Raw genomic sequence first — 56511 nt, forward strand, 5'->3', positions numbered from 1 at the left:
CGGGAGGGGACGGGCCGGAGGGGCCGGTGTTTGGGACGTAAAGCGTCAGCAGTCCCAAACACCGGCCCCGCAGGCCCGTCACCGCACCCACCACACACCCAGCCCGCCGCAGGCGCAACGGCCAGACGCCCCGCGGCGCCGCAGACAGCCACGTACGCGGCGCCGCAAAGCGCAACGGCGAGCAACCCCCACGGCGGGACAGACAGGTACGTGGGGATCACCCGCGAAGCGGAAAGTGGCAGGAGGCGGAGTGGGTCGGGGCTGCTTCCACCGTCGGGGGCGGTTCCGTTGCGCAGCGGTGTGTCGCGAAGACGCACCGGGTGCGGAACCGGCATCCCGAGGGCGGGGCCGCGGCCGACGGGGTTTCGCCGCCGAGGGGGCGGGAGGCGGGGTCGGGCGGGCGGACGGTGTCCAGGAGGCCGCGTGTGTAGGGGTGGAGCGGGCGGTCGAAGACCGCCTCCGCGGGGCCGGTCTCGACGAGTTTGCCGAGGTACATCACGCCGACCCGGTCCGCGACGTGCCGCACCACCGCCAGGTCGTGCGAGATGAAGAGGTAGCTCAGGCCCTTGTCCCGTTGCAGGGCGCGCATCAGGTTGAGGATCTGGGCCTGGACGGAGACGTCGAGCGCGGAGACCGGTTCGTCGGCGACCACGAGCGAGGGGGCGAGCGCGAGGGCGCGGGCCAGGCCGAGGCGCTGGCGCTGGCCGCCGGAGAATTCGTGCGGGTAGCGGTCGACGGCGCCGCGCGGCAGTCCGACGTCGTCGAGGAGTCCGGCGATCCGCCGCTGCCGGGCGGCCCGGTCGCCGATGCCCTGGATGACCAGGGGTTCGGTCAGTACGGCGCCGACCCGCATCCGGGGGTCCATGGCCGCGGCGGAGTCCTGGAACATCAGCTGGACCTCGCGCCGGTGGGCGCGCAGCTCGCGGCCCCGCAGCGTGGCCAGGTCCCGCCCGGCGACTTCGACGGTGCCGGTGCTGGGTGCCTCCAGGCCGACCGCCAGCCGGCCGAGGGTGGATTTGCCGCAGCCGGACTCGCCGACGATGCCGAAGGTCTCGCCGCGCCGGACGGTGAGCGAGATCCCGGCCACCGCGCTGATCTCGGCGGCGCCCCGGCGGGCGAACAGGCCGCCGTGCAGCGGGTAGCTCTTGGCGAGGTCGGTGAGGCGGAGCAGCGGTGCGTCGGTGCGGGCCGGCGCCTCGGCGGGGGCGGGGGCGGACGGGCGTATCGCGGGGACCGGGTCGGCGCCGGGGGCCGGGGCGGCCGGGTGGAAGCAGGCGAAGGCGTGTGCGGCGCGGTCGGCCGGCCGGCCGCCGTCGGGGCCGTCGCTGAGCTCCGGTTCCGCGGTGCGGCAGAGGTCGGTGGCGAAGCCGCAGCGGGGTGCGAAGCGGCAGCCGGTGGGGCGGGTGGTGAGGACCGGTGGGAGGCCGGGGACGGTGGCGAGCGGGCGGGTGGGGTCGGGGGCGCGTTCCGGGAGGGCGGCGAGGAGGGCCTGGGTGTAGCGGTGCCGCGGGGTGGTGAACAGCGGCCGTACGGGGGCGCGTTCGGCGATCCGGCCGGCGTACATCACCGCGACCCGGTCGACCCGGCGGGCGATCACCCCGAGGTCGTGGGTGACGAGGATCAGGGCCATGCCGAGCCGGGTGCGCAGTTCGTCGACGAGTTCCAGGATCTGGTGCTGGGTGGTGACGTCGAGGGCGGTGGTGGGCTCGTCGGCGATCAACAGGTCGGGTTCGCAGACCAGGGCCATGGCTGTCGCGACGCGCTGCCGCATGCCGCCGCTGAGCTGGTGCGGATGGTGGGCCATCCGCTCGGCGGGGCGGGGCAGGCCGACCAGGCCGAGCATCTCCTCGGCCTTGGCGCGGGCCTGGGCCCTGGTCAGCGGGGTGTGCAGGCGGAGCGGCTCGGCGACCTGGGCGCCGACGGTCATGGTGGGGTTGAGCGAGGTCAGCGGGTCCTGGAAGACCATGCCGATGGTGTGGCCGCGGACGCCCTGCAGGACGGGTTCGGGGGCGGCGGCCAGGTCCGTGCCGTGGAAGAGGATGCGTCCGCCGGTGATCCGGCCGCCGGCGGGGAGCAGTCCGAGGACGGCGCGGGCGGTGAGGGTCTTGCCGCAGCCGGACTCGCCGACCAGGCCGAGCGCTTCGCCGGGGGCGAGGTCGAGGTCGATGCCGTCGAGGGCGTGCACGGTCCGGTCGCGGGTGGCGATGTCGACGTGCAGGTCGTCGATGCGCAGCAGGGGTTCGGTCATCGGTGGCTGCCCCGTCCGGTGTCGAGCCGTACGTCGAAGGCGTCCCGCAGCCCGTCGCCGAGGAAGTTGAAGGCCGCCACGACCAGCACGATCGCGAGGCCCGGCGGGAAGATCAGCCACCAGTGGCCGACCTGGGTGTACGTGATGCCGGCGGAGAGCAGGGAGCCCCAGTCGGCGGCGGGCGGTGGCAGGGAGAGGCCGAGGAAGGAGAGGTAGGCGACGTAGAGGATGGCGTCGGCGATCTGGAAGGTGGCGTTGACGACGACGGTGCCCAGGGCGTTGGGCAGGATGTGCCGGAACACCGCCCGGCCCCCGCCGCCGCCCATCAGCCGCATGGCGTGGACGTAAGTACGGCTGCGCAGCGCCAGCGCCTCGCCGCGCAGCAGCCGGGCCGGGGAGAGCCAGGCGACGGAGGCGATGACGAGGATGAGGACGGGTTTGCCGGGGGTGACGAGGGTGGCGACCACGACGAGGAGGAAGAGCGCCGGGATGGCGAGCGCGGCGTCGGTGATCCGCATCAGCACGGCGTCCGCCCAGCCGCCGAAGTAGCCGGCGACCGCGCCGTAGACGGTGCCGAGGAGGGTGGCCAGCAGCCCGGCCGCGAGGCCCACCTCCAGGGAGGTGCGGCCGCCGTACATCAGCCGGCCGAGCAGGTCGTAGCCGAGGTCGGTGGTGCCGAGCGGGTGGCCGGCGCCGGGTGCGCGGTTGGCCTGGGTGAGGTCGGTGTGGATCTGGTCGGTGGGGTGGAGCAGCGGGCCGAGGAAGCAGAAGGCGAGCAGGGCCAGCAGGATCAGGGCGCCGGTCAGCGCGAGCTTGTTGCGGCGGAGGCCGGTCAGGGCGCGGCGGACCGGCCCGGGAGCGGCGGGCCCGGCGTCCGGCGGTGCGGGGGCGGTGGTGGTCACGGCACGCTCCTGATGCGCGGGTCGAGGACGGCGTAGGCGACGTCGGCGAGCAGGGAGCCGAGGACGGTGGCGACGCCCACGACGAGGGTCACGCCGAGCAGTACGGGGAAGTCCGAGCCCTGGGCCGCGTTCCAGAACAGCAGTCCCATGCCGGGGTAGTTGAACATGGACTCGACGACGAGGGTGCCGCTGAAGAGGGTCGGCAGGTAGAGGCCGAGGAGGGTGACCAGCGGGATGAGCGCATTGCGCAGCACGTGCCGGACCAGCACCCGGGCGCCGGACCCGCCCTTGGCGCGGGCGGTGCGGACGTAGTCCTCGCCGAGGTTGTCGAGGACCGCGGAGCGCAGATAGCGGCTGAAGGCGGCGACGATTCCCAGGGCCGTGGTCACGACCGGGAGGACCAGTCCGGCCGGCTCGGCGAGGATCCCGCCGACCGTGTCGGCCTGCGGCGCCTCGGCGGGCAGCAGGGGCAGCTGCTGGCTGAGGACCAGGACGAGGACGAGTCCGAGGAAGAAGACCGGGGTGGCGTAGGCGAGGAAGGCCAGGCCGGTCAGTACGTGGTCGGCGGCGCGGCCGCGGCGTACCGCCTGCAGGATGCCGAGCGGTACGGCCAGGACGGCGGCCAGCGCCAGCGACAGCCCGGCCAGCAGGGCGGTCTTCGGCAGCCGTTCGGCGAGCAGCGGGGCGACGCCCTGGTTGAGCTTGTAGGACTCCCCCAGGTCGCCGGTGAGCAGCCGGCCGAGGTACATCAGGTACTGCTGGGGCAGCGAACGGTCGTATCCCTGCTGGTGGTTGAAGTGCGCGACGGCCTGGGGCGTGGCCTGTACGCCGAGGATGGCGCGGGCCGGGCCGCCGGGGAGCAGGTGCAGCAGGACGAAGACGAGGACGGAGACCAGCAGCAGGACGACCAGGGCCTGGGCGAGGCGTTTGACCAGGAAGCGGGTCACCGGCCGGCACCGCCCTTCCTGACGTAGTACCAGTCCTGCGGGGCCAGCGACAGCGTGGGGTTCTGGTCGACGCCGCGCAGGTCGTTGCGGATGGCGGAGACCTGGTAGGCGGGGTTGGGGGTCCACAGCACCGGGAGGCGGCGGGCGACCTCGCGGCCGTAGGCGCGCAGTGCGGCGGGATCGTCGGAGTACTCGGTGGCCCGTATCAGCTCGTCGGTACGGGGGTCGGACCAACTGCCCATGTTGGACGGTGCGTTGCTGGCGAAGATCTTCTCCCCGCTGGGGTCGGGCGGGAAGTACCAGCTGCCCTGGGTGCCGAAGAAGCCGAGCTGCCAGGCGGAGCAGAGGGGGTCGGTGGTCCGGCAGGGGACGGTGGTGCCCAGGACCGTGTTCAGCGGCTGCTGCCGGACGTCGAGGGCGATGCCCGCCGTGCCGAATTCCGACTTGAGGACCTGCATGGTGTTGGAGGTCTCGGTCGAACCGGACTGCGAGAGCAGCGACAGCCGCAGCTCCCGCCCGCCCTCGATGCCCGCGCCGCACGCGCCGGCGCCGCGCCCGGGCCGTACGCAGCGCAGCACGCCGCCCCGGGCGGCCCAGCCGTGGTCCGCCAGCAGCGCCTTCGCCCGCTTCGGGTCGTAGGGGTACGGATCGGTGTCGAGCAGACCGGCCGGGACCGGGCCGAGGGTGGGGGCGGCGCTGCCGTGCCAGATCACCCGGGAGAGCGCCTTCTGGTCGATGAGGTGCTGGAGCGCCTGGCGCAGATAGGTCTGCCGCAGCAGGGGCCCGGCGGTGGGGTGGTGGTAATTGAGCACGATGTAGGTGATCGCCCAGCCCTCCCAGGGGTCGATGCGATAGCCCCTCTCCCGGAAGTTCGCCGACTGCGCCATGACGGAGGGCGGCAGGTAGCCGTAGTCGACGCCGCCGGCCCGCAGGACGTTGAATTCGGAGTCGGCGGTGGTGAAGGGTTTGAGGACCACCCGGTCGAGATGGGGTTTGTCCGGTCCGCTGTAGTGCGTGTTGGGGATCAGCTCCACCTGACCGGAGGTGGTCCACTTCGCTGTCCGCCAGGGTCCGTCGACGGTTTTCCACAGCGGGTCGGTGGCGAATGCGGAGAACTGCCGGGCGTGCCGCATCAACCGGGCGAAGGCCCGCCGGGGGTCCTCGTGGTGCGGGTTCCAGGCGTGTACGGGAAGGGCCACGAAGTCCTGGAGCTCGTTGGCGGTGAACCACGCCGGGTTGTAGGCGCGGTCCAGCCGGAGCCGGAAGGTGCGGTCGTCGAGGACCTCGAACGCCTTGACGTCGTCGGGCATCAGTTTCGGTGAATACCCGGCCCATTCCTGTTTGTTGGCCTTGATGAGGTCGAACCAGAATTTCACGTCGCGGGTGGTGACGGGGTGCCCGTCGGACCAGCGGTAGCCCTTTTTCAGGGTGATGCTGACGGTGCGGTTGCGGTCGCCGTAGCGGGGTTTTTCGGCGAGGCCGCGGGGTGATTCCAGGGTCAGCGCGTCGCCCTTCTTCTCGGGCAGGTAGAGCCGCAGGAACAGCAGGTCCTGGATGGCGCTGTTGTAGGAGGCCAGGTAGCCGGGGGCGCCGATGGGGAAGATCCAGTTGGGGGTGGAGGCGGGTGGCAGCGCCATGGTGGCGGTCCCGCCCTCGACGGGCACGCCGCCGGTGGGTCCCAGCTCGGTGACAACGTTGCCAGGCGGGCCGCAGCCGACCAGTGCGGCGGCACCGAGCAGGACGGCGACCACCAGGCGGCCGGCTCGGCCAGCTGGACCAACTCGCTTGTGGAGACCGGGAGTTCGTGTCCTGCGCAGGCCCATACTGCCTCCGGGAGGTCGGGCCGGTGGAAGGGTGCGAGCAACGTACGGACGGCCGTGAAAAGAAGTCAAGACCCTGGCGGAACCGGGCCGACTGCGCTCTACTGTCGGCGAGTTGGGGCGGAGGGTAGCTGCGGTGACGAAGGAAGTCCGGCGAAGGAAGTCCGCCGGAGGAAGCAGGAAGTCCGGAGCCCGCACGAAACCCGCTCCGACCGCCGGCCGCTCCCCTTGCCCCGACCGCCCCGCGAAAGGCGCGTGCCATGCCCCTCCCCGACGAGCCGCCCGGTTCCGCCACGCATGTCCTCGCGCTCGTCGCGAACGGCTCCGCCACCTCCCGCGCGGACCTCGTCCGCGAGCTCGGGCTCGCCGCGTCCACCGTGTCCGCCCGGGTCCAGGAACTGGTCGAGGCCGGGCTGCTGACCGAATCCGGTGCGGGGGCCTCGCGTGGCGGCCGGCGGCCACGGCTGCTGCGGGTCGCCGGGCAGGGCGCGGTGGCGCTCGCCGCCGACCTGGGCAGCCACCACATCCGTACCGGTGCGGTGGGCCAGGCCGGCGACGTCTTCGACGCCGAAGACCACCCGGCCGATCCGACCACCGGTCCCGGGCCCGCCCTGGACGCCCTCGCCGAGCGGCTGGGCGCGCTGGCCGAGCGGCAGCGGGCGGCCGGGCGGACGGTCCGCGGCGTCGGCATCGGCTTCCCCGGCCCGGTCGACGCCGACGGCGCAAGGGTCGTCGCCCCGTCCCGGATGCCCGGCTGGCACCTGTTCCCGCTCCGCGACCGGCTGGCCGACCGCCTCGGGCTGCCGGTGCTGCTCGACAACGACGCCAACATGATGGCGCTCGGCGAACACCGCGCCGCCCTCCCCGCCCGGCGCCATCTCGTCGTCGTCAAGGCCGGCCGCGGCATCGGCTCGGGTGTCATCAGCGACGGCCGGCTGCACCGCGGGGCGCACGGTGCGGCCGGCGACATCAGTCACGTCCGGGTGGACGAGTCCGCCCAACTCCCTTGTTCGTGCGGCAACATCGGCTGTCTGGAGACGGTGGCGAGCGGCGCCGCGATCGCCGCCGCGCTGCGCGGGCGGGGCATCGCCGCACAGTCCGCCGCCGACATCCTGCGGCTGGTCGAGCACGGCGACGCGCAGGCCACCACCCTTGTGCGGCAGGCCGGCCGGGACATCGGTGCGGTGCTCGCGGTCGTCGTGAACTTCTTCAACCCCGAGGCGGTGGTCCTCGGTGGCGCGCTGGCCGGTGCCCAGCCGCTGGTCGCCGCGGTGCGCGGGATGCTCTACGAGCGCTGTCTGCCGATGGCCACCGGCGAACTCACCATCGACGCCGCGGTCTGCGGCCGGGACGCGGGACTGCTGGGCGCCGGCCACGCCGTACTGAGCGGCATCCCGCCCACCGTGCCACACCCTCAGCCGGGCCCCGGCAGCCCGGGAGCGACACCCGCCCCGTAGCAACGCCACCGGCGGACCCCCAACGCCCCGCCGCGGACCCCGCCACCCAGGGAAGTGAGCCCGTATGGCCCCAGCGACGACCGGCCGCCCGCTGCGCATCGGCATCGGCGGGATGGCCATCGAGTCCAGCCAGTTCTGTCCGCACCGCTCGACGTACGAGGACTTCCGCGTCACCCGGGGTCGCGACCTGCTGGACCGCTACACCTGGACCCGGCCGGACGGGGACCTCTCCGGGGCGGTCGAGTGGGTCCCGCTGGTGCATGCCGTCGCGGTGCCCGGCGGTCCGGTCGAGCGCGCCACCTACGACCGCATCCGGTCCGAACTGACCGGCCGCATAAGGGAGTCCGGCCCGCTGGACGGTCTGGTCCACGACATCCACGGTGCGATGAGCGTCGTCGGGCTGGACGACGCCGAGGCCGAACTGACCGCGGCGGTACGCGCGGCGACCGGCCCCGCCACCCTGATCTCGGCCGCCATGGACCTGCACGGCAACGTCTCGCGCCGTTTCGCCGAGCACCTCGATCTGCTGACCGCGCACCGGATGGCGCCGCATGAGGACGCCTGGGAAACCCGGGAGCGGGCGGCCCGCAACCTCGTCGCGCGACTGGTCTCCGGCAAGGGCCGCCCGCACCGGGCCTGGGTGCAGATCCCGGTGCTCCTCCCGGGCGAGAAGACCAGCACCCGCCTCGAACCGGCCGCGTCGCTCTACGGCCGGCTGGCGACCGTCGAGGCACTCGACGGGATCGTCGACGCGGCGCTCTGGGTCGGGTACGCCTGGGCCGACGAGGAACGCTGCCGGGCCGCGGTGGTGGTCACCGCCGACGATCCCGGGCTCGCCCTCGACCAGGCCGGGGCGCTGGCCCGCGCGTACTGGGACGCCCGCCGGGACTTCACCTTCGTCGGCCCGACCGGCGACGCCGACGACTGCATCGCCCGTGCGGTGGCCTCGTCCGCCCGGCCGTTCCTGATCAGTGATTCGGGCGACAACCCCACCGCGGGCGGGGCCGGCGACCTCGCGTACATGCTCGGCCGGCTGCTGGCGCACGAGGACCTGGCGAGCGGCCGGCGCACCGCGCTGCACCCGGGCCTCACCGATCCGGCGGCGGTCGCCGCGTGCTTCGCCGCCGGGCCGGGCGCCGAGGTGACCCTGCGCGTCGGCGGCTGCTTCAGCGCGGGCACCGGCCCGCACGCCGCCCCGTACGAACTGACCGGCAGGGTCACGGCGTTGGAGGACCCGGGAGCCGCCTCGGGCGTGCCGCGCCGCAATCCGGCGTACGACGGTGGCGGCCGGCGCGCGGCGGTCACCCGGGGCGGGGTGACGGTGATCCTGACCGAGCGGCGCACTCCGTTCCACACCCGTGCCGACTTCGGTTCGCTGGACCCGCTCGACCACGACCTGGTGGTCGTCAAGATCGGCTATCTGGAACCGGAGTTGTACGCCATGGCCGCCGACTGGCTCCTCGCCCTCACTCCCGGGGGCGTCGACCAGGACCTCCTCCGCCTCGGCCACCACAAGATCCGCCGCCCCTTGTACCCGTTCGACGACGAGGGCTTCGACGACCCGGATCTGACCCCGCAGTTGCTGTAGGCCCGGGGACGACAAGGGCGGTAGGTCCAGGGGCGGAGCGCGCTGATCGCGCTCCCGGCTAGGGCTGCGGGTCGCGTGCGTCGTACCTCGCGAAGGCGCGGCGGCCGAGGCCGAGGGCGGTGACGGTCAGGATGCAGGCCAGGCCGCCGCCGATGACGGCGGTGGCCGGGGAGGTCAGGTCGGAGGCCGAGCCGGCGAGGAAGTCGCCGAGGCGGGGGCCGCCGGCGACGACGACGATGAAGACGCCCTGGAGGCGGCCGCGCATCGCGTCCGGGGTGGCGGCCTGGAGCATGGTGCTGCGGAAGACCATCGAGACGGTGTCGGCGCAGCCGGCCACGGCGAGGAAGAACAGGCCGAGCCACAGGTTCCGGGAGAGTCCGAAGCAGGCGATGGCCGCGCCCCAGGCGGCGACCGCGAGCAGGATGGCCAGGCCGTGCCGGCGGATGCCGCCGAGCCAGCCGGAGAACAGTCCGCCGAGGACGGCGCCGACCGCGGGCGCGGCGACGAGCAGGCCGACGGTCTTGGCGTCGCCGGCGAACCAGAGCACCGCGACCGCGGGGAACAGCGCGCGCGGCTGGGCCAGCACCATGGCCGCCAGGTCGGAGAAGAACGTCATCCGCAGGTTGGGGCGGGTGGCGAGGAAGCGCAGGCCGTCGAGGACGGAGGCGCGGCGCCGCGGGCCGTCGCCCTGGTCGGGGCGCATGGACGGCAGGCGCCACATCGCGTAGAGCGCGCCGCTGAAGGCCACCACGTCGATCAGGTACGCGGCCTGGTAGCCCCACAGGCCGACGATGACGCCGCCCAGCATGGGGCCGCCCATCAGACCGAGGTTGCTGGTCAGGGAGTTGAGGGCGTTGGCGGCCGGCAGCTGTTCGGTGGGCAGCAGCCGGGGGATCATCGAGGTGCGGGCCGGGGAGTTCATCGCGAAGCAGACCGCCTGGAGGGCGACCACGGTGTAGAGCAGCCAGACCCGGTGGTATCCGGCGAGCGCGGCGGTGGCCAGGGTGAGGGACATCGCGGTGGCGCCGGCGGCGCTGTACAGGCCGAGTTTGCGGCGGTCCACGGTGTCGGCGATGGCGCCGCCGTACAGGCCGAAGACGACCAGCGGGACGAGCGAGCACAGGCCCACCAGTCCGACCGAGAAGGTGGACCGGGTGATGGCGTACACCTGCAGCGAGACCGCGAGGGCGGTCATCTGCTGGCCCATCCAGGAGATGGTGTTGCCGCACCACAGGCGGCGGTAGTCGGGCGAGGTGCGCAGCGGGGTCAGGTCGGCGAATATGCGGGAATGCCAGGGTGTTCCGCCCTTGTCCGGACGGGCGCCGGTGGTCCGCCCGGTGGTCTGCCCGGGCGTCCCGCCGGAGGTCTCGTCGGACGTCTCGTCCGAGGTCGTTGTATCGGCCACGCGGCGCAGTAAAGCATGAGCATGACGGCGGAACGACGGCAGGGCGGGAAGAGGCGCCCGGGCCGTGCGCCCCTTACGCGTCCCGCCCCGCCCGTCCCGGGACGGCCCCGGCCCCTACTCGTTCCGCCGGCCCCGCTCCCGCGCCCGGCCCGCCGCGCCCAGGCCGTACACCCGGCGGGCGTTCTCCGCGGCGAGCAGGGCGCCCACGCGGTGGGCGTCGTCCGCCGACCATGCGCCGCTCGCCGTCCAGGCGCCGAGCACCTCCGCCAGTGCGGTGCGGAACAGTGCGCTGCCCACGACGTAGAGCTCGGGCAGGCCGTAGGCGTCGGTGGAGAAGAGCAGTTTGCCGAAGGGGGCGAGTTCGAGGAATTCGGCGAGGACGGCGGTGGCGCGGGGGCCGGTGTGGCTGAGGGTGAGTCCGACGTCGGCGTAGACGTGGGGGAAGACGCTCGCCAGGTAGGCGGCCTGCCGGTGGTACGGGTAGCAGTGCAGGAGGACGAGGTCCGTGCCGGTGCCGGCGGTGGCGCGGACGAGGTCGGTGAGGAGGGCCGGGTCGGCGTGGTCGAGCCGGAGGTCGGGGTCGCCGAAGCCGGTGTGGATCTGGAGCGGGCGGCCGGTGGCGACGGCCAGGGCGACGAGGTGGCGGAGCAGGACCGGGTCGGTGAGGCGGCCGGCGCCGGCGGCCAGCCAGGTGCGGGCGGCGGTGTGCACCGCGCCGGCCGTGGGGAATTCGGGGGCGAGCGCGAGTCCGTGGCGGTAGGCGGCGACGGTCTTGAAGGCGACGGCGGTGCGGGCGGCCTCCTGGACGGCGCGGGTCAGGGCGTCGGTGAACTCCTCGGCGTCGGCGGCCGCACCCCCGTCACCGCCCCCGTCGGCCGGCACGGCGGCGGTGCGTTCGGCGAGGGTTTCCAGCCGTACGACCTCGTGGCCGGTGCCGCCGCCGGCCGCGGCCGTCCCGTCCGGGCCGGTCAGGTCGCCGGGCAGTCCGGTGTCGACGAGGTAGGCGCCGATGCCGGTGGCGCCGAGCAGCCGCCGGCGGGTTTCGTCGGGGCCCAGTTCGCGGCGGCGGGCGAGGTAGTGCTCGGGCGGGCAGTGTGCGGGCAGGTCGAGCAGCGGCGGGCACCAGCGGCGGACCGCGAAGCCGGCCTGGGTGTCGAAGTGGCTGGTGCCCGCCGCGGGCGGCCGGTCCGATTCGGTGAGGTACGAGGCGAACGTCGCCGCGTCGGGCTCGTGGCGCAGTACGCCGTGGCAGTGGTGGTCCACCAGCGGCGGCAGGCCGTCGTCGAAGCGGGGGCCGCCTGCCCGGGTGCCGGCGGGCATCACCAGCGCCAGCGGGTGGCGGCGGCGATCTCCTCGTCGGTGCTCTCGGCGAACTGCGCCTCCTCGGCGCGCCGGACGGCGAGGACGGCGCCGTGCAGGACCTTGCCCAGGGCCTCGTGGAGCGGTGCGGACTTCTCCAGCCGGTCGGTGGCCTCGGTGAGGGTGGCGGGGAGGCGGACGATGCCGCGGCGGGCGCGTTCGCGGACGCCGAGGACGCCGGGGTCGCCGCGCTGCGGTTCCGGGAGGGAGGCCCGGGACTCGATGCCGTGCAGTCCGGCGGCGATCACCGCGCCGACCGCGAGGTAGGGGTTGGCGGCGGCGTCGAAGGTCTTGACCTCGGCGTGGCCGCCGTCGGGGTCGTCGGGCGCGCCGGTGACGAGCCGCAGGGCGGCCTCGCGGTTCTCGACGCCCCAGCACTGGTAGACGCCGGCCCAGCGGGAGGGCTGGAGCCGGAGGTAGCTGGCGGGGGACGGGCAGCCGATGGCGAGCAGGGCGGGCAGGGTGCCGAGGATGCCGGCGAGGAAGGCGTCGGCGTCCGGGGCGAGGCCGTGTGCGGTGTCGGGGGTGCGGTGCAGGCTGCGGCCGTCGCGGTAGAGGCCGAGGTGGAGGTGGCAGCCGTTGCCGACCTGGCCGGCGACGAACGAGGGGGCGAAGGAGGCGCGCAGGCCGTGCCGGGCGGAGACCGCGCGGACGGTCTCGCGGACCAGGACGACGTCGTCGGCGGCGCGCACCGGGTCGCCGGGTGCGGTGGTGAGCTCGAACTGGCCGGGTGCGTATTCGGGGTGGAGCTGGAGGACGTCGATTCCCTGGACGGTCAGGGCCTCGGTGACGTCGCGGAGGTAGTCGGAGAGTTCGACGACGCGGGTCATGCCGTAGGCGGGGCCGGCGCAGGGGTAGTCGAGGGGGGCGGAGGTGTCGGTGGTGCCGGGGTGGTGGCTTTCGGGGGCTCGGGTGACCACCCACTCGGTTTCGAAGCCCATCCGCACCTCGAGGCCGGCGGCGGTGGCGCGTTCGGTCATCCGCCGGGCGAACTGCCGCTGGCAGGCCGGGTGCGGCCGGCCGAGCTGGTCGTAGCGGTCGGCCGGGGCCCAGGCCCAGCCGGGCTGGGCGGCGAGGACGGTGACGCGGTCCAGGTCGGGGAAAAGCCGCAGGTCGCCGTCGGGTCCGCCGAGGTCGTCGGATTCGGTGATGGTGTCGTCGGAGGTGAAGACGTCGAAGACCGGTGACATGCCGACGCCGCGGGCGGCGGTGTCCGCGAGCCGCTGCGCCGGTCGGTCTTGACGCGGGCGATGCCCGCGTTGTCCACCCAGGTCAGCGCGATGTTGCGGACGCCTTCGGCTTCCAGGCGTGCCGTCAACTGCCGGGCTTCCTCGCGCTGTTCCCCAGCCCGCGATGTCATAGAGCCGTCCTCACTCGACCGTGCCGATCGCTCGGCGACCGTTCCCCCGTCGGTTGCCGGGGCGGCCGGTCGCTCCCCCAGCAACGCTGGGAGGGACCCCCGTCCCGGTCAGGGGCAGTTGAACTCGCACCATACGCACTTTCCGCCGCCGCGCGGTTCCACACCCCAGACATCGGCCAGCCGGTCGACGAGGAGCAGGCCGCGGCCGGAGACGCCGGCCTCGCCCGGTTCGCGGCGGCGTGGCAGGCTGCTGGACCGGTCCTCGACCTCCAGGCGCAGCCGGCGTCCGACGCTGTGCGGCATCCGGATGTTGACCACGGCCTCGCCGTCGGTGTGCAGCAGTGCGTTGGTGATCAGTTCGTCGGCGACCAGCTCGATCTCCTCGGCGCGTTCGGCCGCTCCCCAGGCGCGGACCGCGGCCCGGATCATGTGCCGGGCGGCGGACAGGCCGTCGGGGTCGGCGGGGGCGATGTGCTGCCGGAACCGTCCGACGGTGTCGTGTTCGGGGGCGCCCAGCCGGCGCAGCAGGAGCAGCGCCATGTCGTCCTCGTTGGTGCGCACGCCGGCGGATTCGCAGAGGTGGTCGGCGAGTTGCTGGACGTCCTGCGGGCCGTCGCGGATCTCCCGGGCGAGGTGGCGCATGCCGTCGTCGAGGTCGGTGCCGGGCTTTTCGACGATGCCGTCGGTGCACAGCACGAGGGTGTCGCCGGCGGCGAGCTGGACGGTGGTGACGGGGTAGTCCAGGCGCCGGAATTCGGAGGAGATGCCGAGCGGCAGTCCGCCGGCCACCGGCAGCAGCCGGCAGATGCCCTCGGCGTGCCGCAGCAGGGGGTCGATGTGGCCGGCGCGGACGATCCTGGCGGCGCCGGTGCTCAGGTCGGCGTCGACGTAGGTGCAGGTGGCGAAGCGGTCGGTGTCGAGTTCGTTGAGGAAGGCGGAGGCGCGGCCCATGACGGTGGCGGGGGCGTGTCCTTCGGCGGCGTAGGCGCGCAGCACGATCCGCAGCTGGCCCATGAGGGCGGCGGCCTGGGTGTCGTGGCCCTGGACGTCGCCGATCACGGCGGCGACCCGGCCGTTGGGCAGCGGGATCACGTCGTACCAGTCGCCGCCGATGTCGCGGCCCATCCGGGCGGAGCGGTAGCGGACGGCGATCTGGGCGTCGGGCACGCCGGGGATCCGGCGCGGCAGCATGGCCTGCTGGAGGCCGGCGGCGAGGTCGTGTTCCTGGTCGTAGAGCATGGCCCGGGCCAGGCTTTGGGCGATGCTGCTGCCGAGGGCGACCAGGACGTTGCGTTCCTGGTCGCGGAAGTCGCTCTCGCGCTCGAAGAACAGGCCGATGACGCCGATGGGGCGGCCCTGGGCGATCAGCGGGAGGTAGGCCGCGGAGTTGACGTTGAGGGGTTCGATGGCGGGCCAGAGCCGGGGGTACCGGCGTTTGAACTCGTCGCGGCTGCGGACGTAGCGCGGGGTGAGGGTGCGTACGACCTCGCTCATCGGGAATTCGTCGCCGACCCGGGTGTATTCCAGGTCGGGGATGTAGCTGCCCGCCCTGCCCTCGGAGACCAGCCGGATCCGGCCGGCTTCGACGAGGCCGAGGATGATGTTCTCCGCACCGAGCCGGCTGAGTCCTTCCTCGCCGGCGAGGACGGCGATGACCTCGCCGACGGTCCGGGCGTGGGCCAGGGCGGCGGTGGTGCGTTCGACGACGCTGGTGTGCCGGCGGCGCTCCTCGTCGACGGCGAGCCGCTCGGCCGCGTGGGTGTATTCGTGGCTGGCGTCGCGGACCACGCCGATGATGCGGCGGGGGCGGCCGGTGTCGTCCCGGCGGATGCTGCCCTGGCTGTGGGTCCAGCGCAGTTCGCCGTTGCGGAGGCGGACCCGGAAGTAGGCACCGTAGGAGTCGCTGCCGTCCTTGAGCGCGCGGGCGACCAGGGCGTCCAGGCGGGCGGCCTCGTGGCCGGGGACGCGGGCGTTGAGCGTCTCCGGGCGGTCGTCGTACTCGGACGGGCGCATGTCGAAGACCTCAAGGGCGGGCGGGTCCATGTGCATCAGCCCGCTGTCGAGGTCCCAGTCGAAGCCGCCCATGCCGTTGAGGGCCAGGGTCAGGTCCGGGTGGGCGGGCCAGTCGTCCGGCACCGACACGGTGGGGCGCTTCGCTCCCCGGTCAGCCATGTCGTCACTTTGCCACATTCACCCGGTTCACGGCGCGTCCAGCCCTTTTTTCCGTCCGCGGCCGGCATCAGCCGCCCCACTACTGACTCCCGCATCAGCTATCTCATCACTCCGACCGCAACAGTGGCCGTGAAATGCACATTTTCGTTCCACCCCACCCCCCGACCATTGCGATGTTCTCAACACTCCTGTTACGGTCCCGGACCATGGATGACGCCCGTGGGGGCTTGGACCCCGAGGACGCCACGGACCGGATCACCAATGCCGCCGGGGCGGTCACCGACCGTGTCCGGGAGGTGATCGGGCGGCTCGGCGTCAGCCACCGGGAGTTCGCCCGCCGGATCGTGATGGACCCGTCGAAGCTGTCCCGGTCGCTGGGCGGCACCCGGCGCTTCACGCTCGCCGAGATCGTGCGGATCGCCGACCTCGGCGGGGTCGACACCGGCTGGCTGCTCGGCGCGCCGGAGCGGCCCGCCCCGGCGGCGGAGCGGGCGCCGGCGGCCGTACCCGAGGGCGGCCGGCCGCTGCAGATCGTCCGGGAGACCGTCCGACTGATCGCCGAGCACGGCTTCCACGGCGTACGGGTCGCCGACATCGCGGCCGCCTGCGGCACCAGCCCGGCCGCCGTGCACTACCACTTCCCGGGCCGTGACGAGCTGCTGGAGGCGGCCGTGCGGTGGTGCATGGACGAGGACACCGAGCGCCGGGCCGCGGGCCTGGCGGCGGCTCCGGACGCCCGTGCGGAGCTGTTGCACCTGATCGCACTGCAGACCCCGCGCACCGGGCAGCAGCGCCGCCAGTGGCTGGTCCGGCTCGACCTGTGGGCGCAGGCGGCCCGCTCCACCGCCGTGGGGCGGCTGCACGAGCACCACTACCGGCAGTGGCGCACCACGGTCGCCGACGTGCTGCGGCGCGGTGTCACCCAGGGCGTCTTCCGTCCGGTCGATCCGGAGTTCACCGCGCTGCGGCTGACCGCCCTGATCGACGGTCTGGCCACGCAGGTGCTGGCCACCGCGCCGGACAGCACCGGCCCGGACACCATGCACGCCGCTCTCCTGGCCTTCGTGGAGAGCGAACTGACCCTCCCCCAGGGCCCCGGCAGCCTTGGGCACTCCTCTTCCGGCAGACCGCCCGGGACGACTGGATCGACCACAACGGCCACCTCGGCGAGGCGTACTACGTCCTGGTCTTCGGCTTCGCCACGGACGCCCTGACGGACGCGTCCGGTCTCGACGCGGCCTACCAGGAGCGCACCGGCTGCTCCCTGTACACGGTCGAGGCCCATGTGCGCCATCTGCGGGAGGTCGCCTGCGGACGTGAACTCACCGTCCGTACGGCCGTGTTGGGCGTGGACGGCAGGAAACTGCGGCTGCTGCACGAGATGTTCGCGGGCGGGCCGGCCGGCGGGCCGGTGGCGACGGAGGAGCTGTTCCTGCTGCACGTCGACCGGTCCGGCGGCCGGGCGGCACCGCTGCCCGACACGACCCGCGAGCGGCTGGCCGCGCTCGTCGCGCCGGCGCCTGAGTGGGCGGGGCACGGGATCCGGGAGGTGTAGCGAAGCGTGCCGGGGGCCGGCCGCACGGCCCTGGTGCGATCCTGGACGGTACGGGAGCCCGCACCCGTGCGGGCGGACCCGTACCACTTCCCGTGCAGGCCTTACGAAGGAGAGCCGGTCATGAGCGTCACCCGCGGCCACCGCATCGACGTCACCCAGGGCACCGACCACGTCCGCGTGGAGATCGCCGGCCGGCTGGTCGCCGAGAGCCACCGGCCCCTGCTGCTCACCGAGACGGGCTGTCCGGTGCGGTACTACCTCCCGCCCGAGGACGTCCGGACGGACCTGCTCACGCCGTCCGATACGCACACGGTCTGCCCCTTCAAGGGCACCGCCTCCTACTGGTCGCTCGCCGACGGCCCCGAGGACGTCGCCTGGGCCTACCCGGAGCCGCACGCCGAGGTGGCACAGATCAAGGACCATCTGTGCTTCTACGCGGCCGAGGCGGTCTGACGCCCGCGGACCGTACCCCGCCACGACGCGCCGGGGCCGCCCGGCGCACAATCGAAGCGTGAACGACACCCATGACGAGGGCGGCGACCCGGCGTGCTGGCTGGACCGGGTGTGCGACGCCTGCGGCCGGATCCGCGAACGGCCCGGCAGTGACGTGTGCGAGCACTGCGGCGCCGGTGCCGACGGGCCGGCCGAGGAGAGCCGGGCGGATCCGCCTGCCGCTTCCGGGGCCGGCGAGGCCCGCCGCCGGGACCGGGACGAGGAAGGCCGGGCCCGGAACGCCCGGCCGCGGGACGGTCTGGGCCGGCCGCTGCCGTACGGCGCGCCGGGCGTGGCCCGCCAGCCCGAGGGGGTGACGCGGACGCCCGCGGAGACCCTGACCGAGGCGCAGCGGCTGCTGGACGCCGGGATGCCGTTCCACGCCCACGAGGTCCTGGAGGATGCCTGGAAGGCCGCGCCGGAGACGGAGCGCGAGCTGTGGCGCGGGCTCGCCCAGCTCGCGGTGGGCCTCACCCATGCGGCGCGCGGCAACGCCGTGGGCGGTACCGCCCTGCTCGACCGGGGAGCGGCGGCCCTCGCGCCGTACGCGGCGGCCGCCCCCCACGGGATCGACGTCGCGGGCCTGCTGTCCTGGGCGGCCGAGCTGACCGGCCGGCTGGCCGACGGGCCGGCCGCCGGGGACGGGGCGGCCGGCCCGGGGCCCGTGTCGGCGGCGAAGGCCGCGCCCCGGCTGCTGGCCGGCGGAGGGCAGGCCGGGGTCTAGGGCCCGGCTACCCGGGCCCCGCCGCCGGGGACCGGCCTGCGCCGCCACCGGGCGAGCCGGGCGCCCGGTCCGGTCGTCGCGAGGCCGGCGACGCCCGCCCCGAGGACGAGGGCGAAGGAGGCGGGGGAAGCGTCGCGGCTTCCGGGGCCGGTGGCCCGGGCGGGCACCGGGTGCAGCGGTGCGGTGCCGTGCGAGGCGGCGCGGACGGCGTGCAGGGTGCCCACCGGGTGGCTGCTGCCCTCCGTGCGGAAGCCCCAGTCCAGCAGCGAACCGGCTTCCTTGTAGACGCCGTTGGCCACCTGGGCCTGCGGATTGAGGACGGTGACCAGCAGGGTGCGGCCGTTCCGGCGGGCGGCGGCGACCAGGGTGTTGCCGGCCTTGCTGGTGTAGCCGTTCTTGACGCCGATGATGCCGGGGTAGCGGGCCACGCCGTGCGAGCCGGACAGCAGGCGGTTGGTGTTCTCGATCGGGATGGTGCCGCCGGTGCCGGGGAACGTGGCGCGGGCGGTGCCGCAGTAGCGGGCGAAGTCGTCGTTGGCCAGTCCGGCGCGGGCGAAGACGGTCAGGTCGTACGCGGAGGACACCTGGCCGGGCGCGTCGTAGCCGTCGGGGGACTTGACGGTGGTGTCGTGCGCGCCGAGTTTCCGGGCGGTCTGCTGCATCTCGCGGGCGGTGGCCTGCCAGCCGCCGTTCATCGCGGCCAGGACGTGCACCGCGTCGTTGCCGGAGCGCAGGAAGACCCCGCGCCACAGGTCGGCCACGGTGTAGCGGCGGCCCTGCTGGATGCCGACGACGCTGCTGCCGGCGCCGACGCCGGCGAGGTCGGCGGAGCTGACCCGGCGGACCGTGCTCGACCGGAACTTCGGCAGGACGGTGACCGCGAACAGCGTCTTGAGGGTGCTGGCCGGGGCGAGTTTGCGGTGCGGGTCCTTGGCGGCCAGCACGGCGCCGGTCTCCGCGTCGGCCACCATCCACGACAGCGCGGACAGCCCGCCGGGCAGCTGCGGTGTGCCGGGGTCGGTGACGGCCCGCACCCCGGTCGCGGCCCCGGCGGGCTGACGGTACGTCGGCCCCTTCGCCGCGGTCGGTATGCAGGTCAGCGCGACACCGGCGGCGGCGAGCAGGGCCAGTGCGGCTGCCTTCTTCGGTACATGTGCGTCACATGCCATGCCGTCACGCTACGGAGCGCGGCGGCGGTGCGCAGCGCAGTTGAGCCAGTCGGGCCATCGCGGCGTGGCGCGGGCCGGGCGGGTCGCATCTGCAACAGCTGCAAAGGAAGGCCCGCCCGGTGCGACGGGGGATGCACACCGGGCGGGCTCAAGAACCTTTCTACCGCATCGGCGAACGGTTACGCCTCAAAAACGTGTTCGTTTCTCGATTACCAGGCGACGGGCAGCGAAATCAGGCCACGCGAACGCAGGGCCGGACGGTGCCGCAGATCCCCTCGCGGGACGGCAAGTCGCAGCTCGGGGAAGCGGGCGAGCAGCGCCTCCAGTGCGGTGACGGTCTCCATCCGGGCGAGCGGCGCACCGAGGCAGTAGTGGATGCCGTGGCCCAGCGCGAGGTGCCCGGAGAGCTCCCGGCCCCGGTCCAGCCGGTCCGGGTCGGGGAACCGGGCCGGGTCGCGGTTCGCGGACGCGATCGCCAGCAGCACGCTCTGGCCCGCCGGGATCCGCACCCCGCCGATCTCCACGTCCTCCTTGGGGAACCGGCGGATGGCGATCGGGGACGGTCCGTCGTACCGGAGGAACTCCTCGACGGCGGCTGGCAGTTCGGCCGGATTCCGCTGCAACTCCTGAAGCTGTTCGGGGTGGTCGAGCAGGGTGAGCACGGCGTTGCCGATGAGGTGGACGGTGTTCTCGTACCCGGCGAAGAGGATGAGGAAGGCGAGCGAGGTCAGCTCGTCCTCGGTGAGCCGGTCGCCGCCGCCGGCGCCGCCGCTGCCGTCCGTGTCGTCCCGGACCGCGACCAGGTCGGAGAGCAAATCGTCGCCCGGTGCGGCGCGCTTCGCGGCGATCAGCCCGGTGTAGAACTCCAGCATCGCGCCGATCGCCTGCCGCATCAGCTCCGGCCGGGTCGGGTCCGGGGTGATCAGCGCGTCGGACCAGGCCAGGAAGTCCCGGCGGTCCTGGTGCGGGACGCCGAGCAGATCGCAGATCACGGTGATGGGCAGCGGCCCCGCGTAGTCGGCGATCAGGTCCGCCGGGCCGCCGCGCCGCTCCATCGCGTCCAGCAGTTCCTCCGCGACCCGCCGTACGGGCGCCCGCAGCGCGTCCACCCGGCCGGGGGTGAACGCCTTGCCGACCAGGCGGCGGATGCGGGTGTGGTCCGGCGGGTCCATGTTGAGGAGGTTGGCGTCGAGGGCGGGCGGCAGGGCGAAGCCGCGGAAGCCGCCGGGCGCCGCGTGCCGCTTGTCCAGGGACAGCCGCGGGTCGGCGAGGGCCCGGCGGACGTCGTCGTAGCGGGTGACCAGCCAGGCGGGCTGCCCGTCGGCCCCGGTGATCCGGTGCACCGGTCCGGCCTCGCGCAGAGCGGCGTAGGCGGTGTGCGGGTCGTCGAGCAGGGGCGCGGTGTCGATGGGCGCGTCGGGGGCGGTCTCGGCGGTGTTCTGCATGATCCGACTGTAGGGCGCTCGCGGCGGGCCACCTGCTGCCGTGCGCCATCCGACGGCACCGGCGTGACCACGGGCCCGATTGGCCGAGCGGTGCCGCGCGCGAACCCGCGCGCGGGCGGACGAACGGGCAGCGGCACCGGTCCGCTCGGACCGGTGCCGCCTCCTTCGTGCCGGGCGGCCCGGACCCCCGTGCCGGGCCACCCCGTCTCTGTGCCGGCCGCGCGCCTCAGCTGCGCGCCGCCGCGCTGCGCTGCCGGAGCTCGGTCAGCACGGTCTCGATCAGCGGTGAGTGGTAGACGTCCGCGACCAGCGCCAAGTGCTCGTACTCCGCGGCGAGTTCGGCCGGATCACTGCTGCTCGCGACCACCACGCTGTCGGCGCCGTGGACCGGGACGTGGCCCACCGCGCGGTTCTCCAGGCCCCGGCGGAGCGCGGCGGCCTCGGCGACGGCGGCCAGTTGCCGGTCGTCGAGGGCGACCGCGCGGGCGCGTTCCCGGGCGACGTCGACCGCGTCGGACTCCACATGGCGGCGGATCCCGCGCTGGACGTCCCGGATCTCCGCCATCTGCCGGTTGGCCCGCCACTCCAGATCGGCGAACGGCCAGCGTACGGACCACGCCGAGGACTCCATCGTGACCTCGGGGGTCTGCGCGGTGACGGTCCGCCAGAGCGGGGACAGCCGGCGCAGCCGGCGCCAGGCGGCGACCCGGGGCCCGGCGGCCGGCAGCGCGAACCCGGCCAGCACCAGGATCGCGGCGACCGAGGCGCTCAGCGGTGCCACCCCGTTGGAGAGCCAGAGCGCGGGGTGGCCCGTCCAGGAGAGGACGAAGCCGATGACCTTGCAGGCGCAGTAGACCAGGCCGAGCCAGCAGCCGACGGCCAGCACCCTGAGGCCGCGGGCGAGATGCGTCCCGCCGAGCCGGGCGGCGTAGCGGGGGCAGAGCGTCCCCAGGCCCGCCAGGCTCGATCCGAAGATGGCCAGATACAGCACCAGGAAGAGCATGACTCCGGGCGAGTCGGTGTAGGCGGTGCTGAAGTCACGGGGGTGCTCGACGGCGTCCGGCCGGCCGACGGCGAACCCGGCGATCGCCACCGCCCACAGCACCGCGACTCCCCCGACCGCGATCCGCGCCCTGGCCCGGGCCCGCGCCCTGGCCGCCGGCCCCTCGCCGGCCGTCCAGCGCAGCAGCAGGACCAGCGCACCGGCCGCGAAGACCACCACGGAGGAGTACAGGAAGACCATGGCGAGGTTGGCCACGCCGACCAGCCGGTCGAAGGCGCGGTAGAGGCTGGGCGCGGAGAACAGGAAGACCGTCGCCACCCCGCCGGTCATCAGACAGGCCAGCCCGAGGTCGGTGTTGCTGCGGTCGCGGAACCAGGCGACGGACTTGTAGCCGACGATCGCCCAGGCGGCCAGCCCGAACGACAGGTAGATGACGTCAAACACGCGAACCCCCGCCCCCGGCCCGCCCCGCACCGTCCCGGTCATCGGCCGCGCCGTCCCCGCCGGCCGCCCGGTCGCGCTCCAGCCGTACGTGCTGCAGCGCGGGCCCGAGCGCCGCCGCGAGCTCGGCGGCCTGTCCCTCCAGCGGGAGTTCGGGTTCCGCGGCCGAGGGCGCGACCCGTTCCATCAGCAGCGTGCCGAGCACCTCGGTCTCCCGCTCGGCGAGGTTGTCGTAGCCGTGGTGCCGGGCGAAGCCCATGGTCAGGCCCATCCGCCGCATGGCGGTGGCGACGTCGACCGAGGGGGTCCAGATCTTGAGCGCCTCCTCGGTGACGGCCGGGTCCTGACCGTGCCCCAGCAGGAGGTGGCTCAGCTCGTGCAGCACGATGTGTGCCTGGTGCCAGGGCGAGGTGCGCAGTTCGTAGAAGACCCAGTAGCCGTCGTCGGTGACGGCCGTCATGCCCGAGACCACCCCGCCCAGGCTCATCGGCACCAAATGCACGGGCCGCGCCACCCGGGCCGCGACGACGTCGCACATCCCGCGCAGATCGGTGACGGCGGGCAGCGCGAGCTCCTTGATGAGCCGCTTGCACCGCCTGCGTATCTGCCCCACTCGCATGCTCGTCCCGTCCTCGTGTCCGGCCTGCCGCCAGGTGGCGAAGAGCTGGCCGCGTTCAACGGTGCCCACCGTGTCACTCACCGCGCCGATCACCACCCTGCTCCGGCGGATCGGACGGCAGGTTCATCTGCTGCCGGAACTGCGAGATGATCGTGGTCAGGCTGTCCTGCACCTCCGGCGGCAGCCCGACGGAGCGCAGCGCGATGGCCCGCACCCGCTGGTCCCGCATCGCGGCGAGGAACCGCACCTCCTCCTCCACCCGCGCGACCTGCGGCTGGGAGAGGTCCCCGAGGAGGTAACCCACCGGCACCGCAAAGAACTTGGCCAGCGCGCGCAGCAGCTCCGGACTCGGATTCGCCCGCTTCCCGTTGCGCAGCATCGACAGGTACTGCTCGGTGACCCGGACCCCGCCGTACTCCTCCGTCCCGGCGCTGATCTCCTCGGCGACGTAGGCGTTGGTGTACGGGGCGCCGGGTGGATGCATGTTGGCGAAGAGGTGGTTGAGCCGCTCCGCGAGCGTGGCGCCCGCCCCCTTGGACCGGCTTTCGCCCCCCATGGCCATGCCTACCGTCCCCCCATCGACAGCCCCGACGAACGTCCCAACGGTTGGTTAAGCCGCCGGGCCCGCAGTACTCATCCTGTCATGCGAAGAACGCGCCGCACCAGTCCCCTTACGGACAGTGAGGACGCTCGGGCTTAACCGGGAGTTGAGTGACGAGTGGACCAACGACACCGACCCCCGCCACGGGCCCCTTTCGCGGGCAACGCAAAAGCCGCCTCCTCCGAAGAGAAGACGGCTTCCGACCTACGAGAAATCGCTGGTCGGGACGACAGGATTTGAACCTGCGACCCCTTGACCCCCAGTCAAGTGCGCTACCAAGCTGCGCCACGTCCCGGTGCCCGTTCCGGCCGGGAGGTCCCGGCTGGCCGTGCACGAGAACAATACCGCATGTCAGAGGGTCGGTGCTGCCACATTGCGGCGGAACGCCGCGGCGGCGGGCCGGACCGGATGAGTACCCGTACTCATGCGCCGGTGTCACCGCGCCGCCACGCTACGCGCATGACTACTCCATCGATTCAGCGGCCGACCACGACGGCCTTCTTCGTGCAGGCCGCGATCTCTTTCGGGCTGTCGCTGGCGGCGCTGGTGATCGGGATCCTCAAGCTGCCGGTGGGGCCCTGGGAGCGCGGGTTCCTCGCGCTGGGGCTGATCTTCGTGGTGTCCTCGGCGTTCACGCTGGCCAAGTGCGTGCGCGACCGGCAGGAGGTGGCCGAGGTGACGAACCGGGTGGACAAGGCCCGGATCGACAAGCTCCTCATCGAGCAGGACGTGTTCAAGCCGGGGCAGGTCTGATCACACTTGACCTCAAGTGGGCTTGAGGTTGCACGCTCGGTGGCATGACGCAGACGACGCACACCGCCACCGCGGGCACGAGGACGACACGGACGGAATTCGCCGAACTCCCCGGGCTGATGAGCCTGATGACGGGAGATGAGAAGCACGGTCCGGCCGCGACCTCGACGCTGGACGCGCTCTGGGTGCTCTACGACCGGGTGCTGCGGGTCTCCCCCGAGCGCGCCACCGACCCCGGGCGCGACCGCTTCCTGCTCTCCAAGGGCCACGGCCCGATGGCGTACTACGCGGTCCTGGCCGCCAAGGGCTTCTTCCCCGTCGCCTGGCTGCCGGGCTTCGGCTCGTACGACTCGCCGCTCGGCCACCACCCGGACCGGTTGCTGATGCCGGGTGCCGAGATCGGCAGCGGATCGCTGGGGCACGGGCTGCCGCTGGCCGTCGGCACCGCGCTCGGGCTGCGGGCGCAGGGCCGCCAGGACCCTGCCGTATGGGTGCTGATCGGGGACGCCGAGCTGGACGAGGGCAGCAACCACGAGGCGCTGGCCTACGCGGGCGCCGCGGGGCTGGACCGGCTGCACACCCTGGTCATCGACAACTCCTCGGCCACGCACGGCTGGCGCGGCGGGATCGCCGCCCGGTTCGAGACCGCGGGCTGGTCCGTGGCCACCGTGGACGGCCGTGACCACCGGGCGCTGTACGAGGCGTTCACCGCACCGCACCCGGGCCGCCCGCATGCCGTGGTCGCCCGCGTCGAGCCCAAGAATGCCTGACCGCCCGGTCCCCACCTCCCCACCAGAGCTTCGAGAAAGGCCTTCTGTGATGGACACCATGCGTGAGCGCTTCGCCTCGGTCACCTCGCAACTGCTGGACGACGACCCCCGGCTGGCGGTCGTCCTCGCCGACATCGGCGTGGACGGTTTCGCCGCGGCGGCCGGGCGGCACCCGGACCGGGTGGTGAACGTCGGCATCCGGGAGCAGCTGCTGATCGGCGTGGGCAGCGGGCTGGCGCTCACCGGGCTGCGGCCGATCATGCACACCTTCGCCAGCTTCCTCGTGGAGCGCCCCTTCGAGCAGGTGAAGCTGGACTTCGGCCACCAGGGCGTGGGCGGGGTGCTGGTGAGCGCCGGCGGCTCGTACGACTGGCCGAGCGGGGGCTACACCCACATGTCGCCGGGGGACATCGCGCTGCTGGACACGCTCGACGGCTGGACCGTGCACGTCCCGGGGCACCCGGACGAGGCCGAGACGCTGCTGCGGCAGGCCGCGGCGGCCGGCGACGACAAGGTCTACGTACGGCTGTCGGTGCAGGTCAACCAGGCGCCGCGGGTGGTGGACGGGGCCCGTTTCCAGCGGCTGCGGGAGGGCCGCCGGGGTGTGGTCGTGGCGGTCGGCCCGATGCTGGACAACGTGCTCGCCGCGACCGAGGGCCTGGACGTGGGCGTGCTCTACGCGACGACCGTGCGGCCCTTCGACGGCGAGGGGCTGCGGGCCGCGACCGGGGCCGCGGACGCCTCGGACGTGGTGATCGTGGAGCCCTATCTGGCGGGGACGTCGACCCGGTTCGCCAACGACGCGCTGGCCGACCGGCCGCACCGGGTGCTGGGGCTCGGCGTCGGCCGCCGGGAACTGCGCCGGTACGGACAGCTCGACGAGCACCTGGCGGCGCACGGCCTGGACGCGCGGGGGCTGCGGGAGCGGATCGCGGCATTCCTGCCGTCCGGCTCCTGATCCGCGTGCTCAGACGTGCTTGTCGAGCCAGGCCAGCAGGTCGTCGTGGACCTCGTCGCGGTTGGTCTCGTTGAGGATCTCGTGCCGGGCGTCCGGGTAGGCCTTCCAGGTCAGCTCGCGGGTACCGAGATAGCGGAAGTCCTCCAGGAGTTCGTGCACCAGGGTCAGGCCCGAGTGGCAGGGGTCCATCTCGCCGACGGCGAGGTGGACGGGCAGCCCGCGGGGGATCCGGGCCAGGTGCGCCGGGTCGTTGATCTTGCGGATGGCGCGCACCCAGTCGCGCGCGAGGCCGGCACAGAACGGGAATCCGCAGTCCTCGTCGGCGACGTAGGCGTCCACCTCGGCCGGGTCGCGGGAGAGCCATTCGTAGCCGGTGCGGTGCTCGAAAGCGTCGTTGAACGAGCGGAAGGTGCGGGGGATGAAGGAGGAGAGCGCGGTCCGGCCGTGCCGGGCGATCTCCTCGTCGAGTTCGGCGGTGGCGGCCTCGATGTCCAGGCCGGGCAGGGTGCGGAAGGTGCCGCTGAGGATGAGGCCGGCGAGGTCGGCGCCGTACTCCTGGGCGTAGTCGCGGGCCAGCATGGAGCCCAGGCTGTGACCGAGCAGGACCAGCGGGATGCCGGGGTGGGCGGTGGCCGCGTGGTCGCCGAGGGCCTTGAGGTCGGCGACGATCGCGCGCCAGGAGTCCTCGCCGACCACTCCGCGGCCGCCGGTGGACGCGGCGGTGGCGCCGTGGCCGCGGTGGTCGGAGGCGAGGACGCCGTAGCCGTGGCCGGTCAGGAAACGGGCGAAGCGGTCATAGCGCCGGCCGTGTTCCGCGGCGCCGTGCGCGATCTGGACCAGGGCCCGGGGCCGGCCGGACTCCGGCAGCCAGGTGTAGGTGGCGATGCGGGCGCCGTCCGGGGCCTGGTGGAAGTCCTGGTGCATGGCGTCGTCTCCTGACTGCCGGGGCGGTGGCTGACGAGTCGTCGGCGTCCACTCTTGCGTCCCGGGCGGCGGAGCGCCACGGGGCGCGCGTGGCGGGGTTGGCCGGGCGGGTGCGGGCCGTGACACGATCAGCCGGTTCTTTCCCGGCGCCTGTGCCGCAACTCCCGTTCACAGGAGGATCGTTGGACACCACGGACGGTTTCGAGAACACTTCCGACGCACCCGCTCCCCCGCCCCTTCGGACCGGGCCCCTCTCCCGCCGCAGGTTTCTGCAGGGCACGGCGTCGGCCGCGGCCACGGCGGGCCTGGCCGGGGTCACCGCGGGCGCCTCGGCCGCCCCGGCCCGGGACTCCGGCGCGTCCGGCGGTGCGCTCTCCTTCACGGCCGCCACCAACGGCGCGGCCTCACTCGCCCCGGCCGGCGACCGGCTGGTCGCCGAGGTGCAGAACGTCCTGTGGTCGCTGCCCCGGGCCGGCGGCGAGGCGGTGGCGCTGACCCCGCCCGATCTGGAGCCGACCCGTCCGGTGCACTCCCCCGACGGCCGCCGGATCGCGGTCTGTGCCTACCGGGGCGGCAATTTCCACCTGTGGACACTGGCCGCCGACGGCTCGGACCTCCGGCAGCTCACCGACGGGCCCTGGGACGACCGCGGCCCCACCTGGTCGCCGGACGGGACCCGGATCGCCTTCGCCTCGGAGCGCGGCGGAGACCCGGTGACCGGCAGCCCGTACCGGTTATGGGTGCTGGAGGTGCGAACCGGCCGGCTGACCCGGGTGACCGGGCTGCCGGGCCAGGACGGCCCGCACCAGGACGGCGCCTGGGAGGACTTCGACCCCTGCTGGTCGCCGGACGGTGCGCGGCTCTTCTTCGTCCGGGGCACGGTGTCCGGCACCGCGCTGGTCTCGCGCACGGTGGCCTCGGTGGCGGCCGACGGCAGCGGCGCGGTCCGCACCGAGCACACCGGGACGGCGGCCGCCCAGGTGCTGGTGCCGACGCTCTCCCCCGCGGGCCGGCTGGCGTATCTGCGGACCACGGACTACCCGGGGCCGACCTGTGCGCTGGTGGTCGACGGCCGGGTGGTCGCGGTGGACGGGGACGTGGAGCCGGTGCCGCCGCGCTGGATCTCTCGGGACGAGCTGCTGCTGACGGTCGGCGGGCAGTTCCGGATCGTCCGGCCGGACGCTCCGCAGCACGCCGAGACCGTGCCGTTCAGCGCGCGGCTGCCGCTTTCCCGCCCCGGCTACCGCGTCAAGGACTACGGTTTCGAGCGGACCAGCGCCGGACCGGTGCGCGGGGTGCACCTCCCCGCGCTCTCCCCCGACGGCCGCACGGTGGCCTTCGCCGCACTCAACTCCCTGTGGCTCGCTCCCACTTCGGGCGGTGGCGCACCGCGCCGGATCGTCCGGGCCGGGACCACCCGGTACGTGTCCGCGCCGAGCTGGTCGCGCGACGGCCGGGCGCTGCTCTACACGGACGACCGGGACGGGCTGTTCGCGGTGCGCCGGCGGGAGGTCGCCACCGGCGAGGAGCGCGTGCTGGCCACCGGCGGCCGGGTGCAGCCGGCACTGTCCCCGGACGGCGGGCGGCTGGCCGCGCTCGACATGTCGGGAAATCTCGTGGTACGGACGCTGGCCGACGGCAAGGAGACCGTGCTGGCCGCACCCATGGGCGCCGGCGGGCTGCCGGGCCGCCCCAGCTGGTCGCCGGACGGCCGTTATCTGGCGTACTGCGACCGCAACCGCCTCAACCGCCGCTTCCGCGAGGGCTACAACGTCATCCGCGTCCTGGACGCCGGGACCGGCCGGGGCCGGGTGTTCTCCGTCGCCGAACACGTCTCGATCGCCGACCGCTATGACTCGGGGCCGGTGTGGTCGCCCGACGGACGCTGGATGGCGGTGATCGCCGAGTCCGCGCTCTGGGTGCTGCCGGTGCGGCCCGACGGCACGCCGGACGGTGCGCCGCGGCAGCTGACCGACGAGTGCGCCGACCATCCGTCGTGGTCCGGGGACTCCGGCACGCTCCTCTACCTCTCGGCGGGGCGGCTGCGGCTGGTGCCGGTGTCCGGCGGCCCGGCCCGGACCGTTGCGCTGTCCCTCTCCCCCGAGCCGGCGCGCGCCCGGGACACCGTCGTGCACGCGGGGACCTTCTGGGACGGCACCGGCGAGACGGTGCGGGAGGACGTCGACGTGGTGGTGCGGGACGGGCGGATCACGGCGGTCCGCCCGCACCGCACCACCCGGTCCGGTGCCGCGCGGCGGGTGGACGCCTCGGAGCGGACGGTGCTGCCGGGCCTGTGGGACGCGCACACCCACCCCTGGCAGCTCACGTACGGCGGCCGGCAGACCGCGCTGCAGCTGGCGTACGGGATCACCACCGCGGTCTCCTGCGGCGGTTTCTCCTACGAACAGGCCCGGCTCCGCGAGGCGGTGGCGGCCGGGGTGCTGGCCGGGCCGCGGCTGCTGACCTGCGGGGAGCTGCTGGACGGCGGCCGGGTGGCGTACAGCATGGGGCGGGCGCACCGGACGAAGGAGGGGCTGCGGCGCTCGCTGGACCGCGGCGCGGCCCTGGACTGGGATTTCGTCAAGACCTATGTCCGTGCGCCGGGCTGGGTGATGGCGGAGGCCGCGCGGTTCGCGCACCAGCAGCTCGGGGTGCGGGCCGGCAGCCATCTGCTCACCCCGGGCCTCCAGCTCGGCCAGGACCTGACGACCCATCTGCAGGCCACCCAGCGACTGGAGTTCGGGCACGCGGTGTCCGGCTCCGGGCACGCCTACCAGGACGTCGAGGGGGTCTACACGGGCAGCGACTTCCATCTGATCGCGACCCCGTTCTCCGCGACGGCGCTGCTCGGCGAGGAACCGGCGCTGGCGGACGACGTACGGGTCACCCGGCTGATGCCGCCCTGGGACACCGCGGTGATCCGGGAGAACGCCGGTCACCGGCCGACGCCGGCCCAGCTGTCCGACATCGCCACCGAGACCGGGGTCTACCGGCGGGTGCTGGACGGCGGCGGGCTGGTCGCGCTGGGCACCGACCAGCCACTGGTGCCGGTGGGGCTGGGACTGCATCTGGCGCTGCGCGCGCTGCACCGCGGTGGCCTCGGGGTGGCCCGCACGCTGCGCACCGCGACCGCGCTGCCCGCCCGGGTGTTCGGCGCGGAACGGGACCTCGGCACGCTGGAGGTCGGCAAGCTCGGTGACATGACGGTGGTGGACGGCAATCCGTTCGAGGACTTCGACACGCTGGTACGGACCTCGGCGGTGCTGCGCGGCGGACGGGTGGTCACCCAGCGGGAGTTGACCGAATCCTTCCCCGCGCCGGCCCTAGGGGCGCTCCGGTCGGCCGGGACGGACTGGCTGGAGGTGGGCCGGCAGCAGCGCCGGGAGTCCTGCTGCGCACCGGCGCACTGACCCGTCAACGGCCGCCGCACGGTGGGGGTGGCGTGGGGTGGTGGGGGGGGGGGGGGGGGCCGCGCCGCCCCCCCCCCCCCCCCCCCCCCGCGGGGGGGGGGGGGGGGGGGGGGGGGGGCTGGGGGGCCCCCCCCACCCCCCCACCACGCGCTTCACCGTCCGGGGGTTGTGCGCCAGCGCTCCGCACTCCAACTCCTCCGGCAATACCCGTCAGTTGATGTTTTGCGTGGGCCGGAGTAGGTATGCCAACGGGTATTGCACGCGGTAAGCGATGGATCACGTTCCGGAACGACCAGTGCAGACGGTGCCACCGGTGCCGTCCCGAGGCGGGGTGCGATCAGCGCGGGGAAGATCGCGGAGGAGGGCTTGTCTTGCATCGCCACTTCACGGACCAGCGACACGAAGCACTCCGGCTCCGGGTACGGGACTTCGCCGAGAGGGAGGTCCGGCCCCGGATCGCGGAGATGGAGGCGAGCCGTACCGTCTGCCACGACCTTTCGCGCCGGATCGCCCGCCAGGGGTGGATCGGCGTGACCATACACCGGGCGTACGGCGGCATGGGCGCCGGGCACGTCGCCAAGACCCTCATCATCGAGGAGCTGTCGCGGGTCAGTGGGGCGATGGGCGCCATGGCGCAGGCGTCCCAGCTGGGCGTCGCCAAGATCGTCCATTTCGGCAACGAGGAGCAGAAGAAGACCTGGCTGCCGGCCATCGCCTCGGGCGACTGCCTGCCGACCATCGCCGTGACCGAACCGCACTCGGGCGGTCATGTACTGGGTATGACGTCCACGGCGGTCCGGGACGGCGACGACTACATCCTCAACGGCCGCAAGATCTACGTCGGCAACAGCCACGTCGGGGACCTGCACGGCGTCGTGGTCCGTACCGGCGAGGGCTCCAAGGGCCTGTCCGCGTTCCTCGTCGAGTCCGGCACCCCCGGGTTCCGCGTCGGTCCGCAGCAGCAGGCGATGGGGTTGCACGGCTTCAGCTTCGGCGAGCTGTTCTTCGACAACTGCCGGGTCCCCGCGGCGAATCTGCTGGGCCGGGAGGGCGACGGGCTGTCCGTGGCGTACTCCTCCAGCGTGCTGTACGGGCGCCCCAACCTCACCGCCGTCTCCCTGGGCATCCACCAGGCGGTGCTGGACGAGACCACGACGTTCTGCGCGGAGCGGCAGCGGTACGGCAAACCGCTGGCCGAACTCGGCAACATCAAGCTCAAGCTCGGCCGCATCCAGTCGCGGCTGCTGCTCGCCCGGCTCGCCGCGTACCACGCCGTGCACCTGCTGGACCAGGGGCTGCCGTGCGATGCGGAGCTGATGAACGCCAAGCTGGTGAACGTGGAGTCGGCGCTGGAGTCGGCGCGGGACGCGATGGACATCCACGCCGGGTGCGGGCTGTTCACCGACCGGCCGATCGAGCGCTTCCTGCGCGACGCCCACCACATCTTCGCGCCGGCCGGCACCTCCGACATCCAGCTGCTGCGCCTGGGCGAATTCGCCCTGGGCCGGGCCAAGGGCGAGTGGTCCAGCCGGCTCGCCGAGCAGCTGCGGCTGGCACCTTCGGAGTGGCCGGACGACGAAGAAGCCGCCGAAGCTGCCCGGACCGGCGAGGGCGCGCCGCCCACCGTGCCGAGCCAGCGCACCGGCTCCTCCCGCCAGCGCTCCTGGTTCGCCCGGCTGCGCTGAGCGCGGGCGCCGGACACGGCACCGCGGCCACCGGCAGGACGCCGGGGCCGCGGCACGGAAAAATCGGGAAAAGATCAGGACACGGATCGGGGAAAGGCCGGGGCAAGGATCAGGGAGCGGTCAGGGGCTCTCCTGCTTCCGCTGTTCCATCCGGTGGATCTGCTCGACGAGTTCGGCGGCCATCGACTTGATGGTTTCCAGTCCCTCCCGGCCCCACGGACGCGGTTCCAGATCCACCACACACACGGTGCCCAGGGCCATACCCGTACGGTCGATCAGCGGCGCGCCGAGGTAGGAGCGGATGCCGATCTCGTCGACGACGGGGTTGCCGGCGAAGCGCGGGTAATCGCAGACGTCCTCGAGGACCAGGGCCTTGCGGCGGACGATGACATGCGGGCAGTAGCCGTGGTCACGGTCCATCACCCGGCCCGGCTGGGCGCTGGCGGGCGCCGGCCCCAGTTCCACGGCCTGGTCCTGGGCCGGGGTGTAAAGACCGGCGAAGTACTGCCGGTGTTCGTCGATGAAGTTGACCATCGAATACGGCGCCCGCGTGGTGCGGGCGAGTTTGCGCGCGAACTCGTCGAACGCGGGCAGCGGGGAGTCACCGATCCCGAGGGCGCGCAGCCGGGCCACCCGCGCCGGGGCCTCGTCGTCCTGCGGGGTCAGCAGCAGATGGCGGGTCGGGTCGTAGGAGACGTACGGGACGCGGGAGGCGGGGTGGTTCATGGCAGCTCCGGGGACGCGGCGAGGACGGGGGTGAGCAGATGCTCGACGAGCGAAACCAGGACATGGGTGGCCGAGCTGCACTGTCGGGCGTCGCAGAGCACGACGGGGGTCTGTGGGGAGAGGTCCATGGCGGCGCGGACCTCGTCCGGCTCGTAGTGGAAGGAGCCGTCGAACTCGTTGACCGCGACGATGAACTGGATGCCCCGCCGCTCGAAGAAGTCGACGGCGGCGAAGCACTGGTCCAGGCGCCGGGTGTCGGCAAGGATGACCGCGCCGAGCGCACCGTTGGACAACTCGTCCCACATGAACCAGAACCGCTGCTGGCCCGGCGTCCCGAAGAGGTACAGCACGTGTGCGGGACCGAGCGTGATCCGCCCGAAGTCCATGGCGACGGTGGTGGTGTTCTTGTCCTCGACGCCCGCCAGGTCGTCGGTGCCGACACTGATCTGGGTGAGCAGCTCTTCCGTGCTGAGCGGCTCGATCTCGCTCACCGCTCCGACGAAGGTCGTCTTGCCGACCCCGAAGCCGCCCGCGACCAGGATCTTGAGCGCGGTCGGGAAGAGGTCGGTCGCGTTCTCCCCCTGGGCACGGGGGTCACAGTCGTTTGCGAAGTCCATTCAGCACCGCCTCCAGCAGGGCTCGGTCGGTACGGGACGCGGGCCCGGCGGAAACGGCCGCGGGGGCCCGCGCGGTGAGCGCCCCGCAGTCGACGAGGTCGGCGAGGAGCACTTTGGTGACCACGGCGGGCAACCGTATGTGGGCGGCGATCTCGGCGACCGACACCGGCCCGCCGCACAGCCCGAGCACCTGGGCGTAGTCGGGGCCCTGGCACGCGACGGGCTTCCGGCCGGTGGCCATCACCATGGTCAGCAGGTCGAAGTGCGCCGTGGGACGGGTCCGGCCGTTGCTGACGGTGTACGGGCGGACCAGCCGGCCCGCCGCGTCGTCGTACCACGGGTCCCCGCCCTGCCGTTGCCGGCGACGCACGGTCATGGTCAACGACCGCCCGCGGACGCCTGATGGCGCGCGGGGGTGGCCAGGTACGGGCGGACGCTCTTGACCAGCATCGACATCTCGTAGCCGAGCACCGCCACATCGGCCTCGCGGCCGGCGAGCACCGCCAGGCAGGCGCCCGATCCGGCGGTGGAGACGAACAGGAAGCTGGATTCGAGCTCGACGACGACCTGCAGGACGTTGTCGCCGTCGCCGAAGCGGACCCCGGCGCTGCGGGCGAGGGAGTAGAGGCCGGAGGCCAGGGCGGCCATGTGGTCGGCGCTGTCCGGTTCGAAGCCATGGGCGGCCTTGACCAGGCCGTCCGAGGACAGCAGGAGCGCGCTGCGGGCGTGCGGTACGCGCTGTACCAGCCCGGTCAGCAGCCAGGACAGATCGGTCTGCTGGCCTGTCTGCCGCTGCAAATGCGCCTGCGTACGCACATCACTCACCATGGTTGTGGTCGTCTCCTCGGGGGCGCGCCATCGGGGCGTCGTGGTCACGGTCGTGGTGCAGGTCGTTGCCGCCCGGGTTGCCGATGCCGTCACGCAGGCCCGGGGCGGTGCCGTCGGTGTCGGCGTAGCTGTCGTCGGCGAGGCTGAATCCGCGCCGGAAGGCGGCCATCAGACCGGGGTCGTGCTCCAGCTCGGGGCCGTCGCGGCGGGCGGCGGACGGCAGGATCGGGTCGCCGCGCAGCTCGGGGACGAGATGGGTCTGCTTGCGCCGGCGGGGCAGCCGGGGGCGGGCGCTGTTGTCCACGGGGGCGGGTGCGGGCGGGAGGACCACCGGGCCCGGGGCGGCGGGCCGTTCGGCGGGGCCGTCCTCGACGGAGGGGGTGGCGGTGTGCCGTTCGACGCCGGTCGCCTCGGAGCGGGGGAGGTCGGGGGCGGGGCCGTCCGCGGCACGCACCAGCCGGCGGCGGGCGGCGGGCGAGTCCGGGTCGGGCGTGGGGGCAGGAATGGTCACGGTCCGGGTGCCCGCGTCGACGGGGTCCGGGCGGGCGTGGGGGGCATGAGGGGCGTGAGGAGCGTGGGGGGTGTGGGGCGCGTGGGGGGTGTGGGGCGCGTGGGGGGTGTGGGGGGCATGGGGGGCACGGGGGGTGTGGGGGGTGTGGGGGGCATCGGGAGCGTGCGGGGCACGGGGCGTGTGGCGGTCGTGTCCGAAGTCCCGGCCGCCGCCCGCCGGGTCCTCGTCGGGGGCGTAACTGTCATAGCTGTCGTAGCCCCCGTGGTTGCGGGCGGGGTCACCGTCCGGTGAGACGGCGGGGCGCGGGCCGGCGGCGTCGTCCGCCTCCTCGGCGGATTCCGCGCCGAGCAGCCCCTGCGGGACGATCAGCACGGCCTGGACGCCGCCGTAGATGTTGCTCTGCAGCCGGACGACGATGCCGTGCCGCCGGGCCAGCGAGGAGACGACGAAGAGCCCGATCCGGCCGTCGCTCAGCAGCTCGGCCACGTCGATGTGGTCGGGGTCGGCGAGGAGGGCGTTCATCCGGCTCTGCTCGTCCGCCGACATGCCGAGGCCCCGGTCCTCGACCTCGACCGCGAGGCCGGCGGTGACGAGTTGGGCGCGCAGCAGGACGGGGGTCTGCGGGGCGGAGTAGATGGTGGCGTTCTCGACGAGTTCGGCGAGCAGGTGGATGACGTCGGCGACGGCGTGGCCGCGCAGGGTGCCCTCGATCGGCGGCACGAGCTTGATGCGGGGGTACTGCTCGACCTCGGCGATCGAGGAGCGGAGCACCTCGGTCATGGAGACCGGGCGGCTCCACTGGCGGCGGGAGATCGCGCCGCCGAGGACAGCGAGGTTCTCGGCGTGCCGGCGGATGCGGGTGGCGAGGTGGTCGACGTGGAAGAGGCCCTTGAGCAGGTCGGGGTCCTCGACCTGGTTCTCCAGTTCGTCGAGCAACTCGATCTCGCGGTGTACGAGGGACTGCAGCCGGCGGGCGAGGTTGACGAAGACCTCGACCTTCTGCTCGCTGCCGCTGGCGTTGCTGCGGGCGATGGCGACCGCGTCGATGACGGCGGACTCGGCGGCCCGGCCGGCGGCGGCGACTTCGTGGGCGAGCAGGTCGAGGGTGTCGCCGGTGGGCTCGGGGCCGTTCTCGGGTTCCCGGCGCGGGAGCCATTCGCCCTGGCGGACCCGGTCCAGCAGGTCGTAGAGGTCGGACTGGCTGCGGGCGCAGACCTGGCGCAGCCGGGCGTAGCGCGCAACGGCGGCGCGGGCCTCGGAGTTGGCGGCGGCGCCCGCGGTGAGCACGATGACGCAGACCACGACGAGGCCGCCGGAGAGGACCACCCATTCGCGTCCGGTGAGCCGCGCTCCGCCCGCCTGGACGACGAAGGCGGCGACGGCGGTGCAGATGACGGCGACGAGGAGGCACGGTACGGCGGCGAGCCGGACCAGGCGGGACCGTATCGCCGAGTCGGCGGCCGACTCCGGGAAGGAGGCCCGGCCGTGCCGTCCGCCCTCGCGCTCGCGGCGCCGGGCGGCGACGGGTGCCGGAGCGGCCACGGGTACGGGGGCGGGCCCTGAGGAGCCCTGGGTCCCTGGGGATCTTGGAGCCTCCTGGGACGTCTGGGTCCCCTGGGGGAATGCAGTAGGCACGGCGCCCTCCGGATCGGCCGTTGGCAGTTCGCGGAGCACGCACGCTAGTTGTTGCGGGGGTGGGGTTCGGACCTACTTCGAGGTTTCGCTACCCCACGCCACCTCCTTGAGTGGAGGTCGCCCGCACGCCAGTACGAGCCAATCCGAACTGCCGTCCAGAAACCGGGAGTTGACCCCTCTCAGGCGCCCCCACCGAGGCTCACGGCCGGCGCGCACCGACCTTCCGCGCGCCGGTGGCCGACCCGGCGTGTCGCCACCCGAAGCCTCCGCCCCTCAGCCTGCCCCGTTGCGCGGGACGGCAGTTGCCGGGAGGCCGACGAATCGGCTTCTCACCCTCGCGGGTGACGGCGGAGGGCGGGGACGGCAAGTGAATCGAGAGCCCCGCGGCCTGTCACCCTTTGGACGACATGATAGTTGTCAACGAGTCGACGACATGCTACAACTGAGGAGTAGGTGAGCGCATTGGCAGGCACTGCCGCCCGAAGCCACTGGAGGTGTTTCACGATGTTGATGCGCACCGACCCGTGCCACCCGCTCGACCGGTCCACCCAGGCGCTCCTGGGCGTTTCCGGCACCTGGTCGAGGCCTTCCCCGATACCGATGGACGCCTACCGCGCGGGCGGGGAGCTCGTGATCGCGCTCGATCTGCCGGGCGTCTCCCCCGACGCGATCGACATCGACGTCCGGCGGAACGTGCTGACCGTCAAGGCCGAACGCCGACCGACCGCAGAGACGGACGACGTGCGGATGCACCTGAGCGAACGCCCGCTGGGCGTTTTCTCCCGGCAGATCGTCCTGGGCGACACCCTCGACACCGAGCACATCACGGCCGCCTACGACGCCGGCGTGCTGACCCTGCGCATCCCGGTCGCCGAACGCACCGAGCCCCGCAGGATCACCATTGGCGGGAGCGCGGGACAGCAACCGCCCACCGACTGAGCAACTGGGCGAGGTCCCCGGCGCCCCGCAGGGCGCACGCCGCGATCGGTTCGGCCGATTCGGTCGATTGGGTCGATTCGATCGGCCCTGCCCCCACCGCGTCCGTGGCCGGCCCCGGCGGCCGGTCATGTGACCGACCATGCATTTCCCGTTGACCAATTGACGAGAAGAAGACGAGAAAGGCGACCGCGTAACCGATGTACACCCAGCCTGAAACGGGTCGGCCCGCACCGGGCATGACGTTCGACCAGATGCTGGAACGGGTCCGGTACGAAGGGGCGTACCCCACCCGGGAGCGAGCCGAGGAAGTCGTACGCGCCGTGCTGGCGGCACTCGGGCGGCAGCTCACCGGTGACGAACGCGTCGAGCTCGCGGCCCGATTGCCTGTCGAGGCGGCCCTGGCGTTCACCGCCGAGATTCCCTGCACCGACGGCGAACGCCTCACCGGCTGGGGCTTCGTGAAGGACCTCGCCGCCCGCACCGGCGGCACCGCGGCCACCACCCGCTGGGACACCGGCGCGGTCCTCAACACCGTCGCCCAGCTCGCCGGCCCGGAACTCCTCACCCGCGTACTCGCCCGGCTCCCCTCCGGATACGCACTCCTCTTCGGCCGCGCCGAACTCACCCAGGCGGCTTGACCATCCGGGCAGCTTGAACGCCCGGACAGTTTGAGCCTCGGCGTGCCTGGAGCCCGTGGGCTGAACGCGGTGGGCCGGTGTGGCGGCTCCGGCGGGAGAAGCCCGCAGAGCGTGGGGACGCGTAGGGGTGAGGGAGACCCGTGGGGGGTGGGGGAGACCCGTAGGGGGTGGTCGAACAGATCCCGTAGGGGTCGGACGCGCCCCTTGCAGGCCACAACGCGGGGGCGGGGGACGGTATTCCCGCGCATGGCCGGAGATGCCCGCGCCCCGGGCCCCGCCCCATCAGCTTGGCACCCGGCCCGGGCCCCGCACCGTCAACTTCAGGCCGCCCGGTGTCCCCACCGGTGGTGTCTTGGCCGGTCCGGGGCTCCCCGTCGTTGACGCATGACGTGACGCCAGATCGGAAAGGACGCATGACTTTTGTTGGGGCGGGTAGGCGGCCGCTGCGGCGCCCGAGCGTGTCGGGCGCGCAGGAGGGCGTGATGACCACCGTCGTGAATGACACCGCAACCGAGCAGCACACCGAACTGACCGCGGATCTGCCGGAGGTGCCGTGCCCGAGTGCGGTGGCCCCCAGTGACGCGCGCGAATTCTCCAAGCTGTTCTTCGCGCGACTCCAGGAATACGAAGAAGGCACGCACGAGTACCAATACGTCCGCAACACGCTCATCGAGATGAACATGTCGATGGTGCGCTATGTGGCCCGCCGTTACCGCAGCCGTGGTGACGACATGGAAGACATCATCCAGGTCGGCACCATCGGGCTGATCAAGGCGATCGACCGTTTCGATCTCGCCCGTGGGGTCGAATTCTCCACCTTCGCCGTCCCCTACATCCTCGGGGAGATCAAGCGTTTCTTCCGCGACACCGGGTGGGCCGTGCATGTCCCCCGCCGTCTCCAGGAACTCCGCAGCGAACTGGCCAAGGCGAAGGAGCAGTTGCACAACGAGCTCGACCGGGAACCCACCGTTCGCGAACTCTCCGGACATCTGGGCCTGTCGGAGGAGGAGGTCATCGAGGGGCTGGTGGCCGCCAATGGCTACACCGCGGGCTCGCTCGACACCCCCACCGACCCCGATCCCGCCGATCAGCGCCGCCCGCTGGCCGATGTCCTCGGGGAGGAGGACCCGGGCATGGAGACGGTTGAGGACCTCCACACCCTGGCACCTCTGCTGCAGACGCTCGACGACCGCGAACGCCGTCTTATCGAGCTCCGGTTCGGACAGGAATTGACCCAGTCGGAGATCGGCGCGGAACTCGGCGTCTCCCAGATGCATGTCTCGCGGCTGCTGTCCCGCATTCTTTCCCGGCTGCGCACCGGCATGCTCACCGACCGCTGACGCCGGGCGGCGGTCCCCTCCTCCCGGCCCCTCCGAATGCCGGGCGGCAGTTCCCTCCTCCGCCCCTCCCAATCCCCGGAGCCACCGGGAACCCTCCATGCCCTCGAAATCCTCCACCGCCATGGATAGGGGCGGTGGAGGCGGGTACCCGGTGGAGCGCCGGCCCGGTGCGGACTGCGCACGCCGGGTCGCCGAACCGGAATTTCGCCACCACTGAGGAGGAGTGGACATGAGCACGGTGAAGGAGACGGTAGACGTCGAGGTCCCGGTCCGCACCGTCTACAACCAGTGGACGCAGTTCGAGGAGTTCCCGCAATTCATGGAGGGCGTCGAGGAGATCAGGCAACTCGACGACCGCCACAACCACTGGACCACCAAGATCGGTGGCATCCGGCGGGAATTCGACACCGAGATCATCGACCAGCTCCCGGACGAGCGGATCGCCTGGCGGACCACCGGCGGCGACACCCGGCAGCGGGGTGTGGTCAGTTTCCAGCGCCTGGACGACAGCCACACCCGGGTGCAGCTCGTGATGGAGGTCGAGCCGACCGGGGCTGCGGAGAAGACCGCGGACATGGTCGGGCTGATCGACCATCGCACCAAGGGCGATCTGCAGCGCTTCAAGAAGTACATCGAGCAGCGTGAGCGGGAGACCGGTGCCTGGCGCGGCCGTATCCGGCCGGGCGGCTCGGGACCCGTCGGCTGACGCGGCACGCAACGCACATTCCCGGAGGGGCGGCAGCGGCCGCCCCTCCGGCGTTTCTGCGTTTCGGCGTTTCGGCCCTCCGGAGCTCCTGCGCTCCCTCTGCCGCCCCATCGCCCCCGAAAAGTGCCCGGATATCGGGCATCGTCTGCTGTTTTCCGACAAACACTGCTCCGCCGCGGGACATCCGTTGACGTCAGGGCGTCGGCGGTGTGATGGTACGGCCGCCATGCAGGGCATGGACATGCCCATCCCCCACTGGGCAATCCGCCGCCCGAACGGGCACGGCGCACCCCCCATGCCTCCGGCCAACCCCTCACCCACCCCCTCAAGGAGCCCTGGTGTTACGAAGATTCGCGGTGACCGGCGCCTCCGTCGCCGTCACCCTCGCAGCCGCGCTGCTCACCGCAGCGCCCGTCTCCGCCGCACCCATCGCATCCGTCACGCCCACTGCACCCGCCCCCGCCTCCCCCGTCCTCGCCGCCTCCATACCCGTGCCCGTCCGTGGGGCTCTCGCCGCCGACGACGCGCCCGATATCGACGTCGCCAAGGTCCAGGCGCACCTGAGCGAGCTCAATGCCATCGCGAACCGCAACGGCGGCACCCGTAAATCCAGCGGTCAGGGCTACCGGGACTCCGTCGCCTACGTCAAGGGACGTCTGCAGGCGGCCGGTTACACCGTCACCGAGCAGCCCTGCACCTCCGGCTGCGCCAGTGGGGCCGGCCCCAACCTGATCGCCGAGTGGCCCCAGGGGGACACCTCGTCGGTGTACATGTTCGGCTCGCACCTCGACAGCGTCGGGGCCGGGCCCGGCATCAACGACAACGGCTCCGGTTCGGCGGCCCTCCTGGAGACCGCCCTCACCCTCGCGGAGCGCCACCCCGCGATGGCGGCCCGGGCCCGGTTCGCCTGGTGGACGGACGAGGAGCAGGGCCTCAACGGCTCGGACTTCTACGTCGGTTCGCTCTCCTCCGCCGAGCGGTCCCGGATCAAGGCGTACTACAACTTCGACATGATCGCCTCGCCCAACGGCGGCTACTTCATCAACCACCTCACCTCCACCGCCGCCCAGCCGATGAAGGCGTACTGGGACTCGCTCGGTCTCCAGCCCGAGGAGAACACCGAAGGCGCCGGCCGGTCCGACGACTACTCCTTCGAGCAGGCCGGCATCCCGACCTCCGGGTACGCGATGGGCGCCGGCGCCCGGAAGACCTCGGCGCAGGCGGCGAAGTGGGGCGGCACGGCCAACCGCGCCTATGACTCCTGCTACCACCAGTCATGTGACACCACCGCCAACATCAACGCCACCGGACTCGACCGCAGTGTCGACGGCATCGCGTCCACGCTGTGGAAGCTCGCCGTCGCCCGCTCCACCCCCGCGAACGACTTCTCGCTGACCGCCACCCCCGCCGCCGGCAGCGTCGCCCCGGGCGAGTCCCTCACCGCGACGATCGCCACACAGACCACCAGCGGCTCAGCCCAGACGGTGGCGCTCTCGGCGTCCGGCGCTCCGGCGGGCGTGACGGTCTCGTTCCACCCCGGCTCGGTGACCAGCGGTGCGAGCTCCACGATGACCGTGGCCGCCACGGCGTCCACCGCCCCCGGCACCTATCCCGTCACGGTCACCGGCACCGGCTCCGGGTCCGGGTCCGGATCGGTCACGCACACCACGTCCTTCTCGCTGACGGTCAAGGGCGCCGGAGGGTGCACCGCCGGGCAGTTGCCCGCCAACGGCGGCTTCGAGAACGGGACTTCGCCCTGGACCGGTGACACCGGCACGATCGGCGCCCACACCGGGCAGTCCGCCCACGGCGGCAGCCGGTTCGCCTGGCTCGGTGGCTACGGCTACACCGCGACCGACACCCTCAGCCAGTCGCTGACCGTGCCCGCCGGATGCAGCCGGGCGACGCTGACGTACTGGCTGCACATCGACACTGCGGAGTCCGGCAACACCGCCTACGACACCTTCCGGGTCAAGGTCGGTGACAAGGTCCTGACGAGCTCGTCCAACACCGACGCGGCGCCCGGCTACGCCCAGCACACGCTGGACCTCAGCCCCTACGTCGGGCAGCGGATCACGCTCACCTTCACCGCCACCGAGGACACCAGCCTGCAGACCAGCTTCGTGCTCGACGACACGGCCCTGCAGGTCTCCTGAAAGTCTGCAGGCTCCCGAAAGTCTGCAGGTCTTCTGAAAGTCTGCTGGTCTCCTGAAGGCCTCCGTGCCTCCCGGAAGGAACACCACCCACCCCGCCCGCTGCGTATGTCAGCGGGCGGGACGGGGAAGCAGGGTGCCGGCCCGCTTCACGGTGCGGATGACCGGCGCCGTCTCGATCGAGCGGATCGCGTCCAGTGCGGCGATCCGCCCGGTCAGATACCGCGCGAGGTCCACGGAGTCCCGGCAGTTCACGGCCGCGAGCAGATTCGTCGGCCCGGTGGTCAGCGCCACCAGGGGCACCTCGGGGTGCTCGGCCATCGCCGTGGCCACCGCGGTGAGCCGGGACGGCCGTACGGACATCCACAGGCGCGCCTCGGCGCGGAAGCCGAGGGCGGCGGGCGGGATGTCGACGAGGAAGGTGAGCACGCCGGCCCGGCGCAGCGCGGCCACCCGCCGGCGCGCGGTCGACTCGGACCATCCCGTGGCGGCCCGGCGGAGCGCAGCCGGCGGTAGCGGCGGGCGACGGTGCTCTCGGACACCCCGAGCGCCTCCCCGATGAGCCGGAACGGCGCCCGTCCGTCGATCTGCAGCGCATGCACCAGCCCGTGGTCCACGTCGTCCAGGGTGCCGGTTCCCGTCTTCATGGAGGACGAGTGTGCCAGCTTCCGCCGGCAGGGCGGCCACGGTGACCGGCCCTCGCCCGCCCGCTCGGACCCGGTACGGTCGCGGCATGGATGTCGCCCGGTTGACCACGCCTTCGTTCCTCGTGCTCGGCATCATCGACAAGCTGGGTGAGGCCAGTCCGTACGACGTGAAGGTCGAGGCCGCGCGCACGGTGGCGCCGTTCTGGTCGATGCCGCATGCGCAGGTGTACGCGCAGTGCGACCGGCTGGTGGCGGCGGGGCTGCTGTCGGAGGTGCGGCAGTCGGGCGGGCGGAACCGGCGGCTGATGCGGCTGACCGAGGCGGGCCGGAAGGCGCTGGCGGACTGGCTGGCCGACCCGGCCTTCGTGCCCGTCGAGGCGCGGGAACGCGGCATTCTGAAGCTGTGGTTCGGGGCGCGGCCGGAGGTGCTCGCGCCGGTGCAGCTCACCGAGCACCACCGCACCCTCGCGGATTACGAGGAACTCGCGGAGAGTGTGGGCGAGTTGCTGACCCGCGGGCAGCGTGAGGCGCTGGAGTTCGGTATCCGGTATGAGCGGATGATGGTGGATTTCTGGCAGTGGGTGGAGCAGCGCGGGGAGTGAGGCCGCCGCGCGACCGTTGACCACGGCGACGGATCGCCCTTACCTTCTCGATAGTCCAGACAGGACTATTGGCGCCGCGGGCCGCGGGGTGGCGGGGTGGCGGCAGGCCGGAGCGAGGGAGTCGCCGTGAACCGTCCGAGGAGGGTCGCCTGGCGCCGCGTGGCCACCATCGCCGTCGTGGCCGTCTGCGTGAGCTATGCGCCGGTCGCGATGACCGAACTGTGGCCGTACGCGCAGCGCGGGGCACCGGCGTTCGGCGAATGGGTGCTGGCGCGGGCGGTGTCACCGCGCTATGTCGCCGAGGCCGTCGCGGACCGGCTCAGCCCGTACGGGCGCAGTCTGGTGGCGCTGATCGTCCACTCGGTGCTGGGCGGTGTGCTGATGCTGCTCGGCCCGGTCCAGCTGCTCTCGGCGGTGCGGCGGCGGATCCGGCTGCACCGGGCGGTGGGCGTGGTGTTCGCGGTGACCGTGTACGCGTCGATGGCGGGCGCCGCGGCCTATCTGGTGCGCACCGCGCCCCGGGACGCGTTCAGCGGGCCGGCGTTCTGGATCGTGCTCACCACCATCCTGGTGGGCACGGTGCTCAGCGTGACGTTCGGCATCTTCGCCGCCGTCGGGCGCTTCCCCGACCTGCACCAGCGGTGGCTGCTGCTGTGCTACGGCTTCCTGATGACCGCGCCGCTGCTGCGCCTCGAATGGGGTGCGCTGCCGTGGCTGCTGCCCGGGCTGTCGATGGCGGACATCAACCGGGTCGCGGTGATGCACCTCGGGTCGGTGGTGGCGTTCGGCGCACTGCTCGCTTCGCGGGCGATGGACCGGCGGGGGACGGTTTCCGGGGTGCGGGGGACGTGGGTGCCGACGCCGGTGCTCGCCGCGGTGCATCTTGCCGGCGCGGCCGCGCTGGCCTGGATCGTCCGGTCGCACCTGGGCCGGGGCGCCGAAGGCTTGCGCCTGCTGGTTGCCTATCTGGTCCCGTACACCGTGACCTACGCCGTGCTGCTCGTCCGCCAGCGGCGTGCGGGGCGGGACGGCCGGAGCTGGGCGCGCGAGGAGTGGCGTCTGCATCTGGCCGCCCTGTGCCTGGCGCCGGTGCTCTCGGTGGGCGCGGCGCTGCTGTTCGAGCGGTACCTGGGGCTGGACCGGGGCACGGCGCTGTCCGCGGGGGTGGCCATCGGCTGCGGCATGCTGGCGTTCGCGGCGACCACGGCGGTCAGTCTGCGGATCATGTTCGCGCGGGAGCTGGTCAGGCGGGAGGGCCCGGCCGCGCCCCCTCTCCCCGCACCGGGCCCCGTCACTCCCGTGATCAACACGTAAGCGAATCAAGGCAGTTGAGGGACGGTCCGGAGAAGGAGACGGAGCGCAGATGCCTGAGGGACCGGACGCGTCCGGCACCGCCGAAGCCATCCGGGCCGCGGAGGCGGTGCGGTCCGGTGACGGGCCGTCAGTCGTGGCGGGCGAGGGCCGTGCGCTGACCGTGGGTGTGACGATGCTCGCGTACACCGTCGGCGTGATCAGCCTCCTGGTCGGGGCGCTGCTCGCGGTGGCCGGTCTCGCCGGGCAGGTGTTCAGCGCCTGGAAGTCGGCCGGCCGCTGAGCCCCGCGCTGGTCGGCGCGGCGATGGCCGGTGTGGCGCCGGGGCTGTTCGGCGTCGGCCGGGCACGGGTCTGGGAGGAGGTCCGCACGCTGGTCCTGCCGCTCGCCGTGGTGCTCGTCGGTCTGTTCGCCGTGAGCCTGCTCCATGCGGGCGGGCTGCAGGCGGCCGCGGGCGGTCCGGTGGTCCTGGTGCTGTTCAGCCTCGGCTGGGTCGCGGTGCTCGGGGTGCTCGCCGTGTGTGCGCTCGCCGCTCTCGTCCGGCAGTACCTGAAGCCCGCCCGGCCGCCGGCGGCCCGCCTCGCCCCGCTGCCGGGGTGGTCGAAGCCGTTCCTGGCGGTGCTCGGCTCGGCGTGGTTCGGCATCGGTACGGGCCTGCTGGTCGAGCCGCGGTTCTGGGCGGACTTCGTGCCGTGGGCGGTGAACCGGCCCGACGCCCAGGCGCTCGGTGTCTGGGGGGCCGCCCTCGGCGTCGGCGTCCTCGGGGCACTGGCCGAGGACGACCTGACGCGGACCCGCCCGGCGCTGCTCGCCCTCCCCGGTATCGCGCTCGCCGTAGCCGTCGTCCTCGGGGTGCGCGCCTCCGAGGTCGACTGGTCGTCGGGTGCCGCGCTGTCCCTGGTCACCATGGTCGCGGGGTTGCTGGTGGCAGGCATCGTCGGCCACCGTCTGTCGGCCCGCGGCCCGGCACCCCGGCCGTGAGCGGGACCGCGGGTGGGCGTACCAGGTCGCCGCGGCCCCCTGACCGGCGGCACCTACACTGACCCGGTCGGGACGGGAACGGCGTCCCACCAGGGGGACGGAGACGGCAGTGGTCGGACGCGGCAAGGGTGACGGCGGCGCGGTGGACGACCCGTCCGCCGAGGTGCTGGGCGAGGCGGCCGCGGTGTTCGGACTGCTGGCCGCTCCCCCGCGGCTGCACATCGTGTGGGCGCTGACGCAGGGCGAACGCGATGTGAGCGGGCTCGCGGAGCGGATCGGCGGGGCGCTGCCGGCGGTCAGCCAGCATCTGACGAAGCTGAAGCTCGCCGGTCTGGTGCGCTCGCGCCGGGAGGGCCGCCGGGTCGTGTACTTCGTCGACGACCCCGATGTCGTGGCGGTGGTGCGCCTGTTGTTCGACCGGCTGGACGCGCGACGTGGCGGACGGTCCGCGGGCGCCGCGGCGGACCTGCGGTCCTTCGGTGCCTGAGGCCACGTGCCCGAGACCACCGCGACACCGGGCGGCGGCCCCCCTCCCGTGCGGGCGGCCGGCACACCCGCCAACGACGCTCCGGGTTCCGGCCACGGCAGCGCGGATCCGGCCCGGCTGACGACGCTGGAGCTGCTGCGCCGGCTGGCGGCCGGGCCGCGCGGACTGACCGCGGAGCAGGCCGAGGAACGCCTGGTCCGGGACGGCGAGAACGTCGCCCCCGGCCGGCGGCCGGTCTCCTGGCCGCGGCGCTTCCTCGGCAGTCTGCGCGATCCGTTCACCGCGGTGCTGCTCTGTCTCGGGCTGGTGTCGGCGGCCGTCGCCTCGTGGGGCACCGCCTGCGTGATCATGGTGCTGGTCGTGGTGAGCTGTCTGCTGCGGTCGGGCGGCGAGCACCAGGCCGGCCGGGCGATGGCCGGGCTGCGCGAACTGGTCGCCACCACCGCGTCCGTACAGCGCCGCGCGGACGCCGGCGCGGCGCCGGTGGTCCGCGAACTCCCCGTCGACCAGCTCGTCGTCGGGGACGTGGTCCGGCTCGGGCCCGGCGACCTGGTGCCGGCGGATGTCCGGCTGCTGCGCGCCAGCGGGCTGACCGTGCACCAGGCCGCGCTGACCGGCGAGTCCGCGCCGGTGCCGAAGTACGCCCTCGACGCGCCGCCCGATGCGGACGACGAGGATCCCGAGCCGCCCCACCTCTGCTTCCAGGGCAGCAGCGTGGCCTCCGGGAGCGCAACGGCCCTGGTCGTCGCCACCGGCGCGGACACCCGGTTCGCCGCGGCGCACCGCGGCCCGGCCCGGCGGCGGTCGGAGAGCGCCTTCGACCGTTCGGTGCACGGCATCGCCTGGACGCTGATCCGCTTCATGCTGCTGACCCCGCCGCTGGTGCTGATGGCGAACGCCGCGCTGCGCGGACGGGGGCTGGAAACGCTGCCGTTCGCGATCGCGGTGGCGGTGGGCCTCACCCCGGAGATGCTGCCGGTGATCGTGACGGCGACGCTGGCGCGCGGTGCCTCGGCGCTCGCCCGCACCGGCGGCGTGATCGTCAAACGGCTCCCGGCCCTGCACGACCTGGGGGCGATCGACCTGCTGTGCCTGGACAAGACCGGCACCCTGACCCAGGACCGGCCGGTCGTGACGCGGTCCGTGAACGCCCGGGGAGCCGACGATCCGGACGTGCTCAACTGGGCGTCGGTGGGCAGCTTCTGGACCCTGGAACTGGCCGAACTGCCCGCCCCGGACTCCCTCGACGAGGCGGTCCTCGACGCCTCGGCGGCGTACGGCGCGGATCCGCTCGGCTACGACGGGATCGCGGCGCTGCCGTTCGACCCGGCCCACCGGATCGCCACCGCCGTCGTCCGCCGCCCGGGGACGTACGGCCGGCACACCCTCGTCGTCAAGGGCGCCGTCGAGGACGTCCTGGGCCGCTGCGCACGCGTCCGGCTGGACGGTACGGAGGCCGAACTGACCGAGGGGGGACGCCGGCGGCTGCTCGACCTCGCGGCCACCGAGGCGGCCGGGGGCTTGCGGCTGCTCGCCGTCGCGCACGCCGAACGCCCCGCCCGTTCCGGCCCGTACGGCGAACGGGACGTGCGGGGGCTCACCTTCCTCGGCTGGGTCGCCCTCCGCGACGCACTCGCCCCCACCGCCGGGGCCGCGCTCGCCGGCCTCGCCCGGCGCGGGGTGGCGGTGAAGGTGCTCACCGGCGACCACCCGGGCACGGCCGCCCGGGCCTGCCGCGATCTCGGTCTGGAGCCGGGCGAGGTGCTGACGGCCGATCAGCTCGGGCCGGTCGGCGGGCCGGCGCTCGCCGCGGCCGTCGAGCGGGCCACCGTCGTGGCGCGCTGCACCGCCCAGGACAAGGCCCGGATCGTGGCCGCGCTGCGCGAGAGCGGCCGGACCACCGGTTTCCTCGGTGACGGCGTGAACGACCTGCCGGCGCTGCTCACCGCCGACGTGGGCATCTGTCCCCGGGGAGCGGTGGCCGTGGCCCGCGAGGGCGCCGACGTCGTCCTGGCCGACAAGGACCTGACCGCCCTCGACCGTGCGCTCACCGCCGGCCGCCACAGCAGCGGCACCATCGCCGCCTATCTGCGGATCACGCTCTCCTCCAATCTGGGCAACGTCCTCGCGATGCTCGCCGCCGGCCTGCTGCTGCCGTTCCTGCCGATGCTGCCCGCCCAGGTCCTGGTGCAGAACCTCTGCTTCGACGCGGCCCAGCTCGCCTACGCCTACGACCGGCCCGCGCCCGCCGCGGTCCGCAGCCCGGCCGTGCTGCGGCCGCGGGCCGTGCTCCGCCACATCACGGCCTTCGGCCTCCTCAACGCCGCCGCGGACCTGGCCACCTTCGGGGTGCTGGCGCTCGCCGTGCACCTCACGGGCGGCGCCGGCGGCCCGGCGGTGTTCCACGCCGGCTGGTTCACCGAGAACCTGCTGACCCAGGCCATGATGATGCTGCTGCTGCGCACCGGCCGGCCCGCCCCCGGACACCGCGCGATCGGCCCGGTCCACCTCGCCGTCACCGCCCTCGCCGTCGTCGGCCTCCTGCTCCCCCTGTCCCCCCTGGCCGCCACCCTGGACATGTCCGCCCCGCCACCGCTGTACTACGCACTCCTCGCCGCGGTCCTCAGCCTCTACGCCGTCACCCTCACCGCGGCGAGGCGGCGCTACGCGTGAGCCCCGCCGCGAGCACCCGGCCCTGCGCCGCCGGGAGCCCGGGACGGTGTCGGCCGGGGGATGCAGAAGAGAGCGAGGCTGGCGGCCGTCAGGTACGCCGCTGCGCCGATGGCCATGCTGATCCGCAGGCCGGTGGTGAAGCCGGCGGTGCCGGCCAGCAGGGAGCCGCCCAGCGCGACGCCCGCGGCGCTGCCGACCTGGCGGGTGGTGTTGAACAGGGCGGAGGCGGTACCGGCGTAGGTGTCGGGGGCGGCCGACATCACGGTGGCCGTTGATCCGGTGAGGGCGAAGGACGTGCCGAAGCCCGCCGCCATCATCGGCGCCACCAGCAAGGCGTAGTCCGGGTCCGGTCCCGCGGCGGCCCAGCCGGCCAGTCCCGCCGATCCCAGGAGCATGCCGGTCACCACGAGCGGCCGGTGTCCGGTGCGGCGTGCCAGTCGCCCGGACAGGACGGAGGCGAACATCGTCATGGCCACGGCCGGGAAGAGGGCGAGCCCGGTGCGCAGTGCGGTCAGACCGCGGTGGTGCTGGAAGGAGAGGCTGGCGGTGAAGATCATGCCGTAGAAGGCGAAGTTGAACAGCAGGCCGATGGCCGCCGCCCCGCTCATCGGGCGGGAGCGCAGCAGTCGCAGGGGCAGCACGGGGGTGCGGGCGAGGCGTTCGCGCAGCACGAATCCGGCGGCTGCCAGCAGGCACAGGCCGGCCCCGGTGAGGATCAGGGGGTCCGTCCAGCCGCGTCGTCCCGCCTCGTTGAGGACGGCGGTCAGCAGGGCCACCGTCGCGATCAGCGCGCACTGCGCCGGCCAGTCGAGGGGACGGTCCGCACTCCGCGCCGACACCGCCACATGACGCAGTGTCAGAACCAGGCAGACGCATCCGACGGGCAGGTTGATGAAGAACACCCAGCGCCAGCCCACGGTGGTCACCAGCAGACCGCCGAGGAGCGGGCCGGCGGAGGCGGCGATGCCGGCCATGGAACCCCAGAGGCCGAAGGCCCGGGAGCGGGCGGCAGGTGAGGGATAGGCCTGTTGGAGGAGCGCGAGGGAGCCGGGCACGATCAGCGCCGCGCCGAGTCCTTCACACAGCCGGGCGGCGACCAGGAACCCGGCGCTGCGGGCCAGCCCGCAGCCGGCCGAGGCGACGGTGAACACCACCACCCCGGTGCAGAAGATCCGGCGGTTGCCCAGCCGGTCCCCCAGCGCGCCGCCGGTGAGCAGCAGACCGGCGAAGACCAGGGTGTAGCCGTCCGTGATCCACTGGATGCCGGTGAGCGAGGCGGACAGCTCCCGCCCCACCACCGGGACGGCGACGTTGATCACGGTCACGTCCAGGATGACCATGAAGTAGCCCGCACAGACCGCGAGAAGCGGGGCCAGCGACCGGCCCGGACCCGCGGGCCGATCCGGTCGAGCGGCCTGAGGCCCACCGGCACGCACCATGGCGGACACGGTATTCCCGGACACACACCTCCCACGGCTTGAGCGGTCCGGCGGCGCGCCGGAACACCGGCTGGTGCAACTTGTCACCCGACTACCCCGAGATCCGCTACCCGCACGACGAGGGTGAGATCAGCGCGACCTTCCGGCCGGCCGGCACTCCGCCGGACTACACCGCGCCCGGCGGCAACGCCTACCACTACCTGTCGACCCGGCTGACGACGGACGGGCTCTTCGGGCTGTACCAGAACCGCATGGGGCCGGCGGTGGGCGGCACCGGTCCGCACTTCCACAAAACGATGTCCGAGTCGTTCTACGTGCTGTCGGGGGAGATACACGTCTTCGACGGCGAGCGCTGGTTCGACGCGTCGCGGGGCGATTACCTGTACATTCCTCCGGGCGGGGTGCACTCGTTCGGGAACATCTCCGGTGAACCGGCCGAATTCCTGATGCTGTTCGCTCCCGGCGCGGCACGCGAGGGGTATTTCGAGGGCCTCGCCGAGGTGGCGGGCATGACCGACCAGGAACGCGCCGACTTCTTCCTCCGGCACGACAGCTTCTTCACCGACATGACCAAGGGGCCGGCGGCGGATTCCTGGGAGGACCGGGCCGCCCTCCGCAAGTCGTTCAAGACCCGCTGAGAAAGCCGCCCTGACGGGACGGAGTACGCCGCCGCCGGAGAGATCTTCCTCACGAGCACCGCGGTTCCGGGCAACCGACCGCGCGTCAAACGCCTCCTTACACGGCAGGGAACGAATTCGTGAGGAATGGGGGAGCCGTGCGGCGGCGTTCACTTCTCGCGGCGACATCGGCCGCGCTCGTACTGACCGTCTCCGCCGGTCTCGGCCTGACCGGCTGCGGTTCACAGCGGATGGCGGCGTTGCACGCCAACTGCACCACCAAGGGCCTGCGGTGGAAGCTCACCGTGCTCAAGAAGCCGGCGCACAGCAAGCACCGGGACGCCCGTCTGACGATCGTCAACAAAACGTCCCGGCCGTGCGTCTTCGGCGGCTATCCGTTCTTCGAGGTGCACGTCGGCAAGGGGCCGCTGGCCGACGGCAAGGGGCGCGGTTCGGTCCCGCCGCCCATCGACCTGCGGGCCGGCGGCACGGTGACGACGGGCCTGCGCTACAAGGATTCCGAGCCCGGCAACCCGACCGGCGAGTGCATGGTCAGCAATGTGGAGGCGACGGTGGCCGCACCGCACGACCGCGAGCAGTGGTCCATACCCGCCCGGGACGAGTCCGGCCGGCGCGCTCTTCTCAACGTCTGCGACACCGCGATCTGGATGAGCCCGCCGAAGGAAGCGGCCGAGTAGCGCGGGACCTTCGAGGGCTCCGGGCCTCGTGCGGGGCCGGGCCCGGCTGGTTCAATGGCCGCCGAGGTGAGGAATATGGTGTCGGCCGACCGGCTGTTGGCGTTCGCGGTGATGTCGCTGTTGGTGATCGTGATTCCGGGGCCGAGCGTGCTCTTCGTGATCGGCCGGGCCCTGGCGCACGGCCGCCGTACCGCGCTGGCCACGGTCCTGGGCAATGTGCTCGGCTCGTACCTGCTGGTGGCCGCCGTGGCGTTCGGTCTCGGGGCGCTGGTCGAGCGGTCCGCCGCGGTGTTCCTGGCCGTGAAGCTGGCCGGGGCGGCCTACCTCGTCCTCCTCGGCGTGCAGGCGTTCCGGCACCGCAAGGACATGAAGCTCACCGCCGTGCAGCCGGCCGGGCCGCGGGCCCGCGGCGATCTGCGGACGGTCGCCGACGGCGTGCTCGTCGGCTGCACCAACCCCAAGGGAATCGTCTTCTTCGCGGCCGTACTCCCCCAGTTCGTGGACCACGCGGCGGGCGGGCTGCCCGCCCAGATGCTCGTGCTGGGCCTGGTGCCGATCGGCATCGGCCTGATCACGGACACGGTGTGGGGGCTCACCGCCTCGGCGGCCCGCGCCTGGTTCGCCCGGTCCGAGCGCCGGCTGTCGATGATCGGCGGCGCGGGCGGCTTCGCGATGATCGGCCTCGGGGTGACGGTGGCGGCGACCGGACGCGCGGACTGACCGGCGCCCGGTGCCGCAGACCGCCCGCTCAGCGGTCCGCCGCGAGATCGGCCTCCACGGCCGGGGGCGCCACCGGCGGCCAGGCCGGCCAGCCGTGGACCGGCGGCACCGCGATCGCCCGCCACCAGGGATAGCCGGCCGGCGGCTCGGCCGGCTCGAACGGCTCGCCCGGCCTGGGGTGGACGGTGGTCACCCCGGCCTTCCGGCCGGCGCTCAGCGTCCATTCGGCCGGCTCGGCCCACGGGTGCGGGGCGAGGTTGAAGGTGCCCCAGTGGATCGGCAGCAGGACGCCGGCCACAGCGCCGCCCTGGAGGTCCAGGTGGGATTGGACCCCCTGGTCGGGGCGCATGTGAATGTCGGGCCAGAACTCGCTGTAGGCGCCGATCTGGATCATCGTCGCGTCGAACGGGCCGTGCGCCGCGCCGATCTCCGCGAAGCCGGGGAAGTAGCCGGTGTCGCCGCTGTGGAAGATGCGGTGGCCGGGGCCGGCGACGACCCAGGAGGCCCAGAGGGTGTGCTGTGGACCGCGCAGTCCGCGGCCGCAGAAGTGCTGGGCCGGGGTGGCGGTGAGGGTGAGGTCGCCGACGCGGGTGGCCTCGTGCCAGTCCAGCTCGGTGATCCGCTCCGCGGGCACGCCCCAGAATTCCAGGTCGGCGCCGACGCCCAGCGGGACGACGAAGACCGCCCCGGTGCGGATCAGCGCCTGGATCGTGGGCATGTCGAGGTGGTCGTAGTGGTCGTGGGAGATCACCACGGCGTCGACCGGGTCCAGCTCGGCCAGCTCGACCGGCATCGGGTGCATCCGCTTCGGGCCCGCCCAGGTGAACGGCGAACAGCGCTCCCCCCACACCGGGTCGAAGAGCACCCGCCGGCCGTCGATCTCGGCCAGTACGGTCGAATGCCCCAGCCACGTCAGCCGCAGCCCGGACGCGGGCGGAACGGCGAGATCCGCCGTCGGGCGGACCACCGGGATCCGGCCGACCGGGGCCCGGCGCAGCCGCCCCTCGCGGTTCAGCTGAGTGCGCGCCATCGGCAGCGCGGAGCCGTCGAGCAGCTGCCGGGTCTGCACCGGGTTGCGGAACTGGCCGTCCACGAACTGCGGCGACCTGCGTATCCGGGCCAGCCGCTCGCCCGTGGGCCGGGCGCCGAAGCTCGCGGGACGCAGCGCGGACAGTCGGGTACGGCGGGATCGGGAACCGGGCACGGCACCTCCATGGTCGGGGCGGTCGCGAAGTGAACGGGCCACGGGACCGGTGGGTTCCGCCGGCGCCCCGCCCACTTCGCACCTCCACCTCAACGCCCCGACCGCCCCTCACATTCCGTGACCGACCATCTCCCCGGCGTCGAATACCAGTACGGCATGATCCTCCACCGTCCGGTACCCGAGTCTCCGGTAGAGCGCATTACTGGTGGCGTTGGCGAGATCGGCGAACAACACCACCTCCCGGGCCCCGAAGGACCGTGCGGCGGCCGACACCGCTGCGGTGACCGCCCCGCCGAAACCGCGTCCGCGCAGCTCGGGCGGGGTGTGCACGGGGGCGACCCGGGCCATCCCGGCCAGCGTCCGCGTGAAGCAGGCCAGCGAGACCGGGCGGCCCCGGTACTCCCACAGCAGACAGCGGCCGTCCGCGATCCGCTCGTCGAGCGCACGCGCGTCGCGCGGCGGCGGACCGCCGATCTCGGCGGCGAAGGCCGCGAACCGGTCGAGCAGCAGACCCCGGTCCGCGGGCGTCGCGGGGCGGGCGGCGCCGGGCGGCGCGGGGCGCGGAGGCGTCAGTTCCGCGAGCCGGTAGAGGCGGTGCCGGGCGGCGGTGCGGACCGTGCCGCCGTGCCGTTGTTGCCAGGCGGCGGCGAACGCCTCGGCTGCGGGCCGAGCGCCGTTCACCCCGGCCGGCCGGGGCCGCTCACGCGCCAGTACGTCGGCCAGCGCGGCCGCCGCGTCGTCCGGCATCGGTGAGAGCACGACCGGCCGCGGCGGGGTCCACAGGAACGCGGCCGCGGCCTCCCGCCCTCCGTCCGGCCGCCACCATCCGTACACCGGGGCATCGTCCCCGTACGCGTCGGGGCCGATCGTCCGCAGGGCGGAGGCCGCCGAGAGCAGCACCGTGTGGCCGGCCGGCCGGCCGCGCAGGAACTCCCCCGCGGCCGTCTCGAACGCCTCCGGGTTCCGGGTCGTGGTCCACGTCATGCCTCAGCGTGGCGCGCGGGCAGCCGGCGGTGCAGCCGGTTTTCGGTGCGCCTGCGGAGCGTCTTGCGCGTCGTTTCCCCCCTCGTGCCACCGCTGTCCCTGACATCCCGATTTCGGGCGGGGCTGCGTCTAGACTCCCGGCAGCGGGCGCACCTGGTCCGCAAACGGTCTCACCAGCAAGGGATTCGTCTCACCAGCAAGGGATGCAGGGACGCTTGTGACATTCCAGCAGGTATCCGAGCCGTATGACGCATATGACGTACTCGTGGTGGGCGGGTCGGGGGTGGACACCATCGTGCCGGTCGGCGCGCTGCCCGTGCCGCCGGCCGATTCCCATCCGGTCGCGCCCATCAGGGAATGGGCCGGCCACACCGGAACCGGTGTCGCGCTGGGCTGCGCGGCGCTCGGACTGACCACCGGATTCGTGGACTTCATCGGTGACGACCCGCCCGGGGCCCTGGTCCGCGAGCGGCTGGCCGGCACCGGTGTGGACTTCCGCCCGCTGGTCTCACGGCACGGCACCCGGCGCGCGGTCAACCTCGTCGCCCCCGACGGCCGCCGGATGTCCTTCTACGACGGGCGTGACCCGCTCGATCTGCGGATGCCGCCGGAGCACTATCTGCCGGTGCTGCGCCGGGCCCGGCACGTGCATCTGTCGATCACCCACTTCGCCCGCTTCCTCTACGACGACATCGAGGCGCTCGGCCTTCCGGTCTCCACCGATCTGCACGACTGGGACGGTCTGACGGACCATCACCGGGAGTTCGCCTTCCGCTCGGACCTGGTGTTCCTGAGCACGGCGGGGGCGGGCGAGCGGATCGGGCAGGTGATGCGGGAGATCCTGCGGCAGGGGCGGGCCCGGGCGGTCGTGGCGACGGCCGGCGCCGGCGGCGCGTATCTGCTCACGCCCGACGACCGGAGCCCGCGGCCGGTGCCGGCCGCGGTGCCGCCGGGCCCCGTCGTGGACAGCAACGGGGCCGGCGACGCCTTCGTCTGCGGCTTCCTGCACGGCCTGCTGGCGGGCCGGCAACTGGCGGACTGCGCACGCCTGGGCGCGGTCGCGGGGGCGTACGCGTGCACCTCGCCGGGCACCCACACCGCCCTCATCGGGCCGGAGGGCCTGCGCGGTGTCGTCCCCGAGCCCGCGCCGGCGGCCGAGCCGGCCGGTCAGTCCTTGCGGCCGACCCCGCCGTAGAAGACGGTGTTGTTCAGTTCCTCGGCGTCGGGTACCGGTCCGTCCGGCCGCCACAGCGGGACGCGGACCACGCCCGGGTCGAGGAGGGTGAACGGCCCGAAGAGCGGCTCGATGCCGGCCTTGGAGCGCAGGTTGAGGCTGGCGGTGGCGCTCTTGTAGACGTCCTCCACGCCCGCCCGGGCGACCTCGTCGGTCCGGCCGCCCGGGTAGCCCTCGTAGGGTTCGTCGGTGGCGTGCGTCAGGACGAGGTGGCTGCCGGCGGGAAGCGCCTCGGCGAGGGTGGCGATCACGCCGGCCGGGTCCTCGGCGTCCCGCAGGAAGTGCAGGACGGCGACGAGCAGCAGCGCCACGGGTTCGTCGAAGTCGATCAGCTCCCGGACCACGGGATGGTCCAGGACCGCCTTGGGGTCGCGGACGTCGCCGAGCACGAAGCCGGTCTGCGCCGCGTTGGTGAGCCGGGCCCCGGCGTGGGTGGCGACGATCGGGTCGTTGTCGACGTAGACGACCCGGCAGTCGGGCGCGGCCTCGCGGGCCACCTCGTGGGTGTTGGGCGAGGTCGGGATGCCGGTGCCGAGGTCGATGAGCTGGCGGACGCCGGCGTCGACGACGGTGCGCACCGCGCGCCGCAGGAAGGCGCGGTTGGCGCGGGCGCTGAGCCGTACCTGGGGGTGGACCTCGATGACGCGCTCGGCGGCCACCCGGTCGACCTCGTAGTTGTCCCAGCCGCCGAGGTAGTAGTCGTACATCCGGGCCGGGTGCGGCCGGCTGGTGTCGATCTCCTCGGCGGTGAAGCCGGTGTGCTCGGGGCCGGGCGGGTACGGCCCGAAGTCCGGGAGCCCGGAGTCCGGAATCTCGAAGTCCGCAGCCTCGAAGTCCGGGCGTCCCGGCGGGAGTTGCTGCCCGCTCATGCCGACCTCCGCTCGGTGCACCGGCCGGCCGGTGCCGCGGTGAGCAGGAAGTCGGCGTGGCCGGCCTTGGCGCCCTCGATGAAGCTGACCATTTCGCGGTGGGTGTAGATCAGCGCCGGGCCGTCCGGGTCGGTGGACTGGCGCA

Annotated in this window: 50 protein-coding genes, 1 tRNA gene and 2 pseudogenes (1 of these 53 only partly in view); 26 read left to right on the forward strand and 27 right to left on the reverse strand. The window is 73.4% G+C overall.

Annotation, left to right across the window (positions count from 1 at the left end; genetic code table 11):
• Positions 1–217: 217 nt before the first annotated feature.
• From ACGF4C_RS15705 to ACGF4C_RS15720, 4 genes are read right to left on the reverse strand one after another with little or no spacing between them, the layout of a single operon-like run.
• The gene (locus ACGF4C_RS15705) at positions 218–2248 is read right to left on the reverse strand and encodes a dipeptide ABC transporter ATP-binding protein (RefSeq protein ID WP_393566617.1); all 2031 of its coding nucleotides are present in this window, start codon (positions 2246–2248) and stop codon (positions 218–220) included.
• A complete protein-coding gene (locus ACGF4C_RS15710; protein WP_393566619.1) occupies positions 2245–3150 on the reverse strand; it encodes an ABC transporter permease in 906 nt (301 codons plus the stop codon). Before ACGF4C_RS15710 ends, ACGF4C_RS15705 begins: the two co-directional genes overlap by 4 nt.
• Positions 3147–4097 (reverse strand): ABC transporter permease, encoded by a 951-nt coding sequence (locus tag ACGF4C_RS15715; protein ID WP_393566621.1) that lies wholly within the window; start codon positions 4095–4097, stop codon positions 3147–3149. Before ACGF4C_RS15715 ends, ACGF4C_RS15710 begins: the two co-directional genes overlap by 4 nt.
• Positions 4094–5848 carry a peptide ABC transporter substrate-binding protein gene (locus ACGF4C_RS15720; RefSeq protein ID WP_393566623.1) on the reverse strand — a complete coding sequence of 585 codons (1755 nt, stop codon included), beginning with the start codon at positions 5846–5848 and terminating at the stop codon, positions 4094–4096. Before ACGF4C_RS15720 ends, ACGF4C_RS15715 begins: the two co-directional genes overlap by 4 nt.
• A 329-nt stretch (positions 5849–6177) precedes the next feature.
• Between ACGF4C_RS15720 and ACGF4C_RS15725 the strand changes: the two genes are divergently transcribed.
• A complete protein-coding gene (locus ACGF4C_RS15725; RefSeq protein WP_393566624.1) occupies positions 6178–7374 on the forward strand; it encodes an ROK family protein in 1197 nt (398 codons plus the stop codon).
• Positions 7375–7438: 64 nt separating this feature from the next.
• On the forward strand, positions 7439–8962 hold the full coding sequence (locus ACGF4C_RS15730) for a M81 family metallopeptidase (protein WP_393566626.1): 1524 nt from the start codon (positions 7439–7441) through the stop codon (positions 8960–8962).
• Between the two features lie 58 nt (positions 8963–9020).
• Here ACGF4C_RS15730 and ACGF4C_RS15735 read toward each other — a convergent pair whose 3' ends face one another.
• From ACGF4C_RS15735 to ACGF4C_RS15750, 4 genes and pseudogenes are all read right to left on the reverse strand, one after another.
• Entirely contained in the window at positions 9021–10244 is a 1224-nt protein-coding gene (locus ACGF4C_RS15735) for an MFS transporter (protein ID WP_393566925.1), read from the reverse strand.
• A 237-nt stretch (positions 10245–10481) separates the two neighbouring features.
• Positions 10482–11687, reverse strand: coding sequence for an amidohydrolase family protein (locus ACGF4C_RS15740; RefSeq protein WP_393566628.1), 1206 nt, complete (start codon positions 11685–11687; stop codon positions 10482–10484).
• A pseudogene (locus ACGF4C_RS15745) lies at positions 11687–13086 on the reverse strand (glutamine synthetase family protein). The gene ACGF4C_RS15740 and the pseudogene ACGF4C_RS15745 overlap by 1 nt, the downstream one beginning before the upstream one ends.
• A 108-nt stretch (positions 13087–13194) precedes the next feature.
• Positions 13195–15258, reverse strand: coding sequence for a SpoIIE family protein phosphatase (locus ACGF4C_RS15750; RefSeq protein WP_393566630.1), 2064 nt, complete (start codon positions 15256–15258; stop codon positions 13195–13197).
• 206 nt (positions 15259–15464) lie between these two features.
• On the opposite strand from ACGF4C_RS15750, the gene ACGF4C_RS15755 reads away from it, so the two are divergent.
• From ACGF4C_RS15755 to ACGF4C_RS15770, 4 genes are all read left to right on the forward strand, one after another.
• Complete coding sequence (locus tag ACGF4C_RS15755; protein WP_393566631.1) at positions 15465–16472, forward strand: TetR family transcriptional regulator C-terminal domain-containing protein; 1008 nt, start codon at positions 15465–15467, stop codon at positions 16470–16472.
• Complete coding sequence (locus ACGF4C_RS15760) at positions 16403–16813, forward strand: thioesterase family protein (protein WP_393566927.1); 411 nt, start codon at positions 16403–16405, stop codon at positions 16811–16813. The genes ACGF4C_RS15755 and ACGF4C_RS15760 overlap by 70 nt, the downstream gene beginning before the upstream one ends.
• A gap of 120 nt (positions 16814–16933) precedes the next feature.
• Positions 16934–17266 carry a DUF427 domain-containing protein gene (locus ACGF4C_RS15765; RefSeq protein WP_393566633.1) on the forward strand — a complete coding sequence of 111 codons (333 nt, stop codon included), beginning with the start codon at positions 16934–16936 and terminating at the stop codon, positions 17264–17266.
• 154 nt (positions 17267–17420) lie between these two features.
• Positions 17421–18029, forward strand: coding sequence for a DUF309 domain-containing protein (locus ACGF4C_RS15770; protein ID WP_393566928.1), 609 nt, complete (start codon positions 17421–17423; stop codon positions 18027–18029).
• Here the strand turns inward: ACGF4C_RS15770 and ACGF4C_RS15775 are convergent.
• From ACGF4C_RS15775 to ACGF4C_RS15800, 6 genes are all read right to left on the reverse strand, one after another.
• The gene (locus ACGF4C_RS15775) at positions 18026–19198 is read right to left on the reverse strand and encodes a D-alanyl-D-alanine carboxypeptidase family protein (RefSeq protein WP_393566635.1); all 1173 of its coding nucleotides are present in this window, start codon (positions 19196–19198) and stop codon (positions 18026–18028) included. The two genes, ACGF4C_RS15770 and ACGF4C_RS15775, sit on opposite strands and share 4 nt — an antisense overlap.
• 209 nt (positions 19199–19407) lie before the next feature.
• Positions 19408–20643 (reverse strand): cytochrome P450, encoded by a 1236-nt coding sequence (locus ACGF4C_RS15780; protein WP_393566636.1) that lies wholly within the window; start codon positions 20641–20643, stop codon positions 19408–19410.
• Between the two features lie 226 nt (positions 20644–20869).
• The gene (locus ACGF4C_RS15785; RefSeq protein WP_393566638.1) at positions 20870–22090 is read right to left on the reverse strand and encodes an MAB_1171c family putative transporter; all 1221 of its coding nucleotides are present in this window, start codon (positions 22088–22090) and stop codon (positions 20870–20872) included.
• Positions 22083–22700: a hypothetical protein gene (locus ACGF4C_RS15790; protein ID WP_393566929.1), complete on the reverse strand. Its 618-nt coding sequence runs from the start codon at positions 22698–22700 to the stop codon at positions 22083–22085. Before ACGF4C_RS15790 ends, ACGF4C_RS15785 begins: the two co-directional genes overlap by 8 nt.
• Positions 22701–22779: 79 nt before the next feature.
• Positions 22780–23268 carry a helix-turn-helix domain-containing protein gene (locus tag ACGF4C_RS15795; protein WP_393566640.1) on the reverse strand — a complete coding sequence of 163 codons (489 nt, stop codon included), beginning with the start codon at positions 23266–23268 and terminating at the stop codon, positions 22780–22782.
• 257 nt (positions 23269–23525) lie between these two features.
• A tRNA-Pro gene (locus ACGF4C_RS15800) sits at positions 23526–23602 on the reverse strand.
• 164 nt (positions 23603–23766) lie between these two features.
• Between ACGF4C_RS15800 and ACGF4C_RS15805 the strand changes: the two genes are divergently transcribed.
• From ACGF4C_RS15805 to ACGF4C_RS15815, 3 genes are read left to right on the forward strand one after another with little or no spacing between them, the layout of a single operon-like run.
• A complete protein-coding gene (locus ACGF4C_RS15805; RefSeq protein WP_030415232.1) occupies positions 23767–24060 on the forward strand; it encodes a YiaA/YiaB family inner membrane protein in 294 nt (97 codons plus the stop codon).
• A gap of 44 nt (positions 24061–24104) precedes the next feature.
• Complete coding sequence (locus tag ACGF4C_RS15810) at positions 24105–24830, forward strand: transketolase (RefSeq protein WP_393566641.1); 726 nt, start codon at positions 24105–24107, stop codon at positions 24828–24830.
• Positions 24831–24879: 49 nt separating this feature from the next.
• Positions 24880–25788, forward strand: a complete 909-nt coding sequence (locus tag ACGF4C_RS15815) for a transketolase family protein (protein ID WP_393566643.1) — start codon at positions 24880–24882, stop codon at positions 25786–25788.
• A 9-nt stretch (positions 25789–25797) separates the two neighbouring features.
• On the opposite strand, the gene ACGF4C_RS15820 is transcribed toward ACGF4C_RS15815, so the two are convergent.
• The gene (locus ACGF4C_RS15820) at positions 25798–26712 is read right to left on the reverse strand and encodes an alpha/beta fold hydrolase (RefSeq protein WP_393566645.1); all 915 of its coding nucleotides are present in this window, start codon (positions 26710–26712) and stop codon (positions 25798–25800) included.
• Between the two features lie 182 nt (positions 26713–26894).
• On the opposite strand from ACGF4C_RS15820, the gene ACGF4C_RS15825 reads away from it, so the two are divergent.
• Entirely contained in the window at positions 26895–30122 is a 3228-nt protein-coding gene (locus tag ACGF4C_RS15825; RefSeq protein ID WP_393566647.1) for an amidohydrolase family protein, read from the forward strand.
• A 371-nt stretch (positions 30123–30493) separates the two neighbouring features.
• Positions 30494–31807, forward strand: a complete 1314-nt coding sequence (locus ACGF4C_RS15830; protein WP_393566649.1) for an acyl-CoA dehydrogenase family protein — start codon at positions 30494–30496, stop codon at positions 31805–31807.
• A 120-nt stretch (positions 31808–31927) separates the two neighbouring features.
• On the opposite strand, the gene ACGF4C_RS15835 is transcribed toward ACGF4C_RS15830, so the two are convergent.
• The 5 genes from ACGF4C_RS15835 to ACGF4C_RS15855 are packed head-to-tail and all read right to left on the reverse strand — an operon-like array spanning position 31928 to position 36031.
• Positions 31928–32533, reverse strand: a complete 606-nt coding sequence (locus ACGF4C_RS15835) for a GAF domain-containing protein (protein WP_393566651.1) — start codon at positions 32531–32533, stop codon at positions 31928–31930.
• Positions 32530–33150 (reverse strand): ATP/GTP-binding protein, encoded by a 621-nt coding sequence (locus ACGF4C_RS15840; RefSeq protein ID WP_393566653.1) that lies wholly within the window; start codon positions 33148–33150, stop codon positions 32530–32532. Before ACGF4C_RS15840 ends, ACGF4C_RS15835 begins: the two co-directional genes overlap by 4 nt.
• Positions 33128–33526: a DUF742 domain-containing protein gene (locus tag ACGF4C_RS15845; RefSeq protein ID WP_310724522.1), complete on the reverse strand. Its 399-nt coding sequence runs from the start codon at positions 33524–33526 to the stop codon at positions 33128–33130. The genes ACGF4C_RS15840 and ACGF4C_RS15845 overlap by 23 nt, the downstream gene beginning before the upstream one ends.
• Positions 33527–33528: 2 nt before the next feature.
• On the reverse strand, positions 33529–33978 hold the full coding sequence (locus ACGF4C_RS15850) for a roadblock/LC7 domain-containing protein (protein ID WP_310724521.1): 450 nt from the start codon (positions 33976–33978) through the stop codon (positions 33529–33531).
• Positions 33968–36031: a sensor histidine kinase gene (locus ACGF4C_RS15855; RefSeq protein ID WP_393566654.1), complete on the reverse strand. Its 2064-nt coding sequence runs from the start codon at positions 36029–36031 to the stop codon at positions 33968–33970. The genes ACGF4C_RS15850 and ACGF4C_RS15855 overlap by 11 nt, the downstream gene beginning before the upstream one ends.
• Before the next feature lie 597 nt (positions 36032–36628).
• Between ACGF4C_RS15855 and ACGF4C_RS15860 the strand changes: the two genes are divergently transcribed.
• The 5 genes from ACGF4C_RS15860 (at position 36629) to ACGF4C_RS15880 (ending at position 41903) form a co-directional block, all read left to right on the forward strand.
• Positions 36629–37063: an Hsp20/alpha crystallin family protein gene (locus ACGF4C_RS15860; protein ID WP_393566656.1), complete on the forward strand. Its 435-nt coding sequence runs from the start codon at positions 36629–36631 to the stop codon at positions 37061–37063.
• Between the two features lie 197 nt (positions 37064–37260).
• The gene (locus ACGF4C_RS15865) at positions 37261–37701 is read left to right on the forward strand and encodes a DUF2267 domain-containing protein (protein WP_393566657.1); all 441 of its coding nucleotides are present in this window, start codon (positions 37261–37263) and stop codon (positions 37699–37701) included.
• 482 nt (positions 37702–38183) lie between these two features.
• Positions 38184–39041 (forward strand): RNA polymerase sigma factor SigF, encoded by an 858-nt coding sequence (locus tag ACGF4C_RS15870; RefSeq protein WP_393566659.1) that lies wholly within the window; start codon positions 38184–38186, stop codon positions 39039–39041.
• 229 nt (positions 39042–39270) lie between these two features.
• Entirely contained in the window at positions 39271–39747 is a 477-nt protein-coding gene (locus ACGF4C_RS15875) for an SRPBCC family protein (RefSeq protein WP_393566660.1), read from the forward strand.
• Positions 39748–40232: 485 nt separating this feature from the next.
• Positions 40233–41903 carry a M28 family peptidase gene (locus tag ACGF4C_RS15880; protein ID WP_393566931.1) on the forward strand — a complete coding sequence of 557 codons (1671 nt, stop codon included), beginning with the start codon at positions 40233–40235 and terminating at the stop codon, positions 41901–41903.
• A 108-nt stretch (positions 41904–42011) separates the two neighbouring features.
• Here ACGF4C_RS15880 and ACGF4C_RS15885 read toward each other — a convergent pair whose 3' ends face one another.
• Together ACGF4C_RS15885 and ACGF4C_RS15890 are read right to left on the reverse strand one after the other, a co-directional pair.
• Positions 42012–42353: an Lrp/AsnC family transcriptional regulator gene (locus tag ACGF4C_RS15885; RefSeq protein WP_393566661.1), complete on the reverse strand. Its 342-nt coding sequence runs from the start codon at positions 42351–42353 to the stop codon at positions 42012–42014.
• Between the two features lie 98 nt (positions 42354–42451).
• Positions 42452–42547, reverse strand: a pseudogene (locus tag ACGF4C_RS15890) (AsnC family protein); the annotation flags it as partial.
• A gap of 86 nt (positions 42548–42633) precedes the next feature.
• Between ACGF4C_RS15890 and ACGF4C_RS15895 the strand changes: the two are divergent.
• The 6 genes from ACGF4C_RS15895 to mgtA all read left to right on the forward strand — a co-directional run bounded on the left by ACGF4C_RS15895 (position 42634) and on the right by mgtA (position 48601).
• Positions 42634–43149, forward strand: coding sequence for a helix-turn-helix transcriptional regulator (locus ACGF4C_RS15895; RefSeq protein ID WP_393566663.1), 516 nt, complete (start codon positions 42634–42636; stop codon positions 43147–43149).
• A 126-nt stretch (positions 43150–43275) separates the two neighbouring features.
• On the forward strand, positions 43276–44463 hold the full coding sequence (locus tag ACGF4C_RS15900) for a DUF2306 domain-containing protein (RefSeq protein ID WP_393566665.1): 1188 nt from the start codon (positions 43276–43278) through the stop codon (positions 44461–44463).
• Between the two features lie 49 nt (positions 44464–44512).
• On the forward strand, positions 44513–44743 hold the full coding sequence (locus tag ACGF4C_RS15905; protein ID WP_393566667.1) for a hypothetical protein: 231 nt from the start codon (positions 44513–44515) through the stop codon (positions 44741–44743).
• Between the two features lie 23 nt (positions 44744–44766).
• Positions 44767–45441 (forward strand): hypothetical protein, encoded by a 675-nt coding sequence (locus ACGF4C_RS15910; protein WP_393566668.1) that lies wholly within the window; start codon positions 44767–44769, stop codon positions 45439–45441.
• Between the two features lie 109 nt (positions 45442–45550).
• On the forward strand, positions 45551–45928 hold the full coding sequence (locus ACGF4C_RS15915) for an ArsR/SmtB family transcription factor (RefSeq protein WP_393566669.1): 378 nt from the start codon (positions 45551–45553) through the stop codon (positions 45926–45928).
• 6 nt (positions 45929–45934) lie between these two features.
• Positions 45935–48601 carry a magnesium-translocating P-type ATPase gene (gene mgtA / locus ACGF4C_RS15920; RefSeq protein ID WP_393566671.1) on the forward strand — a complete coding sequence of 889 codons (2667 nt, stop codon included), beginning with the start codon at positions 45935–45937 and terminating at the stop codon, positions 48599–48601.
• Here mgtA and ACGF4C_RS15925 read toward each other — a convergent pair.
• Positions 48592–50040: an MFS transporter gene (locus ACGF4C_RS15925; protein ID WP_393566672.1), complete on the reverse strand. Its 1449-nt coding sequence runs from the start codon at positions 50038–50040 to the stop codon at positions 48592–48594. The genes mgtA and ACGF4C_RS15925 overlap by 10 nt on opposite strands.
• A gap of 80 nt (positions 50041–50120) precedes the next feature.
• Here ACGF4C_RS15925 and ACGF4C_RS15930 point away from each other — a divergent pair, with 80 nt between their 5' ends.
• The 3 genes from ACGF4C_RS15930 to ACGF4C_RS15940 all read left to right on the forward strand — a co-directional run bounded on the left by ACGF4C_RS15930 (position 50121) and on the right by ACGF4C_RS15940 (position 52075).
• Positions 50121–50678: a cupin domain-containing protein gene (locus ACGF4C_RS15930; RefSeq protein WP_393566674.1), complete on the forward strand. Its 558-nt coding sequence runs from the start codon at positions 50121–50123 to the stop codon at positions 50676–50678.
• Between the two features lie 119 nt (positions 50679–50797).
• On the forward strand, positions 50798–51355 hold the full coding sequence (locus tag ACGF4C_RS15935; protein WP_393566675.1) for a DUF4232 domain-containing protein: 558 nt from the start codon (positions 50798–50800) through the stop codon (positions 51353–51355).
• Between the two features lie 75 nt (positions 51356–51430).
• Entirely contained in the window at positions 51431–52075 is a 645-nt protein-coding gene (locus tag ACGF4C_RS15940; protein ID WP_393566677.1) for a LysE family translocator, read from the forward strand.
• Positions 52076–52103: 28 nt separating this feature from the next.
• Here ACGF4C_RS15940 and ACGF4C_RS15945 read toward each other — a convergent pair whose 3' ends face one another.
• Positions 52104–53279 carry an MBL fold metallo-hydrolase gene (locus ACGF4C_RS15945; RefSeq protein WP_393566678.1) on the reverse strand — a complete coding sequence of 392 codons (1176 nt, stop codon included), beginning with the start codon at positions 53277–53279 and terminating at the stop codon, positions 52104–52106.
• A gap of 108 nt (positions 53280–53387) precedes the next feature.
• Positions 53388–54263, reverse strand: a complete 876-nt coding sequence (locus tag ACGF4C_RS15950; protein WP_393566680.1) for a GNAT family N-acetyltransferase — start codon at positions 54261–54263, stop codon at positions 53388–53390.
• A gap of 217 nt (positions 54264–54480) precedes the next feature.
• On the opposite strand from ACGF4C_RS15950, the gene ACGF4C_RS15955 reads away from it, so the two are divergent.
• A complete protein-coding gene (locus ACGF4C_RS15955) occupies positions 54481–55458 on the forward strand; it encodes a carbohydrate kinase family protein (protein WP_393566682.1) in 978 nt (325 codons plus the stop codon).
• On the opposite strand, the gene ACGF4C_RS15960 is transcribed toward ACGF4C_RS15955, so the two are convergent.
• Together ACGF4C_RS15960 and ACGF4C_RS15965 are read right to left on the reverse strand one after the other, a co-directional pair.
• A complete protein-coding gene (locus ACGF4C_RS15960; protein ID WP_393566684.1) occupies positions 55431–56366 on the reverse strand; it encodes an SAM-dependent methyltransferase in 936 nt (311 codons plus the stop codon). The genes ACGF4C_RS15955 and ACGF4C_RS15960 overlap by 28 nt on opposite strands.
• Positions 56363–56511, reverse strand: partial view of a DUF397 domain-containing protein gene (locus tag ACGF4C_RS15965; protein WP_393566686.1) — the 3' portion only. The gene runs 133 nt beyond the window's last position; 149 of the gene's 282 nt are visible here — the last part of the coding sequence; its start codon lies off the right edge, out of view; its stop codon occupies positions 56363–56365. The genes ACGF4C_RS15960 and ACGF4C_RS15965 overlap by 4 nt, the downstream gene beginning before the upstream one ends.

It is taken from the genome of Streptomyces sp. NPDC048197, from assembly GCF_043202395.1.
In the GTDB taxonomy this organism is placed as follows: domain Bacteria; phylum Actinomycetota; class Actinomycetes; order Streptomycetales; family Streptomycetaceae; genus Streptomyces; species Streptomyces siderophoricus.

Coding starts and splice junctions, on each gene's coding strand:
- ACGF4C_RS15775 (WP_393566635.1), bottom strand. CDS start 19,198: ATGGCATGTGACGCACATGTACCGAAGAAGGCAGCCGCACTGGCCCTG.
- ACGF4C_RS15865 (WP_393566657.1), top strand. CDS start 37,261: ATGTACACCCAGCCTGAAACGGGTCGGCCCGCACCGGGCATGACGTTC.
- ACGF4C_RS15725 (WP_393566624.1), top strand. CDS start 6,178: ATGCCCCTCCCCGACGAGCCGCCCGGTTCCGCCACGCATGTCCTCGCG.
- ACGF4C_RS15810 (WP_393566641.1), top strand. CDS start 24,105: ATGACGCAGACGACGCACACCGCCACCGCGGGCACGAGGACGACACGG.
- ACGF4C_RS15820 (WP_393566645.1), bottom strand. CDS start 26,712: ATGCACCAGGACTTCCACCAGGCCCCGGACGGCGCCCGCATCGCCACC.
- ACGF4C_RS15795 (WP_393566640.1), bottom strand. CDS start 23,268: ATGGCCATGGGGGGCGAAAGCCGGTCCAAGGGGGCGGGCGCCACGCTC.
- ACGF4C_RS15905 (WP_393566667.1), top strand. CDS start 44,513: ATGCCTGAGGGACCGGACGCGTCCGGCACCGCCGAAGCCATCCGGGCC.
- ACGF4C_RS15730 (WP_393566626.1), top strand. CDS start 7,439: ATGGCCCCAGCGACGACCGGCCGCCCGCTGCGCATCGGCATCGGCGGG.
- ACGF4C_RS15875 (WP_393566660.1), top strand. CDS start 39,271: ATGAGCACGGTGAAGGAGACGGTAGACGTCGAGGTCCCGGTCCGCACC.
- ACGF4C_RS15910 (WP_393566668.1), top strand. CDS start 44,767: ATGGCCGGTGTGGCGCCGGGGCTGTTCGGCGTCGGCCGGGCACGGGTC.
- ACGF4C_RS15765 (WP_393566633.1), top strand. CDS start 16,934: ATGAGCGTCACCCGCGGCCACCGCATCGACGTCACCCAGGGCACCGAC.
- ACGF4C_RS15780 (WP_393566636.1), bottom strand. CDS start 20,643: ATGCAGAACACCGCCGAGACCGCCCCCGACGCGCCCATCGACACCGCG.
- ACGF4C_RS15740 (WP_393566628.1), bottom strand. CDS start 11,687: ATGCCCGCCGGCACCCGGGCAGGCGGCCCCCGCTTCGACGACGGCCTG.
- ACGF4C_RS15815 (WP_393566643.1), top strand. CDS start 24,880: ATGGACACCATGCGTGAGCGCTTCGCCTCGGTCACCTCGCAACTGCTG.
- ACGF4C_RS15755 (WP_393566631.1), top strand. CDS start 15,465: ATGGATGACGCCCGTGGGGGCTTGGACCCCGAGGACGCCACGGACCGG.
- ACGF4C_RS15925 (WP_393566672.1), bottom strand. CDS start 50,040: ATGGTGCGTGCCGGTGGGCCTCAGGCCGCTCGACCGGATCGGCCCGCG.
- ACGF4C_RS15870 (WP_393566659.1), top strand. CDS start 38,184: ATGACCACCGTCGTGAATGACACCGCAACCGAGCAGCACACCGAACTG.
- ACGF4C_RS15960 (WP_393566684.1), bottom strand. CDS start 56,366: ATGAGCGGGCAGCAACTCCCGCCGGGACGCCCGGACTTCGAGGCTGCG.
- ACGF4C_RS15845 (WP_310724522.1), bottom strand. CDS start 33,526: ATGACCGTGCGTCGCCGGCAACGGCAGGGCGGGGACCCGTGGTACGAC.
- ACGF4C_RS15835 (WP_393566651.1), bottom strand. CDS start 32,533: ATGAACCACCCCGCCTCCCGCGTCCCGTACGTCTCCTACGACCCGACC.
- ACGF4C_RS15805 (WP_030415232.1), top strand. CDS start 23,767: ATGACTACTCCATCGATTCAGCGGCCGACCACGACGGCCTTCTTCGTG.
- ACGF4C_RS15940 (WP_393566677.1), top strand. CDS start 51,431: ATGGTGTCGGCCGACCGGCTGTTGGCGTTCGCGGTGATGTCGCTGTTG.
- ACGF4C_RS15705 (WP_393566617.1), bottom strand. CDS start 2,248: ATGACCGAACCCCTGCTGCGCATCGACGACCTGCACGTCGACATCGCC.
- ACGF4C_RS15860 (WP_393566656.1), top strand. CDS start 36,629: ATGTTGATGCGCACCGACCCGTGCCACCCGCTCGACCGGTCCACCCAG.
- ACGF4C_RS15850 (WP_310724521.1), bottom strand. CDS start 33,978: ATGGTGAGTGATGTGCGTACGCAGGCGCATTTGCAGCGGCAGACAGGC.
- ACGF4C_RS15895 (WP_393566663.1), top strand. CDS start 42,634: ATGGATGTCGCCCGGTTGACCACGCCTTCGTTCCTCGTGCTCGGCATC.
- ACGF4C_RS15840 (WP_393566653.1), bottom strand. CDS start 33,150: ATGGACTTCGCAAACGACTGTGACCCCCGTGCCCAGGGGGAGAACGCG.
- ACGF4C_RS15750 (WP_393566630.1), bottom strand. CDS start 15,258: ATGGCTGACCGGGGAGCGAAGCGCCCCACCGTGTCGGTGCCGGACGAC.
- ACGF4C_RS15950 (WP_393566680.1), bottom strand. CDS start 54,263: ATGACGTGGACCACGACCCGGAACCCGGAGGCGTTCGAGACGGCCGCG.